Here is a 57,671-nt window from a genome sequence, read left to right on the forward strand (position 1 = left end):
CCTCAACAGGAACCTTTATTTTCGATGAGACAAATGCCAATGGCTGCATTTTCTGGTTTAGCAAGAAAAAATCGTACTTTTTTATGGATCAAAAAAAGGAAAAGAAGAAGAAAGAAAGTACGGAGTATTGAACAATAAATTTGCAACTCCTCAACTGGGTGTTGTGATTTCTGGTTCGAGTGATGCCGATATTATTTCATTGATTAGAGAACATCAAGAAACGATCGTTTCAAGATTTAAATCCACATAAACTCTAGAAAAACAGAGTAGAATACAGAAATCACTTGAGAAAATCCCTCAATTAAAGGAAAAACTAGGAATTACACTTAAGATTCCTACAGCTTATCGTATCGCAATAGAAGAAGAAGATTTTTTCTGGATACGTAAAGATTTGACTAATGGAAGTATGATTACTAATTATCTCTATTTTTTAAGAGGAATTTTACAAATTAGTTTATCCTAATTTTAAGTTAAAGTCTTGATATTCAAAAGATATAAGTTTTTTGATATTTATATTTAAAGGTAATCACATATAAAACCGGAGGCTTATGAATCGTTTATTACTTAAATTATATATACTTTTTCTTTCGCTAGGAGCATTTGCACAGGATCAGAGTTCACGTTCTGCGGCAGAGGCTAATCAAGATTATTTTAGTGTCCCGAGAGAGACACTTTTTTTACATCTGGATAAAAGTGTTTATATCAAAGGCGAGGAGATTTGGTTTAAGGGATATGCATACGATCGTCAAAACAATCTTCCTTCTTTTGGTTCTACAAATTTCAATGTTCAGATATTTAATGAGGAAGGTAAGGAATTATACGAAGGTTTGTTTTTTGGTTCCAGAGGTAATTTTAGGGGAAATATTAAAGTAGATTCTATTTGGAACGATGGTGATTACTATGTTCGAGCCTCTACGAATTGGATGAGTAATTTTTTGGAAGACGAATCGTATACCAAGAAAATAAAAATCATAAAGGAATCAGTCAAAAAAGAAATTTTACCAAAAGAAATACAGTATGATTTTCAGATTCTGCCTGAAGGAGGGCACTTGATTTCTGATACAGATAATAGTGTTGGCTTTAAGTTGATTAATAATAGGGGGTATGGTGTACCTTTTGAAACGGGATATGTAATTGATAATCAAGGAAATAAAATTGCTTCATTTGCTTCGAATCAATTCGGTATAGGTAAATTTAATATGCGTCCAAAATTAACCACACAATATAAAGCGGTCGTACGATTTAAAAATGGAAATGAGATAGAAAAATCATTTCCTAAAATCAATGCCAGAGGTATAGCAATTGCCATTAATAATATTTCAAAGGATTATGCGATAGTGGAGCTTAATACCAATATAAAAACCTTAGAAAATTTAGCTAGTAATGATTATTATTTATTGGTGAGTCAAAACCATCTATCTAAGAAAATTCCTTTGCATTTTTTACCTAATGAAACACAAAGAAGGATTTCATTAAAAAGAGACATATTTTACCCAGGGATAAATAAGGTGACTCTGTTTAAAGGAAAAATAGCTGTTGCAGAAAGATTATTGTATAGTTCTTTTGATCATATTGTCAAAAATATTAGTACTGACTTAGAAACCGCAAAGGACTCTTTATCCATTGCCGTAAAAATACCTAAAAAAGAAGGAGTAAGATATGATGTTAGTGTTTCGGTATTACCAGAAGGAACCCAATGTTATAATTCAATCGATAATATATATTCAGCTATGATATTGAGACCTTATGTAAGGGGTTTTATAGAAGATGAGAAATATTATTTTACTGAAATGGATAGAAAAAAGAGATATAATCTTGATTTGTTATTAATTACTCAAGGATGGAGTAAATACAATTGGAATAGCATTTTTAATAAAGAACCTAAGATTTCATATAGTTTCAATCAAGGTTTTAAACTTAAGGGTAAGTTACAAGGTAGAAAGAAAAAGAATATCACTAAATTATATATGAATCCAACAATATATCAAAAAGGTAATTTTATTGATATAGATGAGGATAATTCTTTCGAAATTCCCAATTTTTTTCCTGAAAGAGGAGAAAATATTGAGATTTCGGGAGTAGAATCTGGCAATGTTTTTGTGAAGCCTGATTTGTATTTACAAGTACAGCTAGATCAGCATAAAATGCCATTTGATACTTCTGTGTTATTTCGTGAAAACATAGTAGAAGATATAGAAATGAATACAGAAGTAAAAATCCCTGAAGGTTTTATTACTGATAAAGTTCAGGTATTAGATGAGGTTATGTTACAAGGAGAGCGTAAAGAAGAAAGGACAAGTAAAGTACCTATGCTTAGGTATATTAGAAATAATTCTACTAAGATTACAGAGCGTATGGCTAGGGATTTTCCTACCATATTAGATTATATAACATCTGTAGGAAAATTTTTTATACGAGATCAGAGACCCGTTACTTCTGATATTACTATTTACGATCGTGCACCAAGTTCTATAAATTTTCAGGGAGAGGTTCCCATATTTATTGACAATGTACAGTTAATAGGAGATAAAAGTATGTTGACTGTATTGCGAACAAATGAGGTAGATAGAATTTATATTGATAAGATAAACTATGGTTTAGGTCTTAGAGGAAGTGGAGGTTCATCTATAAGAATATATACTAGAAAAATTCCATTAGGATCAGAAATTACTAGCTACAAAAGCACTTCAGAACATAAAATGATCAAAGGTTTTGAGAAGGTAAAGGAGTACTATAATCCTGGATATTCAAACTATTTGGATTCAGGATTCATAGATTATGGTGTTATTCATTGGCAATCTTGGGTGGAGTTTGACGAAGAGGGTTTAGGAACTTTTAAAATACCAAATACTGGATTAGAAAGTTTTATTATTTATATTGAAGGAATGGGAAGTGATGGAAGTTTAATTTCAAAAACTCAAACGATAAAAAACGTCAATCTCAATTAGATTTTATCATTTATCTAATGACTTCGAATCTTTTTCAAAAACTTTCTCTTTTGGATAATAGAGCTACCATTCTTTTTGTTTTCAAATACAGTAAGGAAATGACAGATGATCTGGATGAAGTCGTATTGGCAAAAAAGATTGTTAGGATTACGTTAACGTAAAATCACTATAGCTTCATCATGATTAAAATAAAAAAAGAAGAAGACACCAAAAGCAGTTTCTATGCCTGCAACAAAGGCCTTAAGCATCCTATACAGTAAAAACTGGAGACACCTTATGGAGTATTTCACAAAAATTTAAAGGTATTTCTGTAGAAAATCTTAAAAATTGGAACGATATTAGCGGTAGTGGTATAAAACCAGGTATGACATTGAAACTTTCGAAATCATAACCGCAAATATCATCACTTTATGAGGAAATTATCGCTTGCAATTATTTGCCTGCTTTGTATCATTAGCTGTACAGAGACCAAAAAAGACAAAAAAACAAAGAATCAGGGAGCCATGGCTCACTCTGTAGGAAAAATAAATGAACTCTCTGTTGTTATTGAGAATGATTTATGGAAAAGTAATGTTGGGGATACAATACGTAAATATTTAGGTGCAGAAGTACCTGGATTACCTCAACAGGAACCTTTATTTTCGATGAGACAAATGCCAATGGCTGCATTTTCTGGTTTAGCAAGAAAAAATCGTACCTTTTTATGGATCAAAAAAGGAAAAGAAGAAGAAAGAAAGTACGGAGTATTGAACAATAAATTTGCAACTCCTCAACTGGGTGTTGTGATTTCTGGTTCGAGTGATGCCGATATTATTTCATTGATTAGAGAACATCAAGAAACGATCGTTTCAAGATTTAAATCCACAGAAACTCTAGAAAAACAGAGTAGAATACAGAAATCACTTGAGAAAATCCCTCAATTAAAGGAAAAACTAGGAATTACACTTAAGATTCCTACAGCTTATCGTATCGCAATAGAAGAAGAAGATTTTTTCTGGATACGTAAAGATTTGACTAATGGAAGTATGAATTTAATGCTATATGAACTTCCTTTAGGAATTGTAACTAAAGATTCAAATACCGTTTCTAGTATTATAAAAATGAGAGATTCTATAGGCGCAATAAAAATACCAACTTCAGAGGTAGGTCATTTTATTACAGAAGAAGCATATGCTCCATATTTGTATGAGACAACTCTGGATGGGAGATTTACTTTTGAAACCAAAGGAACATGGGAGATTAAAGATAGGTTTATGGCGGGCCCATTTGTTAATTATGCAATAGAAGATAAAGTAAATAATAGATTAGTAGTATTAGAAGGTTTCGTATTTGCCCCTTCAATTAATAAAAGAGATAATATGTTTGAGTTGGAAGCTATAATGAAATCTATAAAATTCGAGTAGACCCATAAGGTATCTGGTTTGAATTTAGAATACCGAATACATATATGTTGTCAAAATTTATCACTGTTTTATTTCAACGATACAGATTATGTAGTTAAGACTATATTAGCTCGGTTGGTTTAAGAGGATAATTGATATTTATTGGGTAATAAGTACCATTTTATTTCACACAATTATCATTATGAAGAGACAGTTGCTTATCGTCATCTCTTTCTTGTTTATACTATCATTATCAGCACAAGAAACAACTCAGATTTCTCCAGAAGAAGCTAATGCACAATACTTTGATATTCCAAGAGAAACAGTATACGTTCACCTTAATAAAAGCACTTATCTTCATGGAGAAGAAATATGGTTTAAAGAATATACTTATGATCGAAAAAACAACCTTCCGTCACGATTTACAACAAACCTAAATGTAGAACTCTTTGACGATAAAGGAAACGAAGTATATAGCGGTTTGTTTTTGGGATATTATGGCAGTACACAAGGAAATATAAAAATAGATTCTACCTGGGCAAGCGGAAACTATTACTTAAGAGCTTCTACAAATTGGATGAATAATTTTATAGAGGATGACTCTTATGTTCAAAAAATAAGTATTGTAAATAAGTCTATAAATGAAACTACAAATCAGCAAGAAGAAGGATATGATTTTCAATTACTACCAGAAGGAGGGTATATGGTTTCTGATACAGAAAACACTATAGGCTTCAAATTGATTAATAATCGAGGGTATGGAGTTTCTTTTGATAATGGTAGTATACTTGATGACCAAGGTATTGTTGTTGGATCTTTTAAATCTAATCAATTTGGTATCGGTAAATTTAAGTTTAAACCACGCTCTGGTATAAAATATACTGCTGTTTTAGTATTAGATAATAAAAGTGAAATAAAAGTACCTTTCCCTCAAGCAGAGAGTAAAGGGATAGCAATACGTATTAATAATCTTTATGAAGATAATGTAATCATAGAATTTAATACAAATGCAAATACGGTAGATGCATTAAAAGATAACAATTATTATTTATTGATTCATAAGAACAATGCTTCAAAAAGGATAGCAATCAACTTCTCTCCTGGTCAAATAAGTAAAGCCATATCCATACAAAGAGAAGAATTATATTCAGGTATAAATACGGTTACGCTTTTTGAAGATAACACTCCTGTTTTAGAACGTTTGCTTTTTAATCGTATCGATGAAACATATACAGATATAAAAGTGACGTACCTTAAAACCATCAATGATTCATTGTTACTTAATATAAAAGCCCCTCAGAAAGATAATATCGCATATAATCTAAGTGTTTCTGTATTGCCGGGAGGAACAAAATCATATACGCATCAGGATAATATACACTCAGCCATGTTGCTTAATCCATACATTAAAGGATTTGTTGAAAACCCAAAATATTATTTTCCTAATAAGAGTACCAGAAGAAAAGCATATGATTTGGATTTGTTATTGATTACCCAGGGGTGGAGCAGGTATAATTGGAATACGATTTTTAATCAAAAGCCAAAGAAAATGTATGATTTTAATAATGGCTTGACATTAAAAGGAAAACTTCAGAACACAAAGAATAAAGATATCAAACAAGTATATCTGTATCCAACCAAAAAAAATACTTCCAGATTAATTGATGTTGACAGCGAAGGGGCATTTACAATTAAAAACTTTTATCCTGAGAAGGGTGAAGTGATTAGTATTTCTGCAGTGAAATCTAATGGCAAATTTGTAAAGGAAGGAACATATATTCAAATACAATCTAATCGATTAAAAAAACCACTGATTTTAACTGCTTCTAATATAAATATAAACGAAAGAGGAGCATTAGATGTTTTGATTCCAGAATATTTTTTTGATGATGCAGAATTATTAGATGAGGTAATTATACAAGGGAGAAAAAGGCAAGAAGAAGTTGATTTTGATTTCTTAAAAGGAAAACCCATACAAATTAGTGAAAAAGAAAGAGATATTTTCATCAACATAACAGATTATTTAACTCAGGTTGTGGGAATAAGGTTAAATCTTAATACGGATACAAGAACAACCTCGGGATTACCACCAGATGAGTTTTCAGGAATTCCTTCAAATCCAAATGCACCTGTAGTGTATGTAGATGATATACAACTTATAGACATTAGTGTTTTACTTAGTATTCGTACCAGAGATGTAGAAAATGTATATTACGATAGATTTGGTTCAGGAATAGGAGGAGGTGTTGGCGGTAACGGTGTGATTAGAATTTATAGTAAAAAAACATTTTCAAATACGAACTCTGTATCAAGTGGACTAGCAACAAAACTTTCTGAGTATACTACTAAAAAAGGATTTCAACCGATTAAAGAGTTTTACAACCCCATCTATACCAGTTATCAGGATCCTTTTTTTAGAGATTTTGGTACAATTCATTGGCAACCGTATATAAATTTCGACTCAAAAGGAGTTGCTACGCTTAAAATACCAGATACATTTACAAAAAACATTAGACTTTTTATTGAAGGAATGGGTACTGATGGAAGTTTGATTTCCAAAATGGAAATGATAGAACTAGAATAAATTTGGCCTCTATCCTGATGCAAATTAAGTGCTTATAAAGAGTAAGGGTAAGAATTTAATTCACCTTTGAATTCTTTGTGGTTTATAATATATTTAGCGATGTTAAAAAATGATTTTTATGAGTGTTGTTTCTTTTGTTGCTAAACAAATCCCTATTTCAGAAAAACAAATTGCCAAAACCATTTCTCTTTTAGATGATGGAGCTACCATTCCCTTTATTTCCAGATATCGTAAGGAAATGACAGGTGATTTGGATGAAGTAGCTATTGGCGAAATAGTAAAATATAAAACGGCTTTTGAAGTACTTCAAAAAAGAAAAGAAAGTGTTCTTACCGCAATTCGGGAACAAGAAGCTTTAACTCCAGAATTAGAGAAGAGAATTCTATTGGCAGATACACTTACTCAATTAGAAGATCTGTATTTACCGTATAAGAAAAAAAGAAAAACTAAGGCTTCTGTTGCCAAAGAACAAGGTTTAGAACCGTTAGCAAAGATTGTTATAGAACAGAAAGAAGAAGAAATTCTTTTTGTAGCATCACAATACTTAAACGATGAAATTTCTACAGAAGAATTGGCACTACAGGGAGCTAGAGATATTATTGCAGAATGGATTAATGAAGACGAAAAAATTCGAAATAGATTACGAAGATTATACCAACGTAAAGCGACCATAGCTTCTACCGTGATCAAGGCAAAAAAAGACGAAGAAGAAGCTCAGAAATACCAACAGTATTTTGATTGGGAGGAACCACTTCATAAATGTCCGTCACATCGATTACTGGCAATTCTAAGGGCTGAAAACGAAAAAATTGTAAGAGTAAAAATTACCGTTCCCGAAAATGATGCATTGGATATTATAGATGATGTGATGATTAGAACAAATGTTGAAGCTTGTACCGATCATGTATTTTTAGCAATTTCTGATGCGTATAAACGTCTATTAGCTCCTGCAATTTCTACAGAAATATTAAATCAATCAAAAGAAAAAGCAGATGATAATGCGATTAAAGTTTTTGCGCAAAACTTAAAACAGTTATTACTGGCATCACCTTTAGGGCAGAAGAAGATATTAGCATTAGACCCTGGTTTTAAATCAGGTTGTAAACTCGTTTGTCTTGACAAGCAAGGAGATTTATTGCATAACGAGAATATCTACCCTCATCCTCCACAAAGAGAAGTCACAGGAGCAATTAAAAAGATACGATCCCTTGTAAATGCGTATAAGATAGAAGCAATTGCAATAGGAAATGGTACTGCCGCAAGAGAAACTGAAGCTTTTATTAAAAAAATACCATTCGAAAACCCTATACAAGTCTTTATGGTAAATGAAAGCGGCGCTTCTATATACTCTGCCTCCAAAATAGCACGAGCAGAATTTCCTAATTATGATGTGACTGTACGTGGAGCGGTTTCTATTGGCAGACGACTGGCAGACCCACTAGCAGAATTAGTGAAAATTGATGCAAAATCTATTGGAGTGGGACAATACCAGCACGATGTAGATCAAACCAAGCTTAAAAATGAATTGGATACTGTAGTAATGAGTTGTGTGAATAGTGTAGGAATTAATGTAAATACAGCTAGTGTTCCATTATTAAGTTATGTTTCAGGGATTGGAGAAAAACTAGCAGAAAATATTGTGGCTTATCGATCAGAAAATGGCGCATTACAGTCTCGCGAAGAATTAAAAAAAGTGCATAGATTAGGAGGAAAAGCTTATGAACAAGCTGCTGCATTCTTAAGAATTACAAGCCCTAAAAACCCACTAGATAACTCTGCAGTTCATCCCGAACGATATCAATTGGTTTCTAAAATGGCTAAGGACGCAGGAGTTCCTGTAACTGAGTTAATAGGAAATAAAGAAGCTATTTCAAAAATTAAACTTCAGGGCTATATCACCGACGAAGTGGGGCTTCCTACGTTAACCGATATTGTTAAAGAATTAGAGAAACCTGGTGTAGACCCCAGAAAGAAAGTTACAGTTTTTGAATTTGATCCAAACGTAAAAACTATAGCAGATATAAAAGCAGGAATGAAACTACCAGGAATTGTAAATAATATTACAAATTTTGGATGTTTTGTAGATATAGGAGTTAAAGAAAGTGGATTAATTCATATTTCAAAACTGGCGAATGAATATATAAGCGATGTAAATGCCGTTGTGCAATTACATCAACATCTAATGGTTACTGTAGTAGATGTAGATATGAATAGAAAGAGGATACAGTTATCTCTTGTGGATTAAAAAAAAGCCTTATAGAAATATCTAATATCTATAAGGCTTGATATTTTATTCAGGTTGTTCTTCGCTCGTTTGTTTAGATCCCATAAAAAATAAAATCAATCCCAAAACAAGTATTCCAACTCTGATTATCCATCCTGTTGTTAGTCCCCAGGAATCAATCCATATGAGAATTTTAAGATTGTAATTAAAAAAATTTAAAAGAATTGATATAGCTCCTGCAATAGCTATGTACGAACCTATTTTTTTCATTCGATTGTTGTTTAGTGTTAGATACAAACATATAAAATTATTTGTAAACACTTAATTTATTGGCATGTAGCTATAATAAGGACTTTATGTTTTTCAACGTTGCATAAATGATAATGATTAGTGTGTACAAAAAAACCAACTCTTTTTGAGTTGGTTTTTTTGTATGTATTTGATGATGAGAAAAATTATTTTTTCTCATCAATTTTTGGATCTTCTTCCTCTTCTTCTTTCGAAGCATCCTTAAATTCTTTTATACCACTCCCTAGGCCTCTCATTAATTCGGGAATTTTTTTTCCTCCAAATAAAAGGAGTACAATTCCTACGATTAAAGCAATTTGCCATGGACCTATCATTCCTAAAACTATACTAGATAATATCATGATCTTAACTATTAGATGACAAAGTTAGCAAGAAATGATGAAACTGATGCAATTTATATAATCTTTAACCATTAAAGAATGATGATTCCTTAAATTGTATTGTGTTTTAGATAATTTTTGGAGCAGAGAAAACGTTCTTGATGATACGTTATTTAAGAAACATTTATATATCAAAAAGCTTATATTTTGATATTTGTAGATTATGTATATTTGCGAATAATACCTATTTGATAACATTCTTTACAGAAGATGTAATCCATGGCAAAAAAGAACAAAGAACAGAAGAAGATTACTAAAAAGCTGCTTAATAAGTATCGCTTAGTTATCCTTAATGAGGATACTTTTGAGGAACGTATATCTTTTAAGCTTAACAGACTTAATGTTTTTGTAATGGTTACCATAACGTCGATAGTTCTGGTAGCAGGAACAACTTTTTTAATCGCTTTTACACCACTTCGAGAATATATTCCCGGGTATTCTTCTACTTCATTAAACTTAAGAGCAACTCAATTAGTTGCTACCACCGATTCTTTGGAATCCAGAATCATGATAAATCAAGAATACTATAAATCAATTAAAAAAGTATTGACAGGAGATGTAAAAACGGTAGAATTTGATATTGATTCTGCAATACAGTCTCAAAAAATAAACCCACAAGAAATTGATTTAAAACCTTCTGAGCAAGATATTAAACTTCGTGAAGAAGTGTCTAAAGAAGATAGATATAGCCTGTTCGAAAGTGAAAAATCGAGTTTAGACTTTTCACTATTTCCGCCGGTAAAAGGTAATATCACTTCTAAGTATAATGCGACAGAAAAACACTATGGAGTGGATGTTGCAGTTCTAAAAGATACTCCAGTAAAAGCAGCATCTTCTGGTACTGTAATTTTTGCTGAATGGACGGCAGAAACGGGCCATGTGATTATACTTAAGCACGGTAACAATTTGCTTACAGTATATAAGCATAACGCCTCGTTGACAAAACAACAAGGAGAACAAGTTAAAGCCGGTGAAGTAATTGCTACTGCTGGTTCTACAGGAGAACTATCAACAGGGCCTCACTTACATTTTGAATTATGGAGAGATGGATACCCTACTGATCCGTCTAATTTTATTGATTTTGAACAATAATTATCTATGTCCTTAAAATCATTAGGAGCTAAAATATTTGCTAAGCGCATTCGCAAGAAAATTAATAAATGGTCATCAAATCCGATAAAAACCCAAGAGAAGGTTTTTAAAGATTTAATAAAAGTGGCTGGGAATACTGCATTTGGTAAGGACCATAATTTTCAGAATATTAAAACACATTCGGATTTTGTAAAGAATGTTCCTATACGAGATTATGAGCAATTAAAATCATATGTTAATCGAGTTGTAGATGGAGAAAAAGATGTGCTTTGGCCGGGGAAACCTTTATATTTTGCAAAAACATCAGGAACTACAAGTGGAGCCAAGTATATTCCATTAACCAAAGATTCGATGCCTACTCATATTAGAGCAGCACGTAATGCAATTTTATGCTATATAGAAGAGACCGGAAAAGTTGATTTTGTTGATGGTAAAATGATATTTCTTCAGGGAAGCCCAGAGATGGAAGAAAAAAATGGAGTAATGCTGGGTAGACTTTCTGGGATCGTGGCACATTATGTACCTAAGTACTTACAAAAAAATAGATTGCCAAGCTGGGAAACAAATTGTATCGAAGATTGGGAAGAAAAGGTAGATGCAATTGTTGAAGAAACAATACATCAAAATATGACTGTAATTAGTGGTATACCACCATGGGTGCAAATGTATTTTGAAAAACTACAGCAGAAAACGAATAAAACTATAGGAGACCTGTTTAAAGAGTTTGAATTATTCATATATGGCGGAGTTAATTTTGAGCCCTATAAAGCTACATTTGAAAAATTGATAGGAAGAAAAGTTGCAGGTATCGAACTATACCCTGCATCAGAAGGATTCTTTGCTTTTCAGGATAAGCAAAATGAAAAAGGTATGCTACTGCAGTTAGATTCTGGGATGTTTTATGAATTTGTAAAGGCAGAAGAGTTTTTTGAAGAGAAACCTAAAAGATTAACTATTGGTGAGGTCGAAAAAGGTGTTAATTATGTAATGCTTGTTTCTACTACTGCAGGATTATGGTCTTATAATATTGGAGATACTGTAATGTTTACCAGTACGACACCCTACAGGCTAATCGTTTCTGGAAGAATAAAACATTTTATTTCGGCTTTTGGAGAGCATGTAATTGGAAAAGAAGTAGATCAAGCCCTTAAAGAAGGTGCAGACACCATAGGAGCAATGATTAATGACTTTACCGTTGCACCACAGGTTAATCCCGATAATTCTGAATTACCATACCATGAATGGTTTATAGAGTTTAAAGAAGCTCCAGTTGATATCGAGGCACTGGCATTAGAAATAGAAAATTCACTAAGAAGGCAAAACTCGTACTATGATGATTTGATCGAAGGGAAGATATTAAGAACTCTAAAAATAACCCCAGTCCCTAAAGATGGTTTTAAAGACTACATGAGATCAGTTGGTAAATTAGGAGGACAAAATAAGCTTCCCAGATTGTCTAATGATAGAAATATTGCAGACAAACTTACCGCTATGATTGATAAATAGTTTAAATCATTATTTGAACGAAAAAGAAACATAATTATACATGACATTTCAATGTTCGGTTAGTATACTTATATTTGCTAGGAAAAATTTATGGCAAATCTAATATTACAAGGTAGGACAAGGGCTCAGGAAAGCTCAAGCGCGATCGAACGCATGTACATTACTATGCGTCATCTTTTTAATAGAGGTTTCTATAAGCCTATGGGTGTTTCTGGAGATACATTAAGAGAAGCACTTCTTATTCTTCGCCCCGAAATTTATGGTTCTGTAGCAGAAGAAAAAGTAGAACTTAATGGGCTTCTTTATGTAATAGATCGTTTACCCTTTGGTATTGAAGAATGTCGATATATTAATCTTACTAGTGAAGAAGGGTATAAAAACTCTCATTTTAAGGCAATTGTTCCTCCAAAAAGAAGAAGAAACTGTTATCGTATTGATGAGGAGCAGATGAATATTGAAATTACCAGAGGAAGGTCTGAAATTTATGATATACTTACGCATCTTACATTCCTGTTTATAGAGTCACATAAGATTATGAATCGAGTTGTGATTAATGAACAAGGAAAAGTAACCAGAGATTGGCAAAAATTAGAAAAAGCGGTGCTATCAAAAAAAGACTTAACTAAAGCCGAAAGAGAAGTAGCACTTACACATACCGCAAATATTTTAGGAAGAACTTTTGAAGAAGTTTCTTCTGTTTATAATGATTTTTCTTGCCCTGAAAGCAAAGAACGTTTTTTAGAGATTATTTATTGGTTAGGTAAATTAGCGATAGAGGAATCTATAGAAGACAATAAACGAATAGTTACTTTTAGTCCAGTATTAAGAGAAAGGCTAGGACACCATATTCATGGAGAGATTTGGGCAAATACAATTAAGAAGAAATTAGAAGAACTTAATTTACTTCAACGCCCAATTCATATTATAAGTGCAAACATGCACAGTGTAATGAATGCATTATATGCACCAATTGCTCTAAAGACCGAATTAAAAAACAAGAGTACATTTGATATTTATGAATCATTAAGCGAAAGCAAAAATGATAAATTAAGAGCTAGAGTAGAGAAATTAGCTTTACAGAAAGGAATGACATATATCGAAGATCAAAGTGGAGCAAATATTAATGTTCAGATTTTTGATACTATTCAATACCCAGAAGGTGAATACAAAAACCATATTGCTGATTTAGAAAATGAGAATAAACCTGTAATTGTTGTTATGGACTATGCGTTTGGAGAACAAGCGTATGAAACTATGGATGAATTATTAAAACCTTATATAAATATTGAAGGTGATAAAGTACATCTGGATGTCAAGTCTGTTTCTATTATGGGTAAAGCTGGTATTCTTGAAGGAGGAAAAGGAGATATTATGATACCTTCTGCTCACGTTTTTGAAGGGACAGCAGATAATTACCCTTTTAAAAATCAGCTAAAAAAGAAAGAATTAGAAGGTCATGGTATTGATATTTATGATGGAGCTATGATTACCGTTTTAGGAACATCATTACAGAACAGAGATATATTAAAGTTTTTTCATGACTCCACCTGGAATGTGATCGGTTTAGAGATGGAAGGAGCTCATTATCAAAAAGCAATACAATCTGCTTCAAAACTTAGAGGAAGTATAAGCCCAAAAGTTAAAGTACGATATGCATATTATGCTTCAGATAATCCATTAGAAACAGGAAGCACCTTAGCTTCAGGAGGATTAGGAACAACGGGAGTAAAGCCAACATATCTCATAACTGAGAAAATAATAGAGCAAATATTTAAAGAAAGATAGTAATATATAATAAATATGGAAAATAATAATGATGAAATAGATTTGATGCAAATTTTTAGCATGATAAAAGGAGGTTTTAGGAACTTCCTTAAACTAATCATTACAGTAATTGCATTTTATAAGAAAAAGGCAATTTTATTTCTGATTTTATTAATAGTTGGAGGAGGTATAGGGTTTTTTATTGATCAAAGTCAAGATTCAAAAAATGAATATATACAAGAAATTATAATTGAGCCTAAATATAATAGTGTAAAGTACATTTATGATTTTATTGATGAATTAGAAGATAATCTCAAAGACGAAGTTTTTCTGAGTATGTTAGGAATTACAGAAGATGATATTGAAAATGTAAATAAGGTTGAGATAGAACCTGTAGTAAAGGGAACAGATGTATTAGATAATCTAGAGGAAAGATATGAAAACCGTGAGTTTTTTAAGGATATTATGGAAGCTTATGATGGAAATCAAGTAGAGGAAGAAAAATTTAGAGATTTTTATAAACATCATAAACTAATAATTGAGTTTAATGTGAACAATGAAGCTAGTAATAAAATAGCTTCATCTATTTTAAACTATATAAAATCAAATAAATATTATCAAGACATATCAAAACTTACTTTAAAACAAAAGAAAACAGATTTAGAGAGAAATAAAACATCGTTAGAATTTATTGATGCATATTTAAAAAATCTTGAAAAAAGTCCTTTAAATACTGAAAATGAACCTGTTGTTCTTTCTTCTCGGAAAGACTTACCTATGCTTTCTATTGCTTCTTTATTGCAAAAGAAGGAACTTCTAATGGAATTGATTAATAAGCAAGAACGTATTTTGACCTTAGATCAAGAAGTATTTTCCTTTGTTTATTATGGTGATATTATTTCAAAACAAAAGAAACTATTAAATCGTACTATGTTCATGATCCCTCTACTTTTGATAGGATTAGTTTCGTTCTTTTACTTTTCAAGATACTTGTCCAAATCGGTTAAGAATTTTGTTAATGATGAAGAATAGATTTTATACATATAGAAAAAAACAAATCAATCAATAGATAATTAAAAGGCATAATTATGTTGTACCCGTTAAAATTTCATCCAATTTTAAAAGAAAAAATTTGGGGAGGAAATAAACTAAAAACAATCCTTAATAAGCCTTCTGTCGAAGATAATATTGGTGAGAGCTGGGAGATTTCTACGGTAAATGATGATGTCTCGGTGATCTCAAATGGTGCACATGCAGGGAAAAGATTAGATGATCTTATCAAAGAGTATTCATCACAATTACTGGGAGAAAAGGTATATAAAGAGTTTGGTGATCAATTTCCATTATTGATTAAGTTTATTGATGCCAGAGAAGACTTATCTGTTCAACTTCATCCCGATGATACCTTAGCAAAAAAGAGGCATGATTCTTTTGGTAAAACAGAAATGTGGTATGTCGTCCAGGCCGATGCTGATGCTAAGTTAATTGTTGGATTTAATAAAGACACTAACAAAGAAGAATATGAAACGTTCCTTAAAGAAGGAAAAATTACAGAATTACTCAATTTCGAGACTATTACAAAGGGAGATAGCTATTTTATAAAAGCGGGAAGAATACATGCCATAGGAGGAGGGTCTTTGATTGCAGAGATTCAACAAACTTCTGATATTACCTATAGAGTTTATGATTGGGATCGAAAAGACAGTGATGGAAATGAAAGAGAATTACATACTGATCTAGCATTGGACGCCTTAGATTTTAAAGGAGATAGGTCTTTTAAATTAGAATATGATAAGGATAAAAATAGGGTGAATAACCTTATTTCTGGAACGTATTTTACAACAAGTACGATAGAGGTTGATAATAGCTTAAAAAGAGAGTATAAGGGCTTAGATTCGTTTAAAATTTTAATGTGCGTAGAAGGAAGCGGGACAATAAGTACTATAGACTATTCTGAAAAAATTTCATTTGGTGAAACAATACTCATTCCTCGCACGATTGAAAATATATCTATAGAAAGCGATAATAATGAAATGAAATTGTTAGAAGTGTATATCTAAATATAACATGAAGAGGAATATCTTAATAACAGGTGGGGCAGGATTATAGGGTCAAATTATATAAACCTTATTGCAAAAGATACAACATCAAAAATCGTTAATCTCGATAAACTAACATATGCTGCTGATCTTAAAAATATTGAGAACGAAAAAAATGCAGATTATACTTTTATTGAAGGAGATATCTGTGACTGGGATACAGTTAAGACAATTTTTAAGGAATATCAAATTGATACCGTTGTCCATTTTGCTGCAGAATCCCATGTTGATAATTCTATCACTGGTCCAAAAGCGTTTATCGAAACTAATATTGTAGGAACATTTAATCTATTGCAGGCCGCTTATCAAACCTGGATGAAATCACCAAATGAATTTGATTCAGAATATAAACATGCTCGTTTTTTGCATGTTTCTACAGATGAGGTATATGGAACATTAGGTGAAACGGGTCTTTTTAGCGAGAACACACCCTATGCACCAAACAGCCCATATAGTGCTTCAAAAGCATCTTCAGATATGCTGGTTAGAAGCTATTTTCATACCTATGGATTGCCTGTGGTTACGACAAACGGTTCAAACAACTATGGGCCAAGACAACATGATGAAAAATTAATCCCGACTATTATCAGAAAAGCAGTTAATGAAGAAAATATTCCTATTTATGGTGATGGTAAAAATGTACGGGATTGGTTATATGTTTTAGATCATTGTAAAGGCATAGACTTGGTATTAAAGACTGGAAAATTAGGAGAAACCTATAATATTGGAGGCAAAAACGAAAGAGAAAATCTATATATAGCCACTACAATTTGTAAAATTTTGGATAGAGTTGTACCAAGAAGTAAAGGAACATCTTATAAAGATCTTATTACTTTTGTTACCGATCGTCCAGGTCATGACTTTAGGTACGCAATTGACGCATCTAAAATCGAAAATGAATTAAAGTGGGCTGCAGAGGAGAATTTTGAAACGGGGATTGAGAAAACTATTAAGTGGTATTTAAAAAAGTATAAAAACTAATACTATTTTGGACTTTCAACTTTTATTGAAGACAGAAATCCATTTAGGATAATAAATACAATAATGAAAGGAATAATACTAGCAGGAGGCTCAGGAACGCGTTTACATCCACTTACATTGGCAATTAGTAAACAGTTGATGCCCGTTTATGATAAGCCGATGATTTATTATCCAGTCTCTACATTAATTTCGGCAGGAATTAGGGAAATATTAATCATATCCACTCCACAAGATTTACCATTGTTCGAAAAATTATTAGGAGATGGTACTACTTATGGATGTCGATTTGAATATGCAATACAAGAACACCCCAATGGATTAGCTGAAGCTTTTATTATTGGTGAAAAATTTATAGGTCAGGATAAAGTCGCTCTAATACTGGGAGACAATATATTCTATGGTTCTGGTTTAGAAGCATTATTAGAAAGAAATAATGATCCGGATGGAGGAATTATATATGCATATCACGTACAAGATCCAGAACGATATGGTGTTGTTGATTTTGATGCCCAAGGTAATGCCACTTCTATAGAAGAAAAACCTGAAGCTCCAAAATCTAATTATGCAGTGCCAGGAATTTATTTTTACGATAATGAAGTTGTAAAAATTGCCAAAGCTATAACTCCTAGTTCTCGTGGTGAACTAGAAATTACAGATATTAACAATGCATATCTGCAGAAAGGGAAGTTAAAAGTAAGTATCCTGGACAAAGGTACAGCATGGTTGGATACAGGGACATTTAACTCTCTTATGCAAGCCATTCAATTTGTTCAGGTAATAGAGGAAAGACAAGGCCTTAAAATTGGAGCTATAGAAGAAATTGCGTATAAAAAAGGCTTTATTGATAAAGAACAACTTCATCGTCTGGCAAAACCCCTGATCAAAAGCGGTTATGGTAAATACCTATTACAATTAGATTAAATATGGAAATTCAATCAACTTTTATTGAAGGATGTTTTGTAATAAAACCTACCGTATTTGAAGACGATAGAGGGTCTTTTTTTGAAAGCTCTAATAAAAAAAATTGAGGAAATCTCTGGATATAATGTAAATTTTGTTCAGGATAATCAGTCGATTTCTAAAAAAGGAACTCTTCGAGGATTACATTTTCAGACAGGTGCCCATGCACAGGCAAAATTGGTTAGAGTGATCAAGGGTGAAGTGTTGGATGTAGCCGTGGACCTAAGACCAGATTCCAAAACCTATAAAAAACACTTTGCAATCCTATTAAATGATCAAAATAACTTTCAATTATTTGTTCCAATAAGTAAAAGTGCAATATTTGCTTATAAATGTGATAATTACTATCACAAATCTTCAGAATCTGGGATTATATATAACGACCCGGATCTTAATATTGATTGGAAATTAGATTCTTCAATAATTCAATTGTCCGAAAAAGATAAAGAACTACCATATTTAAAAGATATCGTAAAATAATTAGCTTGATTATATGGCTAATTATGAAGTGTTTAACAAGAGTCGCTATTATTGTTAAAAGTCCTTAAAACTTAGTTAAACCCAATACTTTTTTCAATAAGTATATAGCAATATTCGTTCTACTGCGATACATTTAAAAATGATATTCGTAAAGGTTATTTTTTCTAATACTTAATCATAGAAGTAGTATTAGAAAAAATAAACAGATTTAATAGAATTATAAATGATTTATATGTATTGATAAGGAGTTTTTTTTGAAACTCTCCCATCTTATAACCTAACCTACTAAATACTATGAATGCTAAAGAGAATTCTTCAGATGATGTTGATTTAGGTCAATTATTCAAACTTATAGGAAATGCATTTAGTGCTTGTTTTACCCTTATAGCAAATATTTTTAAAAACGTATTTCACTTTTTTATTCTATTACTTCAATTTATCAGAGTACATTTCTATAAACTTGTTTTGGCAGTTTTTCTTGGAGTTATAGTTGGGGGAGTTATAGATCATAATGCATTACCCAGATATAGGTCTTCAATGATTGTTCAGCCTAACTTTAATAGTGTACAACAATTATATAATAATATCGAATTTTACGATCAATTAGCAAAACAGCAAGAAAGTAAAGCACTTGCAGAGGCGTTACATATTTCCGAATCTGCAGCAGTAGATGTAAAAAAAGTAGTAATATCTTCGTTTTCAGATCAAACACAACGAATAAAACAATTTAGTGAGTTTATTCAAGAACTAGACTCGGTATCACAAAAACAGGTGCATTATGAAGATTACTTAAAGAACTTTAATGATATTAATGCAAAGTTTCATAAAATCGAAATAGAAACAACATCTCCCGGAATTGCAAAAAAATGCCAAAAAGCTATTGTTACATCTATAGAAAACAATGAATATTTTAAACTTCAGAAAGATATTAATGATGATAATATAGCGCTAAGAGATTCGATTATAGAACAACAACAAAAGGAAATCAATGATTTACAGGAATTTTATAAAAGGATAAAAGTTTTAGAGGCCAAAAAACCAGATGGAACAACAAGCATTAATTTGGCAGAAAATAAAAGTGACCAAGTCTCAGAACTTGAATTGCTGGATCATGAAAAAAAATTAAAAGATGAAAAAATTAAGCTAAACAATGAGAAAGCAAATACAAAGAACACTATTAATATTATTTCTGAATTCCCTAATAAAGGAGCATTAATAAATGATTTTTTTGCTAAAAAAATCGTTTTGACACCGATCTTATTTGTTAGTGTTTTATTTTTGACATTGATTATGATTTCATTAAATAAATATTTGGCAGGTTATAATTAAGGATTGAAAATAGATAGTTTTTTTAAGAGTTAAGATAAAAGGTAAGTGTAATATATAAATTGGAAAGCATATTGACAAACCCAATAATTAAGCTATTTTTGCATCAAAACATTAATATTGTAGATTTGTTGACAATTGACTTATCACTTTTAATTACTTATAGAAAAATATGAAAACTATTTTAATTACTGGAGGAGCGGGGTTTATAGGCTCTAATTTTATTCCTTATTTTATTAAAAACAATTCAGATTTTAATGTTTTGAACCTAGATTCGTTGACTTATGCAGGAGATTTAAAAAATGTAAAAGAAGTCGAAAGTCATAATAGATATACTTTTATGAAGGGAGATATTTGTGATCGAAATTTAATAGAAGAGCTGTTTAAAAAAAATGATATAAATGGAGTGATTCATTTTGCGGCTGAATCCCATGTAGATAATTCGATATCAAGCCCAGATGAATTTATTAGAACAAATGTTTTTGGAACATTTACATTAATTGATGTTGCTAGAAACTATTGGATGGAATCTCCGCATAATTATAAAGATCAGTATAAAAATTGTCGTTTTCACCATGTTTCTACAGATGAGGTTTATGGCACATTAGGAGAAACAGGATTATTTGAAGAAACTACACCGTATGCGCCAAACAGTCCATATAGTGCTTCAAAAGCTTCTTCAGATTTTATAGTTAGAAGTTATTTTCATACTTACGGGATGAATGTAGTTACTACCAATTGTTCTAATAACTATGGTCCAAAGCAGCATGACGAAAAACTTATACCAACTATAATTAGAAAAGCAATAGCTGGAGAAAATATTCCTATTTATGGAGATGGTAAAAATGTTAGAGACTGGTTATATGTGTTGGATCATTGTAAAGGTGTAGAATTAGCTTATGCAAAAGGAGTTTCTGGTGAGACTTATAATATTGGAGGAAGAAATGAGCGTAATAACAATTATATCGCATCCAAAATTTGTGAATTATTAGACCAAAAGATCCCTCGTAAGGATGGTAAATCTTATAAGGTGCTTATAACATATGTTAAAGATCGTCCAGGACATGATATGCGTTATGCCATTGATGCTACTAAAATAGAAAATGAACTGGGGTGGAAAGCCGACGAAAATTTCGAAACAGGTATCGAAAAAACTGTAGCTTGGTACTTAGAAAAAATAAAATAATATCATGAAGGGAATAATTTTAGCAGGAGGGTCTGGAACAAGATTACATCCTCTTACATTAGCGGTTAGTAAACAATTAATGCCTGTATACGATAAACCAATGATCTACTATCCACTTTCAACATTGATGTGGTCAGGTATAAGGGAGATTCTCATAATTTCAACACCGCATGATCTACCTTCGTTCCAAAAATTACTTGGAGATGGAAAAGCGTATGGATGTAGATTCGAATATGCTGTACAAGAAGCACCTAATGGATTGGCTGAAGCTTTTATAATTGGTGAAGATTTCATTGGAAATGATAAAGTAGCTTTGATTCTTGGGGATAATATTTTCTATGGAACAGGTTTAGCAAAGCTTTTACAAGCTAATAATGATCCAGATGGCGGTATTATATATGCCTATCATGTTCACGACCCAGAACGATATGGAGTAGTAGAATTTGATGAGGGTGGGAAAGCAATTTCTATAGAGGAAAAACCTAAAGTACCTAAATCAAATTATGCGGTTCCTGGAATATATTTTTATGATAATGAAGTGGTTGATATTGCAAAGAATATAAAACCGAGTCATAGGGGAGAGCTAGAAATTACTGATATCAACAAAGTGTACTTGGAAAAGAAGAGATTAAATGTGAGTATTTTAGATAGAGGAACCGCATGGTTGGATACGGGAACATTTAATTCTCTTATGCAGGCAAGTCAATTTGTTCAAGTAATAGAAGAACGACAGGGACTTAAAATTGGAGCAATAGAAGGGGTGGCTTTTAAAATGGGTTATATATCAGAAGAAAAAATGATAGTGCTGGCAAAACCACTTGTCAAAAGTGGTTATGGAAAACATTTATTGAGTATTATAGAAAAATAATTTAATGAAAGCAATTGAAACCAAGCTCAAAGGGTGTTTTATATTAGAGCCTTCAGTTTTTGAAGATGAAAGAGGCTATTTTTTTGAGAGCTATAATCAAAATAAGCTTAATGAGCTTATTGGTCAGGAAGTTAATTTTGTACAGGACAATCAATCCTACTCTACAAAAGGAGTGATTAGGGCCTTGCATTATCAAGTAGGTGAACATGCACAGGCAAAATTAGTAAGAGCTTTAGAAGGAACAGTATTAGATGTTGCTGTAGATCTTCGTGAAAATTCTCCAACTTTTGGAGAATATTTCGCTGTAGAATTATCGGCAGAAAATAAAAAACAACTCTTTATTCCAAGAGGCTTCGCACATGGATTTTGTGTTCTAAGTGAGACAGCGACTTTTTTTTATAAATGTGACAATTTTTACAATAAATCGGCTGAGGGGGGAATAATTTATAATGATAAAGACTTAAACATAGATTGGACCATAGAAGAAGATGTAGAATTAATAATTTCTGAAAAAGATAGATCATTGCCATTATTTAAAAAAGCAAGATTGTAGTTAATTATGAAACGATGAAAAAAATAGCAATAATAGGTTTAGGGTATGTTGGGTTACCATTAGCAGTTGAGTTTGGTAAAAAAAAAATAAGCACAATAGGTTTTGATATTAATAAAAAAAGAATTGACGAGCTTAATAAAAATATAGACTTCACATTAGAAGTTTCAAAAGAAGATTTAAGTGAAGCAAAGGATGTAATATACACATACAATCCCGTTGAGTTACAACAAGCGAATATATTTATTGTGACTGTACCGACACCGATAAATGAGTTTAAACAACCAGATCTATCTCCTCTTATTTCTGCGAGCAAATTAGTTGGTAATTATATCAGTAAAGATGATATAGTTATTTATGAATCCACTGTTTTTCCTGGTTGTACTGAGGAAATATGTGTGCCGATTCTTGAAAGCGTAAGTGATTTAAAATTTAATAAAGATTTCTTTTGTGGCTATTCTCCAGAACGAATTAATCCAGGTGATAAAGAACGAAGAGTACATAATATTGTAAAAATTACATCTGGTAGTACGATTGATACTGCAAATGTGGTGGATGATTTGTATAATACAATTGTTACCGTTGGAACACACAAAGCATCGTCCATCAAAGTAGCTGAGGCAGCAAAAGTCATAGAAAATACACAACGCGATCTTAATATAGCATTTGTGAACGAACTTTCTATGATTTTTGATAAAATGGATATTAATACAAATGAAGTTCTTGAAGCAGCAGGTACTAAATGGAACTTCCTGCCTTTTAAACCTGGACTGGTAGGAGGACACTGTATAGGAGTGGATCCATACTATCTCACTCATAAAGCACAAAGCTTAGGATATAACCCTGAGGTTATTTTGGCAGGAAGACGTATTAATGACGAAATGGGTAGCAAAATAGTTAAGAAGTATATCAAAAGATTATTACAATCTAAAGCTGATATTAATAATTCGAAAACGCTAATACTTGGTTTTACGTTTAAAGAAAACTGCCCAGATATTAGAAATACTAGAGTTATAGATATATATAATGAACTCAAAGAGTTTGGTGTCGAAGCCGATATATATGACCCCATCGCAAATACTAAAGAAATCGAAAAAGAGTATCAAATAGAGGTAAAGTCAGAGAACATTAATAATTATAAAGGAATAATTTTGGCCGTTGCACATAATGAATTTCTAGATTATGATTGGAAAACTTTGGCCAAGAATAAGATTATTTTTGATGTTAAAAATATCTTAGATAAAGGTATTACAATAGATTCTTTATAGTATATTATAACCTTTACTCGTATAAGCTATGATTATAAGTGTATTAGTTACTGGAGCCAATGGACAATTAGGAAAGTGTTTTAGAGACATTGCCGCAGGGTCTTCACCAAAAATCCGTTGGACGTTTATGTCCTCTAACGAAATGGATATCACAAATGAAGCAGAAGTAGCAAATGTATTCAATAATGATTCTTTTCATTTTCTAGTTAATTGTGCGGCATATACAGCTGTAGATAAAGCAGAAGAAGAAATAAGTAAAGCTTATCAAATAAATGCAGAAGCGGTTAAAGTTTTGGCTGAAAATTGCAAAAAACATCAAACTACATTTATTCATATCTCTACTGATTTTGTTTTTGACGGAACCAAGAAAACACCATATGAAATTACAGATAAGGTCAATCCGTTAAACGTTTATGGACAATCAAAACTTAAAGGAGAAGAATATATTAGGGAGTTGTTAGATAACTATTACATTATAAGAACCTCTTGGGTGTATTCGATCTATGGGGGTAATTTTGTAAAAACAATGTTGAAACTTGGTGATAACCGAAAAGAAATAGGGGTAGTAAATGATCAAATAGGCGCACCAACTTATGCCCCAGATTTAGCAAAGTTTATAGTAGATATAATAGCATTTCCAGACTATTTTGGAATCTATCATTATTGTAATAAAGGCAAGATAAGTTGGTATGATTTTGCCAAAACAATTTTTAGAATTACAGACAAAACTATAAAAATAGAGCCAGTACCAACAGAATCATATCCAACACCAGCAAAGAGACCAAAATTCAGTTTATTAAGTACCTTGGAAACAGAAAAAACATTTCAGGTTTCAATACCAAATTGGGACGAAAGTTTGAAGAAAATGCTTGTTGAATGAAGAATTTTTTTTTCATAATAGTGTTGATGCTATGCTTTTCTTGTAAAAAGAAAGAAGAAAATGTTTTTAGAGTTTTTATAGATATTAAGGTTCTTGAAGATGATAACTTTCAGGTTTTTTATATCGATGATTTGGAGTCAGGTTATTCCGAAAAAAATAGAAAAACAATCCAAGTAAAAGGAATTTCAGAATTTCAGACAATAGTTTTTGAATTGCCAAATAACGTCTTGCCCAAAATGTTTAGAATTGATTTAGGAGAAAACAAAAAAGAATCTCCTATTGAAATTAAATCAGTGAAACTTAAACATAATGACAAAGTTATTGAGATAAATGATTTGGTATTAGATCGTTTTTTTAAACCAAATATCTATATTGAAAAAGTTGATAAAGCTTTTTTGAGACAATCAATTGAAAGTAGATATGATCCGTTTTTATCATCAACACCATTACTCAATAAAAAAATGGAGTTGGAATTTTGATGAATATATGAGGGTAACTAATTAATAAAGAAGGAATCATGAAAAGGATAATTATAACTTCCTTCCATTGCTTTTATGCATAGGCATCTTTTTCGTGTAGATGTATAAAGGATAAAAAATGTATATAAATTTGTAAAAAAGAAAAACAAAATATTTTTTTTAATTTAAATATTTGTAAAATCTAATGAAAGAAAAAATACCATTCAATAAACCTTATCTAACAGGTAAAGAAATGCATTATATGTATGATGCTGTTAGTACGGGTAAAATATCGGGTAATGGAAAGTATACCAAAATGTGTCAGGATTTTTTACAAAAAAAATATGGATTTGGTAAATGTCTTCTGACTACATCTTGTACTGATGCATTAGAAATGGCGGCCTTATTAATTAATATAAAGGCTGGTGATGAAGTGATTATACCTTCTTATACCTTTGTTTCCTCAGCAAATGCCTTTATTTTAAGAGGAGCAAACGTTATTTTTGCCGATAGTAGGAGTGATCATCCAGGAATTGATGAAAATTCTATTGAAAAGTTAATAACGCCAAGGACAAAAGCTATTGTGCCTGTTCATTATGCCGGAGTAGCATGTGATATGGATAAAATTTTAGAAATTGCAGAAAAGTATGATTTATTTGTCATCGAAGATGCAGCACAGGCTATTGACAGTTATTATGTTGATAAAAACGGAACTAAAAGAGCATTAGGTTCAATGGGTCATTTGGCTGCATTTTCTTTTCATGAAACTAAAAATATTATTTCTGGAGAAGGAGGAATGTTAGCAATTAACGATTCTCAGTTCGAAAATAGAGCTGAAATCATATGGGAAAAAGGAACAAATCGATCGTCATTTTTTAGAGGAGAAGTTGATAAATATGGTTGGGTAGACATAGGGTCTTCTTTTTTACCTTCAGAGATTACTGCGGGGTTTCTTTGGGCTCAGCTCGAACATATAGATAAAATTCAACTGAAAAGAATACACATATGGGAGAAATATTTTAATGAATTAAATGATTGGTGTAAAAGAAATAATATTATGCTCCCTCATATTCCTGACTTTGCTAGTAATAATGCACATATGTTTTATATTGTTTTTGCCAGTAATAATAAACGTTCGGAAGTCATAGATAAATTAAAGGGTGATAATATTTTATCTGTATTCCATTATTTAAGTCTTCATGATAGTGAATTTTATAAATCTCGCCATGATGATAGAAAATTGACTTTTAGCGACACTTATTCTGAATGTTTATTGAGATTGCCAATGTATTTTGATTTATCTGATAAAGATTTAGACAGAGTTATCAATTCGTTGCTTGAAATATCATTAAGCTAACAAAAAAATATTACGTCGAAAGCAATTGTATAATTTAAGCAACCCTAAAGTTGAGTAGTAAAATTTAATAGTTTTTATAAATATGGAGATTAAAGAAATAAATATTAAAAATATTGTTTTTAAGACTTTAGAAGAGTATATTCAAGAAAATGATTTGAACCTTGATAAAGTAGATGAAAACACCAGACTCATAGGAGCAAGTTCTTTTCTTGATTCTATGGATTTAGTTAATTTTATTGTTGAATTAGAAGAAAGAGTAAATGATGAATTTTCATCTGATTTAGAACTTACTGATGAAAAAGCAATGTCAAGAAGAACTAGTCCTTTTATGAATATCCAAACATTAGTTTCATATATTGTTGAAAGCCTAAACGATGAGTAAAAAGTGTATTTTAATTACAGGTAATCGAAAGGGTATTGGACGTTACCTAAGTGAATTGTATTTGTCTAAAGGATTCAATGTAGTTGGTTGTAGTAGAACAGAATCAGATTTGGAACATTCTGCTTATCGACATGTCATATGTGATGTTACTCAGGAAGCATCTGCAAAAAGAGTTGTGAAAGTCGCTAAACAGGAATTTGGAGGTGTAGACATTTTAATCAACAATGCTGGAATTGCGTCTTTAAATCACTCTTTGCTTACACCAGGGTCTACTGTAAAAAAAGTTTTTGAAACTAACTTTTATGGGTCTTTCTTTTTTAGTAGGGAGTGTGGAAAACAAATGATGAAAAAAAAGTCAGGTCGTATTATTAATTTTTCTACAGTGGCTGTACCAATGAATCTAGATGGCGAAATGGTTTATGCTTCAAGTAAAGCAGCTATTGAAAAGATGACTAAGATTTTGGCAAAAGAACTTTCAAATTACAACATAACTGTTAATTCAATAGGACCTACCCCAATTCTTACTGATCTTTTAAAAGTTGTGCCAAAAGATAAAGTAGATGAATTACTTGAAAAGCAAGCAATAAAACGATTAGGAACATTTGAAGATATTGAAAATATAATAAGTTTTTTTATTGATAAAAAAAGTGAATTTGTAACAGGTCAAATTTTATATCTTGGAGGGTTATGATAATTGATACTATAAGAAAACATAAGGGTACGGCTATAATAGATAGTTCAGGAGAATATAATTACAAAGAATTAAGTAATCAAATTGAAAAATATTATTCTTTGCTTCAAAATAAAATATCAGAAAATGATGTTATAGTAGTTAGGGGAGATTATAATTTTTATACAATTTCTTTATTGTTAGCGCTTTCGAAATACACCGTAATCATTGTACCCATTGTATACACCACAGAAGAAGATTTTTCTAGTAAAATTAAAGCTTCAGGAACAAATAAAATCATTACCATTTCGGAAAACTCTAATTTTAATATAACATTACGGGAGCTAAAAACAGTAACAGATTATTCGGATCTTTTTAATAAACAACATAGTGGAATTGTTTTGTTTTCTAGTGGTACTACAGGAAAACCTAAAGTAATGGTTCATGATTTTTCTAATTTATTGAATAGTTTTACTGCTCCAAGAAAACAAAGAAGATTGGTCTTTATAATGTTTTTAATGTTTGATCATATCGGTGGTTTAAATACATTACTCAGTTGTTTAAATGTAGGTACTCCAATGGTTATCCCTAATGGAAGAAACCCTTCAGAAATAACATTGTTGATTAAAACCCATGGAGTTCAGGTTTTACCAACTAGTCCGACTTTTTTGAATCTTCTTCTTATGCAGGAAGACCTAAAAGTAAATGATCTACTTTCACTAAAAATGATTACATATGGCACAGAGCGTATGCCAGAAGTGCTTCTTAAAAAATTAAATACTTTTTTACCAAATGTAAAACTTTTGCAGACTTTCGGAACAAGTGAAACAGGTATTGTAAAAACACAAAGTAAATCCTCTGATAGTTTATATTTTAAAATTACTGATAAGGATGTCGATTATAAGATTATTGAAGGTGAATTGTATTTAAAAACCAAAACATCGGTAATTGGCTATAAAGGGCTTGAAAGCAATCAATTTAAAGAAGATGGATGGTTTGCTACAGGTGACTTGGTTAAGGTAGATGAAGAAGGGTATATAAAAGTTATAGGTAGAATAAATGATGTTATCAATGTTGGTGGATTAAAAGTAATGCCTCTGGAAGTAGAAGGAGTAATAAATGAAATTGATGAAGTATTAGATTGCACGGTTTTCTCAAAAAAGAATGCGATTACTGGGCAAATGGTATGTGCCAAAGTAGTATTAAATGACATTAAGAATAAGAATGAGATTAAAAAGAAAATAAAAGAGCATTGTATAAATACTCTTGAAAAATACAAACGTCCGGCAAAAATTATATTTGAAGAAGGGTTACAGGTAACAAGTCGATTTAAAAAGAAAACTTCATGAAAAACTATAGGCTTACCCCTTGGGATACAAAGTCGCTAGGCTTCAAAACAGCAGAATTATTGGACCTTGATAATCTTGATACTGAACAACAGCTTATAGAAGTTCTAAATATGGTAGAAAAATTACTTATAAAACAATCTGTAATTTTTGTTTATACTAGAATAAAAGCACAAAATATAATTGCAAAAAAAATATTACAGGAGAAAGGGTATTATTTTGCAGAATCCAGTATTTCGGTAGTAAAGAATAAAGTGCAAAAATTTACTCCCTATAAATGTCCCAATATTGATTTTGTAGATTTTGAAGATCAGTATATGAATAACTTGAAAGAAATAGCAAGAGATTCTTTCGATTATAGTAGATTTCATGAAGATCCGAATATTACAGAGAACTCTGCTCGTAATAGGTATTATAATTGGATCGATGATTTAATAAACCAAAATCAAGATGTAAAAGTAGCTAAAAAAGGAAATAAGATTATTGGTTTCTCTATTCAAGAGACTAATATGGATAATAATAAATCGAAACTTATTTTGGCTGGTTGTGCTAAAGGAAGAGAGATTTTCGTAAAATCTCTATGGAACGAAATTCTAATTTACAATAAATATAGAGGTGTTTCTAGCATTGAAACGATGATTTCGTCTGCTAATGTCGGAGTTTTTAATGTATATAATTATTTTGATTTTAAAGTCGAGAACACTTTTTTTGGGTTCCATAAACTTTTTAAAAAACAATCAATTTTATAATGATTTTACATTTTGTTGTTGATGAAAAAGTGACTGATCAAATAATTGAAAACTTTAATAAAGCTAATGAAAATAATAGTTTTTTAGTTTTTGGAAATAGAAGAGAAGAAAACTTTCAACATATTACTAAATCAAAGGATAAGCTGATTAAATTTATAATAGGTGAGGATGATATAAATAAAATTATTAAACAATTAGACCCCAAAGCAATACTCTTACATGCTTTGCATATCGAATATGCGAAAGCCATAATAAAGATCAAAACGAATTTGACAATTGCTTGGTATCCTTGGGGATTTGATATTTATGGTTTACCAAGAATTAAGCCTAGTACTTACGCGCTATTAACAAACGAATTTTTATTAAAAAAGAATCCAGGGCTTTTTTTTAGACGGATTGCACTTAAATATAAATTCTTAAGAAAGATATATTTTAGAATAGATGTAAAAAATGAAGATAGATATTCAATTATTTTTTCTGCTTTAAAAAGGGTTGTTTTTTTTGTGACGTATATAGAAAATGATTTCAATGTTTTTTCTTCATACTATACCAATCAAATGCAATTTGTCAATTGTCCGTTTAGTACTATCGATCAGTATCTTAGCGGAAATCGCTATGTCCAAATAGAAGATAATGCAAAAAATATCTTAGTCGGAAATTCAAATTCACCAGAATCAAATCATTTAGACGTATTTAAGCGTATGAGTAAAGATAACAGCATAAATGATTTCAAAATATTTACTCCATTGAGTTATGGAAATAATATTGAGTATCAGAGTGAAGTTTTGAATAAAGGAAGAGAGATACTGGGAAACTCCTTTATACCACTTTTGAAATTTATGAAAAGGAGTGATTACATTTTATTACTTAGGTCTTGTTCGGTTGGTATTTTTTATCATTACAGACAACAAGCAATGGGTAACATAATAGCGATGTTATATATAGGAGCTAGAATATATATGTCTTCAAAAAACCCCGCATACCATTTTTTTAAAAAAAATGAAATAAAAATATTTGATTTTGACAAAGATTATTCACGTTTCCAAAACAAAAGATTAGAGGATGAAATTATAGTTCAAAATAAACGTAAGTTAGGTTTAATATTTAATGAGGAAAAAGTGTTGACAGATATTAGAAATTTAACAGAATTGTTATGTCGCTAAAAGGTCGAGTAATATTAGGGTTAAAGTGGACTTCTTTTGCTACAATTAGTGTAGCAATAGCTGCACTATTAAAAATAAGTATACTAGCAAGATTTTTAGAAAAATCTGATTTTGGTTTGATGGCATTGGTAACATTTGTTATGGGGTTTATGAATTTGTTTAGCGATATGGGTTTGTCAACAGCAATTTTGCATGTCCAAAAAATAGATAAAAAGACATATGCCAGTTTATATTGGTTTAATATAACTCTTTGTGTTTTGCTTTATCTAATCTTATTTGTAACAACTCCTTTAATATCAAACCTGTACAATGAACCAGAACTTGATTTTTTAATTAAATTATTAGGCCTTAACTTAATTATATCAGGAGTAGGTCTTCAGTTTAAGACGATTGAAACAAAGAATTTATCATTTAAAAACATTAGTATTATTGAAATAGCTGCAGCCGTAATATCTTTAGTATTGGCAATTTGGTTAGCTGTTAATGATTATGGTGTTTTATCTCTTGTCTACTCTGCATTGGTTCAATATATTATAATGAACTCCTTTTTTTTGATACTAGGTCTTAGAAAACACGGACTATTATTTCATTTCAAATGGTCTGAAACAATACCTTTTCTAAAAATTGGAATCTATCAAGTTGGTGGACAGATTGCAAATTATTTTAATAGAGATTTGGATATTCTTTTGATAGGAAAGTTTTTTTCTACAGATGTTTTAGGGGGGTATAGTCTTGCAAAGCAATTAGTTTTTAGACCAACCCAAATTATTAATCCAATATTGGTTAAGGTGGCTTCTCCAACATTAGCTAAATTCCAGAAGGATATAACTTTGCTTAAAACAAATTATTTAAAACTAATAAAAGTAGTCTCAGCAATTAATATTCCTGTTTATTTTGGAATTATATTGTTTGCTCCATTAATAGTTCAAATAATGTATGGAAGTGGGTTTGAAAATATTGAGATTTTAGTAAGAATACTTAGTGTTTATATGATTTTTAGGGCAGTTAGTAATCCAGTAGGAAGTTTAGTGATCGCCACTGGAAGAACTGATTTGGAATTTATCTGGAATATCCTGAGTTTATTAGTAATGCCAATTTTTATATATGTAGGTGCTAGGTTTGGTATTGTTGAGGTTGCAATATCGTTAACTTTAGCGATGTTATTGCTTTTTATTCCCAGTTGGAAGTTCTTAGTTCATAAGATGACTGGAGCTTCTTTAAAGGAATATGTTAGGTCAATTTTATATATGAATTTTAGATTTTAAACAACAAGACTCTTCAATGAATTATTTTAAACCGATATACCAAATTAGTTTTTATTTTATCATATTAGTTACGTTTGTATTTGGTGGGTTTATTCAGTTTTTTTTTAGTATTTCAAATACTGTTATTACTTTTTTTATTACACTTTTATTATATGGGATATATATTCTGTATATGTTATTGCGAAGGAAGGTAGTTTTTAACAGAATTGTTTTACTTTCTATTGTATACTTAATACTAATAGTACTATCGGCTAGTGTCAATAAAAGTGATATTATTAAAATGATAGTCTATTTTGTCTTTCCATTATTACCACTAGGAATTTTTTTCTACTGTTATATTAATAATAAAGAAGGGTTCATAAGTCAAAAGAAGATATTCTCCCTTTTTTATTATATCGGACTAATACAGTTTCCTATTTTATTACTGCAAATGAACTTTTATGATTTTTTCATCCAATTTAATAATAGTGGTCAAACTATAGATTGGTATGATTTTATGTTTGGAAGTTTTTTTATAAAGTCGGATCATTCTTTGGGTGTTTTTTTACTTTTATTAATAGCGATTATACTTCTTAAAAAGGATCATGTACAGAGTATTGTGATGTTTCCAAAAATTGTAATAGCTTATCTTGGGATTACTATTTTTCTAACAGAATCTAATATTTCAAAACTATTTTTGGTAATTCTTATTTCGTCCTATGTTATGATTCCTTTATATAAAAAACACGGGAAGAGTTTAAAATTTAAACTTGGAATTGTTTTTTTGTCGATTACATTGTTGTTTTCAGGATATTTATTAAAAGACAAAGAGTTTATACAAAAAAGACTGGGAGGTACTCTTGAAAGACAAATTTCTATTGAAGCAGCAGAGAAGTTTTATGAGTTAGGTACAGCAAAACGATTTCAGATTATTATAGTTGCAGTAAAGAAATTGGAAACGAAATGGATTGGAGATGGCCCTTATTCTTATTTTAACATATTAACAGGAGAGTTTAAAAAAACACAACATTTCACACAATTAATCTGGACTTATTTTGATCTCGGTATATTAGGTCTTATAGTTGTTTTGTGTTTAATGAGGTATTTTATTAGATATCTTGACGTAGACAAAGGTCTGCCTACCTTATTTTTTTTCGGAGTTTTTTTTGTGTATTCTTTTTACGTACCAATTTTTTCAGACATTGCTATTATTTTTAGTATGTTCTTTATTTTTAGTAGAAAACAGACGAATTATGTAAAAGCTACTAAATTAGATTGAAATTATTTTTAATACACGGTTAATAAGTATGGTATTTAGTTCTACAGCATTTCTGTTTTTATTTCTCCCTTTGATTTTGACTATCAGTTTTTTGTTAAAAAAAGAATTGAGAAATATATTTATTCTTTGTTGCAGTTTGTTTTTTTATGTATGGGGCGAAAATATATTGGTGCTCGTTATGATGGGGTCAATCTGTGTTAATTATATAGTAGGAATTCTGATTTCAGTTGCTCAAAAACGAGAAAATGAAAATTGTAAGAATAAGTCAAGAGTATTAATATTTAGAGATTCTTACACGACAGAGTTAATTCAGTTTATTTCACTACATTTTACTGAAGTGATTTATGTGAATGAACGTTATAGTGATGATTTGATCAATAAAATTAATCCTGATATTGTTGTTTCCTGTAAAGTTGAAAAATACATGTCTTTATTATAAATTAGCTTTCAGCAATAGATACTTTGCATGTTAGTTAAAATGTTTTAATTAAACTAAAAAATATGAATTTAGTAGTCGTCCCCTTTCATGATTGGAGGAAAAGTGAAAAAGAAGGATTTAGAACCAGGGATGTTCATTTTATTAAATCACTTTCAGAAAATTCTAATGTTCAAAAATTATTAGTAATAAACCGACCATCAACATGGTTAGAATTTTTATATAAGAGACAGAAGAAAAAACTTAAGGGAAAAGTAATTCTAAAAAGAGGTAAGTTTTCATTGACGCAAGTAGCGCCCGAAATATTTGTAACCGACTATTTTTCTAATGATGTCTTTAATCAGTTATTAAAAAAACATTTATGGTTTATTGAAAAATATAATAGTAAGGGTTATTTAAGTTTTATTGATGATTCTTGTGCAAAATTAGATATGGATACAAAGTATTTGATAACACAAAATATTTTTTCCTATAAACTTGCGGTTAAGATAGACGCAAAAGAAAAACTTTTTGATGCTTGGGATAATTTTTTGAAATTCCCGGCTTATAAAGGTGTTAAAAATGAACTGGAAAATGGTTATGAACTTCTCGCAAGAAACATATCATTTTGGACGACTAACTCCAAAGAGAATATTAAATTTTTTAAAGATAAGTTTAATGTGAATTACATAGGTCTCGTTAAAAATGGTGTCAAAACAAACTTTATTTCTGGTTCGTCAAAACTAGAAATACCAGATGATTTGAGAAGTATTAAAAAACCAATAATTGGTTTTGGAGGAAAGATTTCATATTTACTGAATTATGAACTTATAAATTATATTACAAAAGAAAATCCAGAATCATCTTTTGTATTTGTAGGACAGGTTTTAGATAAAAATGTTTATGAGAAAATAATAAAGAGAAAGAATGTCTTTTTTTTGGGAGACAAACACTATAGTGTGTACCCAAAATATGTTCAAAATTTCGATATATGTATAGTTCCATATAATATAAGAGAAGGTCAACATGGAGGCGATTCTATAAAAGCTTATGAGTATTTATTAACTCAAAAAAAAGTCGTAGGAACTAAAGGAAATGGGTTACAAGATTTAAATGAATATATTTACCTTGTTGATGATGCAAATGAATTTTCGGCAGAATTAAAAGATCTAAAAAATGAAAAACCTTTTATAAATATTGAAGAACATTCTTGGGAAAGAAAAGGAAATAGGCTACTTGAAATCTTAAAAGGATATGTTAATGAATAAAGTTATATATTTTGTTAAAAATAATATAGGACAAACACTTATTTTGTTCATAGCTGCTATGATACCGTTTAAAATAAACGTCGGTAATCTTGCTATTATCATAGCTTTCATTTTTGCACTGTATCTTGGAGTTTCAAAAAAACTTAATAAACAAAACTTTAAACACATAGGGTTCTATTTTCCATTAGCTTTTTTTTTAATTACTGTGATAAGTGGTTTGACTAGTAGAAATATTCATGAAGGTGTTAGAGGAATTGATAAGAATTTGCTTTTGGTTTTAATACCATTTGTTTTGTTTGCGATTAAACGAAATAATGACGCTCTCAAACAAACATTAATTGTTTTTTCGTTCTCTACATTACTAGCTACAATAATTCTAATTGTATATGGTCTTATAAGGATTTTGGGAGGAGAATCCCTCGAGGTGTTTTTCTTTCATGAATTTTCAATTTTATTTGACCTGCATGCCGTTTATTATGCAATTTGTTTGGCGATAAGCGCTTTTACAATTACTCATTATTATTTGGTAGACTCCTCTGTTAAAGAAAAAAAGTTTTGGTTGATAGTAATTTCACTTTTTATACTATTATTAGGTATTTTTTTAACCGCGTCTAAAGCAGTAATTATTGTTTTTTCAATACTTTACAGTATTCATTTAATTTCTTTTTTGAAAAAAGGGAAAGCTCGAATAGCTATACTTTCTTTTTTATTATTGGTAGGCATTAGTGTCATTAATATTCCATTACTAAAAAACAGATTTGTCGAAGGGTTAGAATTCAATATTGCAAATTTTAAACCGACAAATAAATTATCTGAAATCAAAGTTTTTAATAATAATGATAAAAATGAGATTAGTGACTTAGAATTGCGCTATATATTTATTAGTATTGGGTTATATCATTTAGTTCAGGATAACGAGATTTTTTTTGGCTATGGCCAAGGAGATATTCAGGATAAGTTAGATTATTACTACATGACTTATGGCTTGGCTCCGAATTGGTATGAAGGGTATAATGTGCACAATCAATATTTACATATATTGATTTGTTATGGAATTTTTACTTTAGCTTTTTTTTTAAGTTATTTAGTCTACAGCTTTTATTATGCAATTAAATTTAAAAGTTTATTGCATCTTTTTTTCTTAATTACAATTTGTTTTGTTTTTATTTTTGAAGTGGCTTTGGTTAGAAACAAAGGGCTTATTCTTTTTTATTTTTTTAACACACTTTTTCTATTAAATTATTCGAATTTTGAAAATAGCAATATTAGGGACAAGAGGGGTGCCAAATAACCACGGAGGTTTTGAGCAATTTGCTGAGTTTTTTTCTAAATACTTAGCAGATAAAGATCATGAAGTTTACGTCTATAATTCCCATGACCATCCTTATCAGGAAAAAGTTTGGAAAGGTGTTAACATAGTGCACAAATATGATCCAGAATATAAAATAGGAACGGCAGGACAGTTTATATATGATTTTAATTGTATTCTAGATTGTCGAAAAGAAAAATTTGATATCATTCTTCAATTGGGTTATACAAGTAGTTCAATATGGAGTTTTTTGTTTCCAAAGAAGTCAATAATTGTAACCAATATGGATGGTCTTGAATGGAAAAGATCAAAATACAGTACACTGGTAAGAAAATTTTTAAAATTTGCAGAAAAGTTGGCCGCAAAGTATAGTGATTATCTTATCTCTGATTCAATTGGAATACAGGAACACCTATTGTCAACATACAATAAGGAATCAGAATTTATTGCATATGGAGCAGATGTATTTATCAATCCTAATGAAAAAACGTTATCAAAGTATCAGGTGAGTAAAGAAAACTATTCAATGCTTATTGCTAGAATGGAACCAGAAAATAATATTGAAACCATTTTGGATGGGATCCATAATTCTAAGCAACAATATCCCTGTTTGGTAATTGGAAAGATCAATAATTTTGGTGCGTACCTAGAGGAAAAATATAAAGAAGATTCAAGAATTCGTTTCCTAGGAGGGATATATAATATGGATGATTTGAATAATTTACGTTTTTTTTCAAGATATTATTTCCATGGACATTCAGTTGGAGGTACAAATCCTTCTCTTTTAGAAGCGATGGCGTCAAATGCATTGATTATTGCAAACGACAATGTTTTTAATAGAAGTATTTTGAAAAATGAGGCATTATATTTTAATATTGCAGAAGATGTTAAGTTTATAATAGATGAAGATCAGTATTTCGAAAATAAAAGTAAGTTTTGTGATGATAACAAGAACAAAATTTTCAATACTTATAATTGGAATATTATTAACTCACAATATGAAAACTATATAATAAATGTTTTGAATAGAAATCAAAAAGATAGTAAATGAAAATATCAGTAATAGGAACGGGGTACGTTGGTTTAGTTACAGGAACATGTTTGGCAGAAACTGGCAATGAAGTAGTTTGTGTTGATATTGATGAAAAAAAAGTCAAAAAAATGCGAAATGGTAAGGTGCCTATATATGAACCGCACCTTGATGTACTTTTTGATAGAAATATAAAAGCAGGCAGGCTTACTTTTTCGACATCTTTGCAAGAAGGCTTAGAGCATGGAGAAATTATATTTTTAGCATTACCAACTCCTGAAGATGAAGATGGTTCGGCTGATTTATCTTATGTTTTGGGTGTAGCAGACGATATAGGAAAAAGGATTAGTGAATACAAAGTTATTGTTGATAAAAGTACAGTACCTGTAGGTACGGCAGAAAAAGTACATGAAGTTATAGCAAGAAATGCCAAATGTGACTTTGATGTTGTCTCGAATCCAGAGTTTTTAAGAGAAGGGTTTGCGGTAGATGATTTTTTGAAACCAGAAAGAATTGTGGTAGGATCTATCTCTCAAAGAGCAACAGAACTGATGCAAAAACTGTATAAACCTTTTGTTAGATCAGGTAACCCAATTATCATAATGGATGAGAAATCTGCAGAACTTACTAAATATGCAGCTAATTCGTTTCTAGCAACAAAGATTACATTTATGAATGAGATTGCTAACTATTGTGAGAAAGTTGGTGCGAATGTAGATAAAGTAAGAAGAGGAATGGGAACAGATTCAAGGATTGGAAAAAGATTTTTGTTTCCAGGTATCGGATATGGAGGTTCATGTTTTCCAAAAGATGTAAAAGCTCTGCATAAATCAGGAAAAGATGTAGACTACGACTTTCAGATTTTAGATTCAGTAATTAAAGTGAATCAAAACCAGAAAACAGCATTACTACCAAAAATAAAAACGTATTTTGATAATGATTTGGAGGATAAAACTTTTGCGATCTGGGGTCTGGCTTTTAAACCAGAAACCGATGATATAAGAGAAGCACCAGCATTGTATCTTATCGATGAATTACTAAATGCAGGAGCAAAGGTCAAAGCATTTGATCCTGAAGCAATGGATAATGTTAAGAGAAAATATGGGGATAAAATTCAATTTTCAAAAACAATGTATGAAGCACTTGATAATACTGATGCATTGATTATTTGTACAGAATGGAGTATTTTTAGAACTCCTGATTTCAAGAAAATAAAAGATAGCCTAAAAGAGAATGTTATTTTTGATGGTAGGAACTTGTATGACATTAGTGATGTGGAAAAAGAAGGGGTTTCTTATTTCTCTATTGGTAGAAAAGATATAATATTATAAAATGCAAAAAGTTTTAATTACAGGAGCAGCGGGTTTTTTAGGTTCTCATCTTTGTGATAGATTTATCAAAGAAGGGTTTCATGTGATTGCCATGGATAACCTGATTACTGGGGATATAAAAAATATTGAACATCTATTTAAATTAAAACAGTTTGAGTTTTATAATCATGATGTTACCAAATTTGTTCATGTACCAGGTGAACTCGATTATATATTACATTTTGCTTCACCAGCAAGTCCAATAGATTATCTTAAAATACCTATTCAGACATTAAAAGTTGGGTCTTTAGGTACGCACAACCTTTTAGGACTAGCAAAAGAGAAAAACGCAAGAATCTTAATAGCATCCACAAGTGAAGTATATGGAGATCCTCAGGTACACCCTCAAAATGAAGAATACTACGGAAATGTTAATACTATTGGACCAAGAGGGGTATATGATGAAGCAAAACGCTTTCAGGAATCAATAACAATGGCATACCATACCTATCATGGAGTTGAAACAAGAATAGTGCGTATTTTTAATACCTATGGTCCTAGGATGAGGTTAAATGATGGCCGTGTAGTACCGGCATTTATCGGACAAGCATTAAGAGGAGAAGATTTAACAATATTTGGAGATGGTATGCAAACACGATCTTTTTGTTATGTTGACGATCAAGTAGAGGGGATTTATAAATTGCTTATGAGTGACTATGTTTACCCGGTTAATATCGGTAATCCTGATGAGGTCACTATTAAAGAATTTGCCGAAGAAATAGTAAGACTTACAGAAACAGATCAAAAAGTAATCTATAAACCACTACCAGTCGATGATCCGTTGCAACGGCAACCGGATATTACTAAGGCTAAAGAAATATTAAACTGGGAACCCAAAATGGGCAGGTCAGATGGAATGAAACTAACGCTTGAGTATTTTAAGGGATTTTCTAAAGAAGAACTTGAGAAAAGTGAACACAGGGATTTCAGAAAAAACAACTAGGATTTTATGAAGAGTAAAATAGGAAGGTATTCAGCTTATATAAATCCACTTTTCTGCCTAATCGATTTATTGATTATTAATCTTACACCTTTATTTTTTCAAACGAATATTGATCAAAACTTTTTGTTTTCACTCTATATATCGTTTCTATGGATTGTTCTTTCTATGAAGAACAAATTTTATGATATTAAAAGGTTTTCAAAAATAGTTCAGATTTTTGCATCCTTAATTCGACAATTTTTAATTTTTGCACTCATTCTTTTTGCTTATATAGGTTTATTTAAACAACCAAATATAAGTAGATGGGAGATGGGTAAGTATCTTGTTTCTATTATTGGTTTAGTTACATTTTTTAAATTTATTTTACTTTACTTGTTGTCTAAATATCGAGAAGTATTTGGAAGAAATATCAGGAGAGTTGTCGTTATTGGAGATAATAAAAAGACGAATCAATTGATTAAAATTTTTAAAGAGCGGCCTGATTTTGGCTATAAACTTCAAAAAAAATTCTGTGTCAAAAAGGAAGATTTTAATTTGGAGGCCTGTTTTTATTATATTGTAGAAAATGAAATTGATGAAGTATATTGTTCTATTGCCGAGCTATCAAATGACCAATTGCGAGATATAGTTAATTTTACAGAGAACAATTTAAAAATCTTAAAATTTATTCCGGATAATCGGGATATTTTCACTAAAAAATTAAATTTTAATTACTACGAATATATACCAGTATTATCTTTTCGAGAAATACCCTTAGATTATTCAATCAATAAATTTACCAAAAGAACTTTTGATATCTTATTGTCATTATTTGTATTAATAGGAATTCTTTCTTGGTTAACACCATTAATAGCTTTGCTAATTCAATTAGAATCTAGAGGGCCGGTTTTTTTTAAACAGCGTCGTAATGGGTTAGATTATAGAGAGTTTTATTGTTATAAATACAGATCTATGAAATCCAGCAATAGTGTAAATCAAGCGACTAAGGGTGATGCTAGAGTAACTAAAGTAGGAAAGTTCATTAGAAGAACAAGTATTGATGAATTACCACAGTTTATTAATGTACTTAAAGGAGATATGTCAGTAGTAGGGCCTAGGCCACATATGGTAAAACACAATGAAGATTTTGCTCAACGTGTAGATAAATTTATGGTACGTCATTTTGTTAAGCCAGGAATAACAGGATTGGCTCAAGTAAGTGGCTTTAGAGGAGAAATAGAGACAAATAAAGACATTGTGAATAGGGTGAAATACGATATTTTTTATGTAGAAAACTGGTCGTTACTTCTAGATATAAAAATTATAATCCTTACAATAATTAATGCTATTAGAGGAGAAGAAAAAGCGTATTAAAATACTTGATTTTCTTAAAAAAAGACATAGATAATTATCATCTATATTAATTTTATCTTAAAATTAGAAGAGTGGATGTTTTTGTATCATGCAATAACAGGAACCTAATAATCGTTTTTGTATTTTGCTTGTAACAGGAGATACTGTACATTTGATTATGTAAGTACAATACAATTCAAAACCTCAAAAAACGTTAAACACTTCATAATCTATTTATATAACAAGTGCAATTTGGCAAGATACTAACTCAGGCAACCAGTATGTTCTATAAAGAAGACCATTGGGTAGTAATGACCTTTTGGAACAGTCTTTATATTGCTTTTTTTTTAATGCCGTTAGGTATTACACTCCCTACTCCGTTTTTTATAATTTCGATCGTTTTTGGAATTATGATGATATTTAGACCACAAAAGAAATTTGTATTGGATAAATCGGTACTTCTCTTTCCTTTGTATTTTACTATAATGACTCTAAGTTTAATTTATACTGACGACCTGGGCAGTGGATTGAATTTAGTACAGAGATCATTATCCCTACTATTGTTTCCAATTATTTTTTTATTTGTTAAAGAGGATGCTAATACCGTAAAAAGGTTATTTGACTTTTTACTTTTTGGTTTGATTGTATCTTTTTTTATCAATATCTGTATCGCTTCAAATAATTTATACCGATACCTTATTGATATAAAAGAAATTACTGGAGTATTCATGTTTTTAGAAGAGATAGTAAAAAATTGGTCTCAATTTTTTGTAGGGTCTGTTTTTTCCAGATCTGTAAATGCTAATTATGTTTCAATATATATCTTGTTAGTACTTAGCTATTACCTTAAAAATAAATTAAGGTCTCGATTTCAGTTAGTAGTAGTAACATTATTATTTCTTTATCTTTTTTTATTAGCATCTATAGCGGCATATTTAATACTGTTTGTGATGTCTTTATTGTTGATTTTTAATATCGTAGATAAAGAAAAAAAGTATATGATGATCATTGTGTTTATAATGGGTGTCGCATTGTTTTTAGGGAACCCTAGGGTGACTAATTTCTATGAGAGGGTAAAAGATTTTAGTAAAGAGGCAGCTTATGAAACTACAACCTTAGAAAAATCCAGAATATTGGCATGGGACGCTAGTGTTAAGTTAATTAAGGAAGCCCCTATGTTGGGTTATGGAGTAGGAGATGCAAATGATGTTCTAATGAAAAAGTATAAAGAGTTAGGATATATGCCTAATCATGAAAACAAGTATAATGCCCATAATCAATTTTTGCAAACGTATCTTCAAAGCGGTATTATAGGTTTTAGCGTTTTGCTTATTATTTTTATTGTATTGGGGATGCGCATGAAAAGAAGTCGAAATGAATTTTCTGTCTTTCTGATTGTGTTCGTATCATTATTGTTTGAATCGATGCTGGTTCGGTTTAATGGAATTGTATTCTTTTCTATTGTGATACCGCTACTATTAAAAAAGAGGAGTATTTTAAGTAGCAGGATTATTCGTAATTAGTTCGTATAGACTTGATACCATTATCTTAAGTTTTTATACAAAACAATTAGCAATACAACTACGAATAAACTATTTTTGAGCGCATAAATACAAGCTATATCAAATCATGAATATTTTAGTACTAGGATCAGGAGGTAGAGAGCATACATTTGCTTATAAAATTGTAGAAAGTCCACTTTGTGATACTTTATTTGTAGCTCCTGGTAATGCAGGAACTGCTGCTATTGCAACCAATGTGCCTATTGCAGTAACAGATTTTCCTGCAATCAAAGATTTGGTACTACGAGAAAATATTAAAATGGTTGTTGTAGGACCAGAAGACCCTCTGGTACAAGGGATAAGTGATTTTTTTGTAAAAGATAGTCAACTTAATGATATTGTAGTAATAGGCCCTTCTAAAGAAGGGGCGCAATTAGAAGGCAGCAAAGAATACGCCAAAGAATTTTTATTCAGACATCATATTCCCACAGCAGCTTATCAAAGTTTTACAGCTACAACAGTTAATGAAGGAAAACAGTTTCTGGAAACTCTTAATGCACCATATGTACTAAAAGCAGATGGCTTGGCAGCGGGTAAGGGAGTGTTAATTTTACAAGATATTGAAGAAGCCAAAGCTGAATTAGAAAACATGCTAACCAATAAAAAATTTGGCGCTGCAAGTGAAAAAGTAGTTGTCGAAGAGTTTCTTGATGGCATTGAATTAAGTGTTTTTGTACTTACAGATGGGAAACATTATGTAACGCTACCAACTGCAAAAGATTATAAACGAATAGGAGAGGGAGATACAGGTTTAAATACAGGAGGTATGGGAGCTATTTCACCGGTTCCTTTTGCCGATGAGGTGTTTATGAAAAAGATCGAAGAACAGATTATTAAGCCTACAGTTGATGGCTTGGCAAAAGAAAAAATCGATTACAAAGGCTTTATTTTTATCGGACTAATTAAAGTAGGTGATGATCCAAAAGTAATCGAATATAATGTACGTATGGGAGATCCCGAAACCGAAGCTGTATTGCCAAGAGTCAAGACCGATTTAGTTCAATTGTTTAACCATGTCGGATCTCAATCATTGGATAAAATTAATCTCGAATTGGATAAAAGAAGTGCTACAACCGTAATGACTGTTTCAGGAGGATATCCTGAAGCGTATCAAAAGGGAAAAGAGATTACAGGTATCGATACGATCTCAGAATCTATTGTTTTTCATGCAGGAACAACCTTGAATGATGGTAAGGTTGTTACAAATGGAGGACGAGTTATCGCAATAACTTCGTTTGACGAAGATTTTAGAGAAGCATTAAAAAAATCCTATCAAAATATTGAGAAACTTCATTTTGAAGATATGTATTATAGGAAAGATCTGGGGTTTGATTTATAATATAGTATCAACATCAAAAAGATTAAAATAAGAAAAGTCCCTATAAAATTTATAGGGACTTTTATATAAATTGATAATCCGATTTATATCTCCAAATATAAATAAAACTTTTCTGATGTTTAATTTAGGAATGAATGTGCTTTAGGATCTCTATTTTCTTCATCATTGTCATTAAATTTCTTCAATTCTTTCATCCAATAAAGAAAAGCCAAAGAACCAATAATCATAAAAACCCAGTTAAGTACATTAGCAGCAGTCCAGCTTTCTAGTTCTAATGCTCTTAAGGCATCAAAAGGTGCAAACAATACATCTACAAATAGGGATTCGATAGCTCCAAAAAAATCTTTCATAATGTGTTCTATATTTTCTTTTTTAAAAGTCTAAAGAGTAAACTAAAAACTTTTTATACATTAGTTCTGTAATACATAAAAAACAATTATAATAATTGTTTGATGCAAAAATATAAAAAATAGTAGTGTTATCAAGCTTTTTTAGTAAATCAAAACCCATTAATTACATTGCCGTGGCATTATACATGGGAGTACTCTTTAGTATAGCGCACTATAAAAAGGGATTTGAGGTAGAAAGTACCTATATTTTAAAAGTCATTGCGAGTGTCTTTTTGTATATTTTACCTATGCTGGCACTTAATTTTGTGGCTCAAAAGAATGATTTAACAAATAAAGGAACATTTACCATACTATTGTTTGCTTTTCTTACCACAATACTGCCAAGTTCACTAACAAGTTTTCCGATTTTGTTATCTAATATTCTGATATTATTAGCCGTACAGAATATTCTACACCTAAGAAATGAAAAACATATAAAGGCTAAAATTTTTAATGCCTCTATATGTATCGGTTTAGCATCGTTAGCGTATTTTTGGAGCATTGGATTTATAGCATTGGTTTTTTTGGGAATATTGTATTTTGAACCCAATAACTATAGAAACTGGTTAATACCTGGTATTGGAATTATAATGATCTATGTATTTGCAAATTGTTTTACATTATTCTTTTATGATTCATTTTTTACTTTTACCACATATGTTGATTCTGTTTCATTCTCATTTCGAGAATATTTCACAAAAGAATCACTTTTTTCTGTAGGAGTATTATCTATTTGTATCGTATTCTTTTTCTCTATCTACCTTATTAAATTTGGAAGAAAGACAGCCAATACAAAACCAATATTAAGAGTGGTTATTGCATATTTAATTGTTGCTATAGCAATAGCCGTTATTGCACCAGAAAAAGATACTTCAGAGCTATTTTTTTTGGCGACACCACTTGCGTTGATTGGGACTACATATCTTGAGATGAATTATAATCGGTTTGCCAAAGAAGTCAATATTTGGATATTTATATTAATTCCGTTTACCATATTACTGTTTTGATTTTTGAGAACAAATGTACTCGTATGCTATAGTAGAGACATACGTATTAGAAGGATAGAAGACGATATTCAATATTTGAGACTTTATATAATTTTCTACAGTACAGATTGAAATAGAAGATGCTAAATACTATTGCAAAATATAATACCTTTGCATCAGTATATATGAGGTGTATAGTAGATAAAGCGATACATCAAAAATATAAAGGGATAGAACCAATAGAATAGTTACACATTTTAGAAAAATTAAAACGCAGATGTTTACTGATAAAGCAAATTCCATTTTTAAAGAAGTTATAGAAAAATACCACGTGATTGATAGTGTGGATCAAGAATTCTCTAATCCATATGATAGTAAATCACAAGCTATTGAGCATTTGTTATATCGTAAATGCTGGATTGATACAGTGCAATGGCATTATGAAGATATCATACGAGATCCACAAATTGATCCAGTTGCTGCACTTACGTTAAAAAGACAGATTGATGCTTCTAACCAGGATCGTACAGATATGGTAGAGTATATTGATAGTTATTTTTTAGAACAATATAAAAACGTAACCCCCAAAAATAATGCGACTATCAATACCGAAAGTCCGGCTTGGGGAGTAGATAGATTATCTATTTTGGCGTTAAAAGTATATCATATGCATGTAGAGACCATTCGAGATGGAGCTTCAGAAGAGCATAAAGCTACATGTCAAAATAAATTAAATATATTATTAGAACAGCAAGTAGATTTGTCTACAGCTATCGATACCCTGTTAAATGATATCAAAGAAGGAGATAAATATATGAAAGTATATAAGCAGATGAAGATGTATAACGATGATGAATTAAACCCAGTATTACGTGGAGAAAAGTAATACTGGACAGCCAACTACATCTGAAACGAACGTTCTGGTTATTCGACTTTCGGCAATGGGTGATGTTGCTATGACTGTTCCTGTTCTTCGAACTTTTAGAGCGACTTACCCTGATGTAAAACTCATTGTGCTTACAAGAAAGTTTTTTGAGCCCATATTTTCTGATATTGAAAATCTTGAAGTCTATCATGCGGATGTAACAGGAAAACATAAAGGTGTTTTAGGATTAACTCGTTTGGCAAATGAGTTGGGTAAACTAGGGATAAGTAGTGTGGCTGATCTACATAATGTATTACGATCAAACGTATTAAAAACAATATTCTCGTTAAAAGGAATAAAAGTTACACAAATAGATAAAGGTAGAGCTGAGAAAAAAGCATTAACTCGATCACAGAATAAAGCGTTTAAACAACTTAAAACAACGCATCAAAGATATGCCGATGTATTTTCGGCTTTAGGGTATCCTATTGACCTTGAAACCCATAAGTTTCCCAAAAAACAACCATTAACAGAGGATATTCTTTCATTGACACAGAATTCTACCAAAAAGTGGTTGGGAATAGCACCGTTTGCTCAATACGAAAGCAAGACGTATCCTTTGGAATTGATGATTAAGGTCATTGAAACCATAGATAATCAAGATAAATTTGAGATTTTTCTCTTTGGAGGAGGAAAACGAGAAGCAGATATCTTAAATAATATCGGAAGTAAATACACCAATGTAACCAATGTAGTAAATAAACTATCTTTTGAAGATGAGCTAAAATTGATTGGTAATTTAGACGCAATGATATCTATGGACAGTGGTAATGCTCACCTTGCTGCAATGTATGGTATACCAACGATTACTTTGTGGGGAGTAACACATCCTTTTGCTGGTTTTATGCCTTTTGGACAGCCAATAGAACATGCTATCTTACCTAATCTGGCTAAGTATGATCAGATTCCGACATCAATTTATGGAAACAAAGTACCTCCTGGGTATGAAAAAGTAATGCACACAATCCAACCAGAAATAGTGGTGGATGCAGTGAATAAACTATAATCACTTTATAATCTTTACCCTGAGCGAAATCGAAAGGTTATACGTCGTCAAAATCTATCTTTACCAAATTAGAAGTAGGGTGTGCCTGGCAAGCTAGAATTAGCCCTTCTGCTATTTCCCCATCAGTAAGAATACTATTCTTTTCCATTACAGCGCTGCCTTCAATAACCTTGCAAATGCAAGAACTACATACTCCACCTTGACAAGAATAAGGAGCATCAATATCTTCATCTAGGGCTGCATCAAGAATAGTTTTTTTCTGATCCATAACAAAGTTAAACTCCTCATCATCTACGATTACAGTAATATTAGTTTTTCCATCAAGATTAGCATCAATCTCTACTTCTTCGGTGCTACTTGTAAAGAGTTCGAAATGAATTTTATCCTTTTCAATACCATTTTCAGTTAAAATACCGGTTACAGTATTGATCATTTCTTCTGGACCACATAGATAAAAACCAGCAAAAACAGTGTCTTTAAATTTATTTTTAAGAACATAATTTATAGTAGGCTTCTCAATTCTGCCAAAATGAGCATTTTCTTCTTGAGCTCTACTATACACAAATTCAATGAATAGACGTTCAGGATAATTTGCCCGTAATTCTAATAATGAAGTTTGAAAAATTGTTTCTTCAGGAGTCTTATTTCCATATACCAACACAAAGCGACTATTTGGTTCTTCCTCGAGTACAGTTTTGATCATACTCATTACTGGAGTAATTCCGCTTCCAGCTGCAAAAGCTGCATACGTATTATTGGCTTCAGCCTTTGTTGTAAGTATAAAATTTCCTTCAGGCGGGTGTACTTCTAATATATCACCAGCTTTTAGTTGATTATTAGCAATAACAGAAAACGTTCCTTCTGGTATTTCTTTAACGGTCACTATTAATGCTCCGCTTTTTGGTGTGCTACAAATAGAATATGCCCTACGTATTTCTTTACCGTTAACATCTGTTTTTATGGTAATGTATTGTCCGGGAATAAATGAATAGGTACTCTTTAAATCAGAAGGGACTTCAAATCCTATAGAAACAGCTTGTGGAGTTTCTCGTGTAATTTGTTGTATTGATAATTTATGAAAATCGGGCATTGCACTTTTTTTTGGCAAAAATAACAAATGCAAGGTGAGTAATCTGCCTATTTTTGTAACAAAATGATGTTTTTGATTACTAAATAATTAAATACATCTTAAATTATGATAACCCACTTCATCACTTTACAATGGAAATCTTTCTGGCGATCAGCTTCAATGAGCTCAGGATTGTTTATGAAACTATTTATGGGGTTTTGGGCTTTATGGTTTATTGTTATGATGGGGTCTGGAGGAGTAGGAGCTTTTTTCCTGATTGAGGAAAAACTTAATCTAGATCCTTTAGTGGTTATAAATGAATTGATGGTGTATTGGATTGTAATGGATCTCATATTTAGATATGCGCTACAAAAAATGCCCGTGATTAATATAAAACCATTATTAATCCTTCCGTTTAACAAAAGAAAAATAGTCTCTTTCGCTTTTGGAAAAACCATATTCTCTTTTTTTAATATTATTCATGCCTTCTTTTTTATACCATTCTCTGTGGTATTAGTACAACAGGATTATCCAATTGCTAATGTACTACTTTGGAATATAGGACTGATAGCGTTGATTTATAGTAGTAATTTTCTAAATATTATTCTGAATAAAAAAGACAATCTCATATTTATTATAGGAGGCGTTTTAGCACTATGCATTGGATTACAGTATTTTGGATATTTTGATATTACAAAGTATACAGCGCCGTTTTTTGAAGGATTATATAACATTCCTTTTTTAGTGCTAATTCCTATCAGTCTATTAGTGTTCTTGGTAATCATATCTTTTCGATCTTTTGTAAAAGATTTATACCTGGATGCTGGCCTTGCCACAAAGGCAAAAAATGTTGAAACTGAGAATCTGGAATGGTTAAATCGATTTGGTAAAACCGCAACTTTTCTAAAGAATGATATCAAGTTAATCAAGAGAAATAAAAGAGCAAGATCTACCGTGATGGTGAGTGTTTTGTTTCTGTTTTATGGATTATTATTCTTTACAGGGGCTGTCGAAACTTATGAAGGCCCTGTTTGGAGAATTTTTGCAGCAATTTTTGTTACAGGAGGATTTCTATTAAGTTTTGGGCAGTTTGTACCTAGTTGGGATAGTTCATATTATCCCCTAATGATGAGCCAGAATATTCGGTATAAAGAATATTTATCTTCAAAATGGTGGTTGATGGTCATTGCAACTTTGATCTCTACTGTTTTAGCATCTGGATATTTATACTATGGATGGGATGTGTATTTGGCAATTATTGTAGGTGCTATTTATAATATTGGTGTAAACTCTCATGTAGTCCTATGGGCAGGAGCGTATGTAAAAACACCAATTGATTTAACAAGTAATAAAAAGGCATTTGGTGATAAACAAGCTTTTAATGCCAAAACACTATTGTTATCACTTCCAAAAATGGCACTACCAATGATATTATATGCTATTGGCCATTATGCATATAGTCCATATGCTGGGTATGCTGTGGTTGCTGTTGCTGGGGTAGCAGGGTTTGCCTTTAAAAATGCGGTTTTTAGTAAAATTGAAAAAATATATAGAACAGAAAAGTATAAAACGATCTGGGCATACAAACAAAAAAAGTAAGTAAAGGATGATAACAATACATAATCTTACCAAAAGATATACAGGAAATACAGTACTTAATATTGATCACCTAGAGATACATAAGGGAGGTAGTTTTGGCCTTGTTGGTAATAATGGAGCGGGTAAAACAACATTATTTAGTGCCTTATTAGATCTAATTCAGCCTACTTCTGGGTACATTGAAAATAAAGGGATCAAAGTTAACGAGAATGAAGAATGGAAATCCATCACTTCTGCGTTTATTGATGAAACATTTTTAATCGGATATTTAACAGCAGAAGAATACTTTTATTTTATTGGAGAATTGCGAGGACAAAACAAAGCAGATGTGGATGCACTGCTTTCTCAGTTCGAAGATTTCTTTCACGGCGAAATTTTAGGCCAAAAAAAGTATCTTAGAGACCTCTCTAAAGGAAATCAAAAAAAGGCAGGTATAGTTGCAGCCTTAATCGGAAATCCAGAAGTGATTGTTCTCGATGAGCCTTTTGCTAATTTGGATCCAACGACTCAGATACGATTAAAAAAAATTATTAAAGAATTATCGGCAGATCCGGAAATCACAGTTTTAGTGTCTAGTCATGATCTTATGCATGTAACCGAGGTCTGTGATCGAATCGTTGTTTTGGATAAAGGAGAAGTAGTAAAAGATATTGCCAGATCAGAAGAAACACTCAAAGAACTAGAAGAGCATTTCAATAAGTAATACGTTAATTTTCTTCTAAGACTAAATTATATGCAGTGTGAAACCGTTAATTAAGGAAAGTTTTTCCCCAAAGCATTTTTGGAAATATATCCAATGCCGATAAAAGCACTTGCAAAAATTAGAATTACAGTAGCGAGTCCAAATTTTTCCCAGAATTCATCGAGACATACTTTTTTGTTTTTTGGGAAATCATTACTGACATATAATGATATCTCTTCTCCTACCACATATTCGCGAGCAGATGAAGATGTATCTGTCTTTCGTTTATATTTTTTTCCATGTACTTCGAATTCAAAAATTGGAGTATACATAGTAGTCACTTTATTATCAGAACGGCTTTGGTGAGAATCATAAGCTATTATGATCCCATCAACTTTCTTAGCTTCTGATATAAAAAGTAATTTATCTGTTAACTGATATAATCCCAATAATAATAGCGCATATCCTATACCAGATATTATAAGAAAAACAATAGAATTTGTTCTATTAGATTTTGTTTTTTCACGATCAATAAAAAGGGTTTGAGAAGAAGTTGAATTGTATTGGAAATCACCTTTTTTTTCTACAAGATCTGCTATTTTTTTTGATTCTTTAAGGCCTAGTTTATAATTTTCATTTATATATTTAATAGCCTCAATTTTTCTATTAGCATCAAGCAGTCTTTTTATATGCTGAATATCATTTTTTGTCAAAGAGATACTGTCCATGATGCGGTTGAATTAAAAAACTGAATTAAAAAATTAATAGTTTTACAAAAAGGGATAAAAATCATAAAGAAAAAGAATATGGACTACCCTGTTTTCGGTGAAATTTATTTTTTTGGTATGGCTATTTGAGATATACAATGAGTTACTGTTGATTGTTAATAACCTAAGAAAATACAATAAAAATCATTTCTCCTTGGAGAAAAATATGTTAACAACCTGTTTTTTAACGAAAGAAATGTATTTTTACGACGCACATTATATTTTTGTGCACTTTAAACACACTAAAAAGATTTTTTTTTAGTTATCACACTTATAAATTATCTGGTTTGGGAAAAAAAATATCACAAATCACCCTTGTGTTACTTTTGGTTATAGTAGGATTTGCCTGTTCTCGTAAAAAGGACAAGTTTGTGAATCGTACATGGCATGATGTTACTACAAAAAATAATACCTTGTATAATGGTCGTTTGGCTTTTGATACAGGTAAAGAAGACATTGTACAATCTTATAAAGATAATTTTTGGGAACTTCTTCCTATAGAAAGAATGATTGTGAGCGAAGATGTTCGTTTACCTAATGAAGTACTTAATCAAAACTTTGATAAAGCAGAAGAAAAAGCGGTTAAAGCAATCCAAAAGCACAGTATGCTTATTGATGGAAAGGAACGTAATCCGAAGATTGATGAAGCATTTTTGTTGTTGGGTAAAGCACGCTATTTTGAGCAGCGTTTTGTGCCCGCATTAGAGGCATTTAACTACATCTTGTATAAATACCCTGCAAGTAATACAATTAATCATGCTAAAGTCTGGAGAGCCAAAGCAAATCTTCGTCTCGATAATAATGATAAAGCTATCGAAGATCTCGACAGAATGATAACACAAGAATATATGAAACCTCAGGATTATGCAGATGCTATTGCTATGATAGCTCAGGCATATGTTAACCTTAAACAAAAGGATTCTGCGGTTAGCTATATTTCCAAAGCAGCAGTTCATACCAAGAAAAACGAAGAAAAAGGGAGATACCTTTATATCAAAGGACAATTGCTAAATGAACTTGGGTTTAAAGATAGTGCAAACTATGCTTTTGATCAGGTAATAGAACTCAATCGAAAAGCGCCTAGAAAATATATGCTGAATGCATATATGGCTAAAGCTAGAAATTTTAATTACGAAACAGGTAATAGGGAAGAGTTTCTTGAATTACTAACAGACCTCGAAGAGAATCGAGAAAACAGACCTTTTCTAGATAAAATTTATAATCAAAAGGCAGTATACTTTAAAACATTAGATTCTATTGATTTGGCGGTAACGTATTATAATAAATCACTACGTACAAATTCTGATGACAAATATCTAGAATCTATAAACTATTACACTTTAGGAGATATTAGTTTTGACAATAAAGAATATGCTGCCTCGGGGGCATATTATGATAGTACACTTCAACGAATGGTGGTAGATTCTAAAAGATATAGGGTTTTAAAGAAAAAGCGTGATAATCTGGATGATGTTATCTTGTATGAAGGAATAGCCAAAACAAATGATAGTATTATTACTATCGCAGCGATGTCCCCAGAAGAAAGATTAGCATATTATTCAGAGTATACAGAAAGGATAAAACTAAAAGCTGTTCTGGCAGCAAAAGCAGAAGAAATAGCAAAAATAAAAGAAGGATTACCTGTAGAGCAAAGATTTAATCAACCTGGTACAGGCACAGGAATAGGAAATAAAGCCCAGGGTGCTAAGGGTAAAGAAGGTCCGTTTTATTTTTATAATCAAACCACAGTAGCTTTTGGGAAGACAGCTTTTAAAAGAACATATGGAAATAGAGAATTACTAGATAACTGGAGAGTTTCAAGTATTTCTAATCCAAGTGCAGTTTCTACTGTAGAGCAAGAGGTTAAAGAAGAGTACTCTATTGACACAGATCCTGCTTTTGACCCTCAAACCTATATAGCACAATTACCAACCGATCCAGTGGTAATTGATAGTCTTAAAACAGAGAGAAACTTTGCGTACTATCAATTAGGTATAATATATAAAGAGAAATTTCAGGAGTATGATTTGTCTACAGATAAGTTAGAAAATTTGCTACAAAGTAATCCCGAAGAGCGCTTAATTATACCTTCAAAATATAACCTGTATAAAATTTATTTATTACAAGGAAATATTACAAAGTCAAATACTTATAAACAGGATATTATTAATAATCATAGCGAATCAAGGTATGCTAAAATTCTTCAAAACCCAGATGCTACTTTAGAAGATGATAAAAATAGCCCAAAATCTATGTATAATAGATTGTACCATGATTTTCAAAAGCAGAAATATGCAGAGGTTATTAAAGAGAGTGATGTGTTAATTACAAAATTTGGAGGAGATGACGAATTCTTACCTAAATTTGAGTTATTAAAAGCTCAGGCTGTAGGTCGCTACAGAGGGTTTGAAGCATATAAAGAAGCGCTTAATTATGTGTCTCTAAACTATCCACAAAGTCCAGAAGGTAAAAAGGCACAGTTAATTTATCAAATTACTATACCTCAGGTACAGAATAGTGAATTTTTAACTGGTTTGGAAGAAGAAAAAAATCATAAATTGATTTATCCTTTTTCAACATTTGGGGATAACCAGGCGCAAGGTTTAAAGGAACATTTAGAAAATATCCTTAAAGATCTGAGGTACGAAAAAATGAAAGTTTCGTTTGATGTATATAATAAAGATCAACAATTTGTAGTTGTACATACAAGAGGTAATAAGTTAGCAGCAGAAGGTCTTGCAGAACTCCTTTCTTTGGGTAAAACCGAAGATACTCGAGAAGCTGATCTAACCAAATGGAATAGAAAAAAGAAATATTATAAAAAAATAGATGCTCCATTTTTTATTATAGCATCTCCTAATTATCGAATTCTTCAGATTCATAAAAATCTGGAAGAATATAAACCAATAGAAACAGAACAAGAAGAAACCGAATAATAATTATTTAATCCCCCTGTATATTATGTTTTCAGACAATAAAAAAGGAAGAGACTACGGCAACAGCACAGATTTTTCTCGCAATCAAAATAAAATTTCTGAAGGAACTAAAATCATTGGCGATATTATTTCTGAAGGAGGTTTTAGAATCGAAGGTACTATCGAAGGAACATTCAAAACTACAGGTAAAGTAGTAGTAGGTTCTTCTGGTTTTATTAAAGGAACACTAGAATGTTCTGATGCAGATTTTGAAGGAAAGTTTGCAGGAACTCTCAATGTTTCAAATACTTTATCATTAAAGCCAACGGCACATATTGAAGGAGAAGTTACTGTAGGCAAGTTGGCCGTTGAGCCAGGAGCAAACTTTAATGCATCTTGTTCTATGAAAGGAGCTGTTAAATCTTTAGGAAAAAGTGAGCAAAAAACAGGACAACCACAAGCACAATCAGCAACCCAAGGACAAGGGAAGTCAGCTTAGAAAATATGCTGCTCTTTCTGGAATAGCTTTTCAGATGGGGGGTACTATATTTCTATGTGCTTACGGAGGTAAAAAATTGGACGCCTATTATGAACTAGAAAAACAATGGTTCACGATGGGTCTTGTCCTTTTTGGAGTAACTGCTTCAATATACCTGGTAATTAAACAACTCAATAGAATTAATAAATCTGATCGTTAATTTTTTCTTATTGTACTTTTCATTCGTTCAATACAGTTTATATTAGCAAAAGATTTTATTAAGTATATGAAGAAAAACTTCGTTCGTTTTTTGTTTCTTTTTGTTATAATCATTATCGGTGGTTATTTTACTCATACCAGCATTGTCAATTATTTTTCGCTAGAAAGGAATACTGATATTATTAACTTTTCTTATATCTTCAATGGTATATTTACATTGATTTTTACATCTTCAATTATAGTGCTCAGTAAAAAGTTTAAAGACCAACTAGGTTTTATTTTTATGGCAGGAAGTTTAGTAAAGATTGGAGTTTTTTTGCTGATAAGTAATCTAAACAACTTGGATATCAATAAAAATGTGTTTCTGGATTTCTTTATTGCCTATGCAATCTGTTTAGCTCTCGAGGTGTATTGTGTTTCCAAGATTTTGAATACGATTAAATAATTGATTTTCAATGTTTTATTTCTTTTGCAATAATCTCGAACTTATTTACTAAAAATAGTTTAAGAATCTAACTTAATTATGTACATTTGCACCGAAATTTAGGAACCGAAATTTTACGTGTAATGCAAAACCGTACTGTAGTTAAAATTTTATTGATTTTTACTTTGGCCTTTGCCACCTCAAATCTATTCGCAAAAGAGTCTAAAAAAGAGGGGAACGAAGGAGAAGGAGATTTAAAAACAGAAATCAAAGAATTTATAGATCATCACCTTCAAGACTCACACGATTTCACATTATTTTCTGATAAAGAAGCAAACAAGCATTATGGGTTTCCATTACCTGTTATTTTATGGGATAATGGTTTAAAGCTTTTCTCTTCTTCCAAATTTCATCATGGAGAAACTGTTGCCGAGGTTGATGGCAATTATTATAAGTTATACCATTCAAAGATTTATAAAACAGATGCATCTGGTACAATCAATTATGATGAGGATCACCATGCAACGAATACAAAACCATTAGATTTCTCAATTACAAAAAACGTTGTGAGTATTCTGTTGATTGGTTTACTTATGTTTTTTATGTTTAGCCGTCTGGCTAAATCGTACAAGAAAAATAATGGTATTCCTACAGGAGTTGGGCGTTTTTTAGAACCTCTTGTGCTTTTTGTTAGAGATGAGATCGCTATTCCAAATATAGGAGAGAAAAATTATAAAAGATACATGAGCTTTTTGCTTACAGTGTTTTTCTTTATCTGGTTATTAAACCTTTTAGGAATGACGCCATTGGCAGTCAATGTCACTGGAAATATTGCTGTAACATTTGCTTTGGCACTAATCACATTTTTAATTACGAACCTTACTGCTAATAAAAATTACTGGGGTCACATTTTTTGGATGCCGGGAGTACCTACTTTTATGAAAGTAGTTTTAGCACCAATAGAATTGTTGGGAGTTTTTATCAAGCCGTTTTCGTTAATGATTCGTTTGTATGCGAATATGACTGCGGGTCACGTAGTGATCATGAGTATCATCGGTATGATGTTCTTATTTAAAAGTTGGATTGGTAGCCCATTATCATTTGGATTGTCGTTTGCATTATCAATATTAGAATTATTGGTAGCTGCATTACAAGCATATATATTTACGATGTTGTCTGCGCTATACTTTGGTATGGCAACTGAAGAGGCACATCACTAGTTTTGAACGTTTAATTTTTAATTATATAATTATGACTATCCCAAACATTGTTGGAGCAGGTTTAATAGTAATTGGTGCTGGTTTAGGTATCGGTAAAATTGGTGGATCTGCGATGGAAGCTATCGCACGTCAGCCAGAAGCTTCTGGTAAGATTCAAACTGCGATGCTTATTGCTGCCGCTCTTATTGAAGGAATTGGATTTGCTGCATTATTTGCTGCATAATTCATTTAGTACAGATGATACAACTGTAACGGTTGGTTGCAGTTGTTCATTTTAAATTTTTAAAAAATTAGACGATAAAAAGATAACATAATTAATTATGGAGAAGTTAATAAATGATTTTTCATTCGGTCTGTTTTTCTGGCAGATATTACTTTTTGTAGGTTTACTTTTATTATTGAGAAAATTTGCTTGGAAACCTATATTAGAAGCTGTAAATAATCGTGAAGAAGGTATTAAAAATGCACTGGAATCTGCAGAAGAAGCTAGAAAAGAAATGCAAAACCTTCAAGCAGATAACGAACGTATTTTAAATGAAGCAAGAGCAGAACGTGATGGTATGCTTAAAGAAGCAAGACAGCTTAAAGAAAATATGATCACCGATGCAAAATCTGAAGCACAAGCTGAAGCAGATAAAATCGTAGCACAAGCACAAGCAACTATAGAAAGCGAAAAGAAAGCAGCGATTGCTGATCTTAAGAGCCAGGTAGCTGGACTTTCTGTAGAGATTGCAGAAAAAGTTGTGAGAAAAGAATTAGCTGACAAAGACAAACAATTGGAATTGGTTGAGTCTATGTTAGGAGATGTTACTTTAAACTAATCATACATGAGTAGAGCAGCAATACGTTATGCGAAGGCAGTTTTGAGTTTAGCTCAAGATAAAAAAGCCACTGAAGATGTTCAGAAAGATATGCAAAGTATTATCGCTACTGTTAGCGATAGCGCCGAGCTCAGAATGGTATTGAGTAGTCCTTTGATCAAAGGTGAA

At 31.1% G+C, this 57,671-nt stretch carries 53 protein-coding genes and 4 pseudogenes (1 of these 57 running past the window's edge); 52 read left to right on the forward strand and 5 right to left on the reverse strand.

Features of this window, described 5'->3' with window-relative positions; all coding sequences use genetic code 11:
* Positions 1–70 precede the first annotated feature (70 nt).
* The 7 genes and pseudogenes from PQF96_RS21450 (at position 71) to PQF96_RS21480 (ending at position 9,159) form a co-directional block, all read left to right on the forward strand.
* A pseudogene (locus PQF96_RS21450) lies at positions 71–463 on the forward strand (DUF4837 family protein).
* 85 nt (positions 464–548) lie between these two features.
* Positions 549–2,948, forward strand: coding sequence for a hypothetical protein (locus tag PQF96_RS21455; protein WP_271768208.1), 2,400 nt, complete (start codon positions 549–551; stop codon positions 2,946–2,948).
* A gap of 17 nt (positions 2,949–2,965) precedes the next feature.
* The gene (locus tag PQF96_RS21460; RefSeq protein ID WP_271768211.1) at positions 2,966–3,109 is read left to right on the forward strand and encodes a hypothetical protein; all 144 of its coding nucleotides are present in this window, start codon (positions 2,966–2,968) and stop codon (positions 3,107–3,109) included.
* A gap of 86 nt (positions 3,110–3,195) precedes the next feature.
* Positions 3,196–3,339, forward strand: a pseudogene (locus PQF96_RS21465) (LysM peptidoglycan-binding domain-containing protein); the annotation flags it as partial.
* A 19-nt stretch (positions 3,340–3,358) separates the two neighbouring features.
* A complete protein-coding gene (locus PQF96_RS21470; protein ID WP_143917674.1) occupies positions 3,359–4,351 on the forward strand; it encodes a DUF4837 family protein in 993 nt (330 codons plus the stop codon).
* Positions 4,352–4,532: 181 nt separating this feature from the next.
* Positions 4,533–6,914 (forward strand): hypothetical protein, encoded by a 2,382-nt coding sequence (locus tag PQF96_RS21475; RefSeq protein WP_271768213.1) that lies wholly within the window; start codon positions 4,533–4,535, stop codon positions 6,912–6,914.
* 118 nt (positions 6,915–7,032) lie between these two features.
* Positions 7,033–9,159 (forward strand): Tex family protein, encoded by a 2,127-nt coding sequence (locus tag PQF96_RS21480; protein ID WP_271768215.1) that lies wholly within the window; start codon positions 7,033–7,035, stop codon positions 9,157–9,159.
* Positions 9,160–9,204: 45 nt separating this feature from the next.
* Here the strand turns inward: PQF96_RS21480 and PQF96_RS21485 are convergent, their stop codons facing one another.
* Both PQF96_RS21485 and PQF96_RS21490 read right to left on the reverse strand, forming a co-directional pair.
* A complete protein-coding gene (locus PQF96_RS21485) occupies positions 9,205–9,408 on the reverse strand; it encodes a hypothetical protein (RefSeq protein ID WP_109436222.1) in 204 nt (67 codons plus the stop codon).
* A 185-nt stretch (positions 9,409–9,593) separates the two neighbouring features.
* Positions 9,594–9,788 carry a Sec-independent protein translocase subunit TatA/TatB gene (locus PQF96_RS21490; protein WP_109436221.1) on the reverse strand — a complete coding sequence of 65 codons (195 nt, stop codon included), beginning with the start codon at positions 9,786–9,788 and terminating at the stop codon, positions 9,594–9,596.
* A 258-nt stretch (positions 9,789–10,046) separates the two neighbouring features.
* On the opposite strand from PQF96_RS21490, the gene PQF96_RS21495 reads away from it, so the two are divergent.
* From PQF96_RS21495 to purD, 32 genes and pseudogenes are all read left to right on the forward strand, one after another.
* Positions 10,047–10,919 carry a M23 family metallopeptidase gene (locus tag PQF96_RS21495; protein ID WP_271768218.1) on the forward strand — a complete coding sequence of 291 codons (873 nt, stop codon included), beginning with the start codon at positions 10,047–10,049 and terminating at the stop codon, positions 10,917–10,919.
* A 6-nt stretch (positions 10,920–10,925) separates the two neighbouring features.
* A complete protein-coding gene (locus tag PQF96_RS21500) occupies positions 10,926–12,425 on the forward strand; it encodes a GH3 auxin-responsive promoter family protein (protein WP_271768222.1) in 1,500 nt (499 codons plus the stop codon).
* 90 nt (positions 12,426–12,515) lie between these two features.
* Entirely contained in the window at positions 12,516–14,210 is a 1,695-nt protein-coding gene (locus PQF96_RS21505; protein WP_271768225.1) for a DUF6909 family protein, read from the forward strand.
* Between the two features lie 15 nt (positions 14,211–14,225).
* Entirely contained in the window at positions 14,226–15,221 is a 996-nt protein-coding gene (locus tag PQF96_RS21510; protein ID WP_271768227.1) for a transcriptional regulator, read from the forward strand.
* A gap of 56 nt (positions 15,222–15,277) precedes the next feature.
* A complete protein-coding gene (locus PQF96_RS21515) occupies positions 15,278–16,249 on the forward strand; it encodes a type I phosphomannose isomerase catalytic subunit (RefSeq protein WP_333968169.1) in 972 nt (323 codons plus the stop codon).
* 7 nt (positions 16,250–16,256) lie between these two features.
* A pseudogene (rfbB, locus tag PQF96_RS21520) lies at positions 16,257–17,269 on the forward strand (dTDP-glucose 4,6-dehydratase).
* Positions 17,270–17,332: 63 nt separating this feature from the next.
* Positions 17,333–18,190 (forward strand): glucose-1-phosphate thymidylyltransferase RfbA, encoded by an 858-nt coding sequence (gene rfbA, locus PQF96_RS21525; protein WP_271768230.1) that lies wholly within the window; start codon positions 17,333–17,335, stop codon positions 18,188–18,190.
* Positions 18,191–18,192: 2 nt separating this feature from the next.
* Positions 18,193–18,709, forward strand: a pseudogene (gene rfbC / locus PQF96_RS21530) (dTDP-4-dehydrorhamnose 3,5-epimerase).
* Positions 18,710–19,003: 294 nt separating this feature from the next.
* Positions 19,004–20,038, forward strand: coding sequence for a hypothetical protein (locus PQF96_RS21535; RefSeq protein WP_271768232.1), 1,035 nt, complete (start codon positions 19,004–19,006; stop codon positions 20,036–20,038).
* A gap of 169 nt (positions 20,039–20,207) precedes the next feature.
* Positions 20,208–21,221 carry a dTDP-glucose 4,6-dehydratase gene (rfbB, locus tag PQF96_RS21540; protein WP_271768234.1) on the forward strand — a complete coding sequence of 338 codons (1,014 nt, stop codon included), beginning with the start codon at positions 20,208–20,210 and terminating at the stop codon, positions 21,219–21,221.
* A gap of 4 nt (positions 21,222–21,225) precedes the next feature.
* Positions 21,226–22,089, forward strand: a complete 864-nt coding sequence (rfbA, locus tag PQF96_RS21545) for a glucose-1-phosphate thymidylyltransferase RfbA (RefSeq protein ID WP_271768237.1) — start codon at positions 21,226–21,228, stop codon at positions 22,087–22,089.
* 4 nt (positions 22,090–22,093) lie between these two features.
* Entirely contained in the window at positions 22,094–22,642 is a 549-nt protein-coding gene (gene rfbC, locus PQF96_RS21550; RefSeq protein ID WP_271768240.1) for a dTDP-4-dehydrorhamnose 3,5-epimerase, read from the forward strand.
* A 14-nt stretch (positions 22,643–22,656) separates the two neighbouring features.
* Positions 22,657–23,907 carry a nucleotide sugar dehydrogenase gene (locus PQF96_RS21555; RefSeq protein ID WP_271768242.1) on the forward strand — a complete coding sequence of 417 codons (1,251 nt, stop codon included), beginning with the start codon at positions 22,657–22,659 and terminating at the stop codon, positions 23,905–23,907.
* Positions 23,908–23,935: 28 nt separating this feature from the next.
* Entirely contained in the window at positions 23,936–24,787 is an 852-nt protein-coding gene (gene rfbD / locus PQF96_RS21560; protein WP_271768244.1) for a dTDP-4-dehydrorhamnose reductase, read from the forward strand.
* Entirely contained in the window at positions 24,784–25,266 is a 483-nt protein-coding gene (locus PQF96_RS21565; protein WP_271768246.1) for a hypothetical protein, read from the forward strand. Before rfbD ends, PQF96_RS21565 begins: the two co-directional genes overlap by 4 nt.
* A 184-nt stretch (positions 25,267–25,450) precedes the next feature.
* The gene (rffA, locus tag PQF96_RS21570; protein ID WP_271768249.1) at positions 25,451–26,602 is read left to right on the forward strand and encodes a dTDP-4-amino-4,6-dideoxygalactose transaminase; all 1,152 of its coding nucleotides are present in this window, start codon (positions 25,451–25,453) and stop codon (positions 26,600–26,602) included.
* A gap of 82 nt (positions 26,603–26,684) precedes the next feature.
* Complete coding sequence (locus tag PQF96_RS21575; protein WP_271768251.1) at positions 26,685–26,984, forward strand: hypothetical protein; 300 nt, start codon at positions 26,685–26,687, stop codon at positions 26,982–26,984.
* On the forward strand, positions 26,977–27,675 hold the full coding sequence (locus tag PQF96_RS21580) for an SDR family NAD(P)-dependent oxidoreductase (protein WP_271768254.1): 699 nt from the start codon (positions 26,977–26,979) through the stop codon (positions 27,673–27,675). Before PQF96_RS21575 ends, PQF96_RS21580 begins: the two co-directional genes overlap by 8 nt.
* Positions 27,672–29,003 carry an ANL family adenylate-forming protein gene (locus tag PQF96_RS21585; RefSeq protein ID WP_271768256.1) on the forward strand — a complete coding sequence of 444 codons (1,332 nt, stop codon included), beginning with the start codon at positions 27,672–27,674 and terminating at the stop codon, positions 29,001–29,003. Before PQF96_RS21580 ends, PQF96_RS21585 begins: the two co-directional genes overlap by 4 nt.
* Positions 29,000–29,749: a hypothetical protein gene (locus PQF96_RS21590; protein WP_271768259.1), complete on the forward strand. Its 750-nt coding sequence runs from the start codon at positions 29,000–29,002 to the stop codon at positions 29,747–29,749. The genes PQF96_RS21585 and PQF96_RS21590 overlap by 4 nt, the downstream gene beginning before the upstream one ends.
* Positions 29,749–30,912, forward strand: coding sequence for a TDP-N-acetylfucosamine:lipid II N-acetylfucosaminyltransferase (locus tag PQF96_RS21595; RefSeq protein WP_271768261.1), 1,164 nt, complete (start codon positions 29,749–29,751; stop codon positions 30,910–30,912). Before PQF96_RS21590 ends, PQF96_RS21595 begins: the two co-directional genes overlap by 1 nt.
* Positions 30,903–32,177, forward strand: a complete 1,275-nt coding sequence (locus tag PQF96_RS21600) for an MOP flippase family protein (RefSeq protein WP_271768263.1) — start codon at positions 30,903–30,905, stop codon at positions 32,175–32,177. Before PQF96_RS21595 ends, PQF96_RS21600 begins: the two co-directional genes overlap by 10 nt.
* A 280-nt stretch (positions 32,178–32,457) precedes the next feature.
* The gene (locus PQF96_RS21605) at positions 32,458–33,435 is read left to right on the forward strand and encodes a hypothetical protein (RefSeq protein ID WP_271768265.1); all 978 of its coding nucleotides are present in this window, start codon (positions 32,458–32,460) and stop codon (positions 33,433–33,435) included.
* A 178-nt stretch (positions 33,436–33,613) separates the two neighbouring features.
* Positions 33,614–33,874: a hypothetical protein gene (locus PQF96_RS21610; RefSeq protein ID WP_271768268.1), complete on the forward strand. Its 261-nt coding sequence runs from the start codon at positions 33,614–33,616 to the stop codon at positions 33,872–33,874.
* Positions 33,875–33,936: 62 nt separating this feature from the next.
* Positions 33,937–35,118: a glycosyltransferase family protein gene (locus tag PQF96_RS21615; protein ID WP_271768270.1), complete on the forward strand. Its 1,182-nt coding sequence runs from the start codon at positions 33,937–33,939 to the stop codon at positions 35,116–35,118.
* Positions 35,111–36,409, forward strand: a complete 1,299-nt coding sequence (locus PQF96_RS21620) for an O-antigen ligase family protein (protein WP_271768273.1) — start codon at positions 35,111–35,113, stop codon at positions 36,407–36,409. Before PQF96_RS21615 ends, PQF96_RS21620 begins: the two co-directional genes overlap by 8 nt.
* Entirely contained in the window at positions 36,369–37,478 is a 1,110-nt protein-coding gene (locus PQF96_RS21625) for a DUF1972 domain-containing protein (RefSeq protein WP_271768276.1), read from the forward strand. Before PQF96_RS21620 ends, PQF96_RS21625 begins: the two co-directional genes overlap by 41 nt.
* The gene (locus PQF96_RS21630; protein WP_271768278.1) at positions 37,475–38,788 is read left to right on the forward strand and encodes a UDP-glucose dehydrogenase family protein; all 1,314 of its coding nucleotides are present in this window, start codon (positions 37,475–37,477) and stop codon (positions 38,786–38,788) included. The genes PQF96_RS21625 and PQF96_RS21630 overlap by 4 nt, the downstream gene beginning before the upstream one ends.
* Before the next feature lies 1 nt (position 38,789).
* Entirely contained in the window at positions 38,790–39,770 is a 981-nt protein-coding gene (locus PQF96_RS21635; protein WP_271768280.1) for a UDP-glucuronic acid decarboxylase family protein, read from the forward strand.
* 6 nt (positions 39,771–39,776) lie between these two features.
* Entirely contained in the window at positions 39,777–41,123 is a 1,347-nt protein-coding gene (locus PQF96_RS21640; RefSeq protein WP_271768283.1) for an undecaprenyl-phosphate glucose phosphotransferase, read from the forward strand.
* Positions 41,124–41,347: 224 nt separating this feature from the next.
* The gene (locus tag PQF96_RS21645) at positions 41,348–42,625 is read left to right on the forward strand and encodes an O-antigen ligase family protein (RefSeq protein WP_271768286.1); all 1,278 of its coding nucleotides are present in this window, start codon (positions 41,348–41,350) and stop codon (positions 42,623–42,625) included.
* 106 nt (positions 42,626–42,731) lie between these two features.
* A complete protein-coding gene (gene purD / locus PQF96_RS21650) occupies positions 42,732–44,003 on the forward strand; it encodes a phosphoribosylamine--glycine ligase (RefSeq protein WP_271768289.1) in 1,272 nt (423 codons plus the stop codon).
* A 119-nt stretch (positions 44,004–44,122) separates the two neighbouring features.
* Here the strand turns inward: purD and PQF96_RS21655 are convergent, their stop codons facing one another.
* A complete protein-coding gene (locus PQF96_RS21655; RefSeq protein ID WP_109436182.1) occupies positions 44,123–44,353 on the reverse strand; it encodes a DUF6341 family protein in 231 nt (76 codons plus the stop codon).
* A gap of 125 nt (positions 44,354–44,478) precedes the next feature.
* Here PQF96_RS21655 and PQF96_RS21660 point away from each other — a divergent pair, with 125 nt between their 5' ends.
* From PQF96_RS21660 to PQF96_RS21670, 3 genes are all read left to right on the forward strand, one after another.
* Entirely contained in the window at positions 44,479–45,399 is a 921-nt protein-coding gene (locus PQF96_RS21660) for a DUF6427 family protein (protein WP_271768292.1), read from the forward strand.
* Positions 45,400–45,655: 256 nt separating this feature from the next.
* On the forward strand, positions 45,656–46,264 hold the full coding sequence (locus tag PQF96_RS21665) for a DUF4254 domain-containing protein (RefSeq protein ID WP_109436180.1): 609 nt from the start codon (positions 45,656–45,658) through the stop codon (positions 46,262–46,264).
* Positions 46,251–47,309 (forward strand): glycosyltransferase family 9 protein, encoded by a 1,059-nt coding sequence (locus PQF96_RS21670; protein WP_333968180.1) that lies wholly within the window; start codon positions 46,251–46,253, stop codon positions 47,307–47,309. The genes PQF96_RS21665 and PQF96_RS21670 overlap by 14 nt, the downstream gene beginning before the upstream one ends.
* A 37-nt stretch (positions 47,310–47,346) precedes the next feature.
* Here the strand turns inward: PQF96_RS21670 and PQF96_RS21675 are convergent, their stop codons facing one another.
* Positions 47,347–48,399 carry a ferredoxin--NADP reductase gene (locus PQF96_RS21675; RefSeq protein ID WP_271768294.1) on the reverse strand — a complete coding sequence of 351 codons (1,053 nt, stop codon included), beginning with the start codon at positions 48,397–48,399 and terminating at the stop codon, positions 47,347–47,349.
* A gap of 105 nt (positions 48,400–48,504) precedes the next feature.
* On the opposite strand from PQF96_RS21675, the gene PQF96_RS21680 reads away from it, so the two are divergent.
* Both PQF96_RS21680 and PQF96_RS21685 read left to right on the forward strand, forming a co-directional pair.
* On the forward strand, positions 48,505–49,977 hold the full coding sequence (locus tag PQF96_RS21680) for a DUF5687 family protein (RefSeq protein WP_271768297.1): 1,473 nt from the start codon (positions 48,505–48,507) through the stop codon (positions 49,975–49,977).
* 7 nt (positions 49,978–49,984) lie between these two features.
* Positions 49,985–50,680, forward strand: coding sequence for an ABC transporter ATP-binding protein (locus PQF96_RS21685; RefSeq protein ID WP_109436176.1), 696 nt, complete (start codon positions 49,985–49,987; stop codon positions 50,678–50,680).
* Positions 50,681–50,730: 50 nt separating this feature from the next.
* Here PQF96_RS21685 and PQF96_RS21690 read toward each other — a convergent pair whose 3' ends face one another.
* A complete protein-coding gene (locus tag PQF96_RS21690; RefSeq protein WP_109436175.1) occupies positions 50,731–51,387 on the reverse strand; it encodes a DUF3592 domain-containing protein in 657 nt (218 codons plus the stop codon).
* A gap of 326 nt (positions 51,388–51,713) precedes the next feature.
* Between PQF96_RS21690 and porW the strand changes: the two genes are divergently transcribed.
* The 8 genes from porW to atpH all read left to right on the forward strand — a co-directional run.
* Positions 51,714–54,362 carry a type IX secretion system periplasmic lipoprotein PorW/SprE gene (gene porW, locus PQF96_RS21695; protein ID WP_271768299.1) on the forward strand — a complete coding sequence of 883 codons (2,649 nt, stop codon included), beginning with the start codon at positions 51,714–51,716 and terminating at the stop codon, positions 54,360–54,362.
* 25 nt (positions 54,363–54,387) lie between these two features.
* Positions 54,388–54,840: a bactofilin family protein gene (locus tag PQF96_RS21700; RefSeq protein WP_109436173.1), complete on the forward strand. Its 453-nt coding sequence runs from the start codon at positions 54,388–54,390 to the stop codon at positions 54,838–54,840.
* On the forward strand, positions 54,776–55,039 hold the full coding sequence (locus PQF96_RS21705) for an AtpZ/AtpI family protein (RefSeq protein WP_235010951.1): 264 nt from the start codon (positions 54,776–54,778) through the stop codon (positions 55,037–55,039). Before PQF96_RS21700 ends, PQF96_RS21705 begins: the two co-directional genes overlap by 65 nt.
* 66 nt (positions 55,040–55,105) lie before the next feature.
* Positions 55,106–55,483 carry a hypothetical protein gene (locus tag PQF96_RS21710; RefSeq protein ID WP_271768301.1) on the forward strand — a complete coding sequence of 126 codons (378 nt, stop codon included), beginning with the start codon at positions 55,106–55,108 and terminating at the stop codon, positions 55,481–55,483.
* 122 nt (positions 55,484–55,605) lie between these two features.
* A complete protein-coding gene (gene atpB, locus PQF96_RS21715) occupies positions 55,606–56,682 on the forward strand; it encodes a F0F1 ATP synthase subunit A (protein ID WP_143917810.1) in 1,077 nt (358 codons plus the stop codon).
* A gap of 31 nt (positions 56,683–56,713) precedes the next feature.
* Positions 56,714–56,905: an ATP synthase F0 subunit C gene (gene atpE / locus PQF96_RS21720; protein ID WP_164974874.1), complete on the forward strand. Its 192-nt coding sequence runs from the start codon at positions 56,714–56,716 to the stop codon at positions 56,903–56,905.
* A gap of 97 nt (positions 56,906–57,002) precedes the next feature.
* Entirely contained in the window at positions 57,003–57,503 is a 501-nt protein-coding gene (locus PQF96_RS21725) for a F0F1 ATP synthase subunit B (RefSeq protein WP_109436170.1), read from the forward strand.
* 6 nt (positions 57,504–57,509) lie between these two features.
* Positions 57,510–57,671, forward strand: partial view of an ATP synthase F1 subunit delta gene (atpH, locus tag PQF96_RS21730; protein WP_271768307.1) — the start only. The gene runs 366 nt beyond the window's last position; 162 of the gene's 528 nt are visible here — the first part of the coding sequence; its start codon is at positions 57,510–57,512; the stop codon falls past the right edge of the window.

The sequence above is a fragment of the Aquimarina algiphila genome, assembly GCF_947494415.1.
In the GTDB taxonomy this organism is placed as follows: domain Bacteria; phylum Bacteroidota; class Bacteroidia; order Flavobacteriales; family Flavobacteriaceae; genus Aquimarina; species Aquimarina algiphila.

Coding starts and splice junctions, on each gene's coding strand:
- PQF96_RS21455 (WP_271768208.1), top strand. CDS start 549: ATGAATCGTTTATTACTTAAATTATATATACTTTTTCTTTCGCTAGGA.
- PQF96_RS21460 (WP_271768211.1), top strand. CDS start 2,966: ATGACTTCGAATCTTTTTCAAAAACTTTCTCTTTTGGATAATAGAGCT.
- PQF96_RS21470 (WP_143917674.1), top strand. CDS start 3,359: ATGAGGAAATTATCGCTTGCAATTATTTGCCTGCTTTGTATCATTAGC.
- PQF96_RS21475 (WP_271768213.1), top strand. CDS start 4,533: ATGAAGAGACAGTTGCTTATCGTCATCTCTTTCTTGTTTATACTATCA.
- PQF96_RS21480 (WP_271768215.1), top strand. CDS start 7,033: ATGAGTGTTGTTTCTTTTGTTGCTAAACAAATCCCTATTTCAGAAAAA.
- PQF96_RS21485 (WP_109436222.1), bottom strand. CDS start 9,408: ATGAAAAAAATAGGTTCGTACATAGCTATTGCAGGAGCTATATCAATT.
- PQF96_RS21490 (WP_109436221.1), bottom strand. CDS start 9,788: ATGATATTATCTAGTATAGTTTTAGGAATGATAGGTCCATGGCAAATT.
- PQF96_RS21495 (WP_271768218.1), top strand. CDS start 10,047: ATGGCAAAAAAGAACAAAGAACAGAAGAAGATTACTAAAAAGCTGCTT.
- PQF96_RS21500 (WP_271768222.1), top strand. CDS start 10,926: ATGTCCTTAAAATCATTAGGAGCTAAAATATTTGCTAAGCGCATTCGC.
- PQF96_RS21505 (WP_271768225.1), top strand. CDS start 12,516: ATGGCAAATCTAATATTACAAGGTAGGACAAGGGCTCAGGAAAGCTCA.
- PQF96_RS21510 (WP_271768227.1), top strand. CDS start 14,226: ATGGAAAATAATAATGATGAAATAGATTTGATGCAAATTTTTAGCATG.
- PQF96_RS21515 (WP_333968169.1), top strand. CDS start 15,278: ATGTTGTACCCGTTAAAATTTCATCCAATTTTAAAAGAAAAAATTTGG.
- rfbA (WP_271768230.1), top strand. CDS start 17,333: ATGAAAGGAATAATACTAGCAGGAGGCTCAGGAACGCGTTTACATCCA.
- PQF96_RS21535 (WP_271768232.1), top strand. CDS start 19,004: ATGAATGCTAAAGAGAATTCTTCAGATGATGTTGATTTAGGTCAATTA.
- rfbB (WP_271768234.1), top strand. CDS start 20,208: ATGAAAACTATTTTAATTACTGGAGGAGCGGGGTTTATAGGCTCTAAT.
- rfbA (WP_271768237.1), top strand. CDS start 21,226: ATGAAGGGAATAATTTTAGCAGGAGGGTCTGGAACAAGATTACATCCT.
- rfbC (WP_271768240.1), top strand. CDS start 22,094: ATGAAAGCAATTGAAACCAAGCTCAAAGGGTGTTTTATATTAGAGCCT.
- PQF96_RS21555 (WP_271768242.1), top strand. CDS start 22,657: ATGAAAAAAATAGCAATAATAGGTTTAGGGTATGTTGGGTTACCATTA.
- rfbD (WP_271768244.1), top strand. CDS start 23,936: ATGATTATAAGTGTATTAGTTACTGGAGCCAATGGACAATTAGGAAAG.
- PQF96_RS21565 (WP_271768246.1), top strand. CDS start 24,784: ATGAAGAATTTTTTTTTCATAATAGTGTTGATGCTATGCTTTTCTTGT.
- rffA (WP_271768249.1), top strand. CDS start 25,451: ATGAAAGAAAAAATACCATTCAATAAACCTTATCTAACAGGTAAAGAA.
- PQF96_RS21575 (WP_271768251.1), top strand. CDS start 26,685: ATGGAGATTAAAGAAATAAATATTAAAAATATTGTTTTTAAGACTTTA.
- PQF96_RS21580 (WP_271768254.1), top strand. CDS start 26,977: ATGAGTAAAAAGTGTATTTTAATTACAGGTAATCGAAAGGGTATTGGA.
- PQF96_RS21585 (WP_271768256.1), top strand. CDS start 27,672: ATGATAATTGATACTATAAGAAAACATAAGGGTACGGCTATAATAGAT.
- PQF96_RS21590 (WP_271768259.1), top strand. CDS start 29,000: ATGAAAAACTATAGGCTTACCCCTTGGGATACAAAGTCGCTAGGCTTC.
- PQF96_RS21595 (WP_271768261.1), top strand. CDS start 29,749: ATGATTTTACATTTTGTTGTTGATGAAAAAGTGACTGATCAAATAATT.
- PQF96_RS21600 (WP_271768263.1), top strand. CDS start 30,903: ATGTCGCTAAAAGGTCGAGTAATATTAGGGTTAAAGTGGACTTCTTTT.
- PQF96_RS21605 (WP_271768265.1), top strand. CDS start 32,458: ATGATAGTCTATTTTGTCTTTCCATTATTACCACTAGGAATTTTTTTC.
- PQF96_RS21610 (WP_271768268.1), top strand. CDS start 33,614: ATGATGGGGTCAATCTGTGTTAATTATATAGTAGGAATTCTGATTTCA.
- PQF96_RS21615 (WP_271768270.1), top strand. CDS start 33,937: ATGAATTTAGTAGTCGTCCCCTTTCATGATTGGAGGAAAAGTGAAAAA.
- PQF96_RS21620 (WP_271768273.1), top strand. CDS start 35,111: ATGAATAAAGTTATATATTTTGTTAAAAATAATATAGGACAAACACTT.
- PQF96_RS21630 (WP_271768278.1), top strand. CDS start 37,475: ATGAAAATATCAGTAATAGGAACGGGGTACGTTGGTTTAGTTACAGGA.
- PQF96_RS21635 (WP_271768280.1), top strand. CDS start 38,790: ATGCAAAAAGTTTTAATTACAGGAGCAGCGGGTTTTTTAGGTTCTCAT.
- PQF96_RS21640 (WP_271768283.1), top strand. CDS start 39,777: ATGAAGAGTAAAATAGGAAGGTATTCAGCTTATATAAATCCACTTTTC.
- purD (WP_271768289.1), top strand. CDS start 42,732: ATGAATATTTTAGTACTAGGATCAGGAGGTAGAGAGCATACATTTGCT.
- PQF96_RS21655 (WP_109436182.1), bottom strand. CDS start 44,353: ATGAAAGATTTTTTTGGAGCTATCGAATCCCTATTTGTAGATGTATTG.
- PQF96_RS21665 (WP_109436180.1), top strand. CDS start 45,656: ATGTTTACTGATAAAGCAAATTCCATTTTTAAAGAAGTTATAGAAAAA.
- PQF96_RS21675 (WP_271768294.1), bottom strand. CDS start 48,399: ATGCCCGATTTTCATAAATTATCAATACAACAAATTACACGAGAAACT.
- PQF96_RS21680 (WP_271768297.1), top strand. CDS start 48,505: ATGATAACCCACTTCATCACTTTACAATGGAAATCTTTCTGGCGATCA.
- PQF96_RS21685 (WP_109436176.1), top strand. CDS start 49,985: ATGATAACAATACATAATCTTACCAAAAGATATACAGGAAATACAGTA.
- PQF96_RS21690 (WP_109436175.1), bottom strand. CDS start 51,387: ATGGACAGTATCTCTTTGACAAAAAATGATATTCAGCATATAAAAAGA.
- PQF96_RS21700 (WP_109436173.1), top strand. CDS start 54,388: ATGTTTTCAGACAATAAAAAAGGAAGAGACTACGGCAACAGCACAGAT.
- PQF96_RS21710 (WP_271768301.1), top strand. CDS start 55,106: ATGAAGAAAAACTTCGTTCGTTTTTTGTTTCTTTTTGTTATAATCATT.
- atpB (WP_143917810.1), top strand. CDS start 55,606: ATGCAAAACCGTACTGTAGTTAAAATTTTATTGATTTTTACTTTGGCC.
- atpE (WP_164974874.1), top strand. CDS start 56,714: ATGACTATCCCAAACATTGTTGGAGCAGGTTTAATAGTAATTGGTGCT.
- PQF96_RS21725 (WP_109436170.1), top strand. CDS start 57,003: ATGGAGAAGTTAATAAATGATTTTTCATTCGGTCTGTTTTTCTGGCAG.